The organism is Acinetobacter towneri, assembly GCF_001758345.1.
Lineage (GTDB): Bacteria > Pseudomonadota > Gammaproteobacteria > Pseudomonadales > Moraxellaceae > Acinetobacter > Acinetobacter towneri_A.
The window spans coordinates 1-57088 of the sequence record NZ_MKQS01000007.1; the positions used below are offsets into that span (position 1 = coordinate 1).

The 57088-nt window shown below is 43.2% G+C and carries 56 protein-coding genes, 1 tRNA gene and 11 pseudogenes; 24 read left to right on the top strand and 44 right to left on the bottom strand.

What is annotated here, in order from left to right:
* Positions 1-234, bottom strand: a pseudogene (locus BJN41_RS05020) (IS6 family transposase); the annotation flags it as partial.
* A gap of 96 nt (positions 235-330) precedes the next feature.
* On the opposite strand from BJN41_RS05020, the pseudogene BJN41_RS14655 reads away from it, so the two are divergent.
* A pseudogene (locus BJN41_RS14655) lies at positions 331-624 on the top strand (IS5/IS1182 family transposase); the annotation flags it as partial.
* A gap of 131 nt (positions 625-755) precedes the next feature.
* Here BJN41_RS14655 and BJN41_RS05025 read toward each other — a convergent pair.
* From BJN41_RS05025 to cadR (BJN41_RS05055), 7 genes are all read right to left on the bottom strand, one after another.
* Positions 756-956 carry a hypothetical protein gene (locus BJN41_RS05025; protein WP_004665980.1) on the bottom strand — a complete coding sequence of 67 codons (201 nt, stop codon included), beginning with the start codon at positions 954-956 and terminating at the stop codon, positions 756-758.
* 203 nt (positions 957-1159) lie between these two features.
* A complete protein-coding gene (locus tag BJN41_RS05030; protein ID WP_004733183.1) occupies positions 1160-2059 on the bottom strand; it encodes a cation diffusion facilitator family transporter in 900 nt (299 codons plus the stop codon).
* Positions 2060-2145: 86 nt separating this feature from the next.
* Positions 2146-5304 (bottom strand): efflux RND transporter permease subunit, encoded by a 3159-nt coding sequence (locus BJN41_RS05035; RefSeq protein WP_005180693.1) that lies wholly within the window; start codon positions 5302-5304, stop codon positions 2146-2148.
* Positions 5294-6529 (bottom strand): efflux RND transporter periplasmic adaptor subunit, encoded by a 1236-nt coding sequence (locus BJN41_RS05040; RefSeq protein ID WP_005180694.1) that lies wholly within the window; start codon positions 6527-6529, stop codon positions 5294-5296. The genes BJN41_RS05035 and BJN41_RS05040 overlap by 11 nt, the downstream gene beginning before the upstream one ends.
* A gap of 1 nt (position 6530) precedes the next feature.
* Entirely contained in the window at positions 6531-7898 is a 1368-nt protein-coding gene (locus tag BJN41_RS05045) for a TolC family protein (RefSeq protein WP_070153873.1), read from the bottom strand.
* A 49-nt stretch (positions 7899-7947) separates the two neighbouring features.
* Positions 7948-8358 carry a hypothetical protein gene (locus tag BJN41_RS05050; protein ID WP_004733191.1) on the bottom strand — a complete coding sequence of 137 codons (411 nt, stop codon included), beginning with the start codon at positions 8356-8358 and terminating at the stop codon, positions 7948-7950.
* Between the two features lie 142 nt (positions 8359-8500).
* Positions 8501-8893 carry a Cd(II)/Pb(II)-responsive transcriptional regulator gene (gene cadR / locus BJN41_RS05055; RefSeq protein WP_005180702.1) on the bottom strand — a complete coding sequence of 131 codons (393 nt, stop codon included), beginning with the start codon at positions 8891-8893 and terminating at the stop codon, positions 8501-8503.
* A 90-nt stretch (positions 8894-8983) separates the two neighbouring features.
* Between cadR (BJN41_RS05055) and BJN41_RS05060 the strand changes: the two genes are divergently transcribed.
* The 6 genes and pseudogenes from BJN41_RS05060 to BJN41_RS05080 form a co-directional block, all read left to right on the top strand.
* On the top strand, positions 8984-10264 hold the full coding sequence (locus BJN41_RS05060; RefSeq protein WP_070153973.1) for a cation transporter: 1281 nt from the start codon (positions 8984-8986) through the stop codon (positions 10262-10264).
* Positions 10265-10275: 11 nt separating this feature from the next.
* Complete coding sequence (locus BJN41_RS05065; RefSeq protein ID WP_004665962.1) at positions 10276-10536, top strand: FeoA family protein; 261 nt, start codon at positions 10276-10278, stop codon at positions 10534-10536.
* Positions 10526-10663 (top strand): annotated as a pseudogene (locus BJN41_RS14660) (FeoB small GTPase domain-containing protein); the annotation flags it as partial. The gene BJN41_RS05065 and the pseudogene BJN41_RS14660, both read left to right, overlap by 11 nt.
* A 63-nt stretch (positions 10664-10726) precedes the next feature.
* Positions 10727-10969, top strand: a pseudogene (locus BJN41_RS15115) (IS6 family transposase); the annotation flags it as partial.
* 57 nt (positions 10970-11026) lie between these two features.
* A complete protein-coding gene (locus BJN41_RS05075; RefSeq protein WP_001067784.1) occupies positions 11027-11731 on the top strand; it encodes an IS6-like element IS1006 family transposase in 705 nt (234 codons plus the stop codon).
* Positions 11732-11785: 54 nt separating this feature from the next.
* A pseudogene (locus BJN41_RS05080) lies at positions 11786-12031 on the top strand (DDE-type integrase/transposase/recombinase); the annotation flags it as partial.
* A gap of 189 nt (positions 12032-12220) precedes the next feature.
* Here BJN41_RS05080 and BJN41_RS05085 read toward each other — a convergent pair.
* Together BJN41_RS05085 and BJN41_RS05090 are read right to left on the bottom strand one after the other, a co-directional pair.
* Positions 12221-13102 carry a copper resistance D family protein gene (locus BJN41_RS05085; RefSeq protein WP_070153875.1) on the bottom strand — a complete coding sequence of 294 codons (882 nt, stop codon included), beginning with the start codon at positions 13100-13102 and terminating at the stop codon, positions 12221-12223.
* Positions 13103-13166: 64 nt separating this feature from the next.
* Entirely contained in the window at positions 13167-13547 is a 381-nt protein-coding gene (locus BJN41_RS05090) for a copper resistance protein CopC (protein ID WP_070153877.1), read from the bottom strand.
* An 831-nt stretch (positions 13548-14378) separates the two neighbouring features.
* On the opposite strand from BJN41_RS05090, the gene BJN41_RS05095 reads away from it, so the two are divergent.
* From BJN41_RS05095 to BJN41_RS05115, 5 genes are read left to right on the top strand one after another with little or no spacing between them, the layout of a single operon-like run.
* Positions 14379-14810, top strand: coding sequence for a hypothetical protein (locus tag BJN41_RS05095; protein ID WP_070153879.1), 432 nt, complete (start codon positions 14379-14381; stop codon positions 14808-14810).
* Positions 14811-14838: 28 nt separating this feature from the next.
* A complete protein-coding gene (locus BJN41_RS05100) occupies positions 14839-15111 on the top strand; it encodes a DUF2933 domain-containing protein (protein ID WP_004755892.1) in 273 nt (90 codons plus the stop codon).
* A complete protein-coding gene (locus BJN41_RS05105) occupies positions 15108-15758 on the top strand; it encodes a methyltransferase family protein (RefSeq protein ID WP_004663997.1) in 651 nt (216 codons plus the stop codon). Before BJN41_RS05100 ends, BJN41_RS05105 begins: the two co-directional genes overlap by 4 nt.
* A gap of 11 nt (positions 15759-15769) precedes the next feature.
* A complete protein-coding gene (locus BJN41_RS05110; RefSeq protein ID WP_070153880.1) occupies positions 15770-18145 on the top strand; it encodes a heavy metal translocating P-type ATPase in 2376 nt (791 codons plus the stop codon).
* Entirely contained in the window at positions 18142-19425 is a 1284-nt protein-coding gene (locus tag BJN41_RS05115; RefSeq protein WP_005105856.1) for an MgtC/SapB family protein, read from the top strand. The genes BJN41_RS05110 and BJN41_RS05115 overlap by 4 nt, the downstream gene beginning before the upstream one ends.
* Positions 19426-19463: 38 nt before the next feature.
* Here the strand turns inward: BJN41_RS05115 and BJN41_RS05120 are convergent, their stop codons facing one another.
* On the bottom strand, positions 19464-20864 hold the full coding sequence (locus BJN41_RS05120; protein WP_034171651.1) for a heavy metal sensor histidine kinase: 1401 nt from the start codon (positions 20862-20864) through the stop codon (positions 19464-19466).
* Positions 20857-21537 (bottom strand): heavy metal response regulator transcription factor, encoded by a 681-nt coding sequence (locus tag BJN41_RS05125; RefSeq protein ID WP_004679347.1) that lies wholly within the window; start codon positions 21535-21537, stop codon positions 20857-20859. Before BJN41_RS05125 ends, BJN41_RS05120 begins: the two co-directional genes overlap by 8 nt.
* A 148-nt stretch (positions 21538-21685) precedes the next feature.
* Between BJN41_RS05125 and BJN41_RS05130 the strand changes: the two genes are divergently transcribed.
* The 5 genes from BJN41_RS05130 to BJN41_RS05150 all read left to right on the top strand — a co-directional run bounded on the left by BJN41_RS05130 (position 21686) and on the right by BJN41_RS05150 (position 25729).
* On the top strand, positions 21686-21982 hold the full coding sequence (locus tag BJN41_RS05130; RefSeq protein ID WP_019837824.1) for a hypothetical protein: 297 nt from the start codon (positions 21686-21688) through the stop codon (positions 21980-21982).
* A gap of 89 nt (positions 21983-22071) precedes the next feature.
* Positions 22072-23991, top strand: coding sequence for a copper resistance system multicopper oxidase (locus tag BJN41_RS05135; RefSeq protein WP_070153882.1), 1920 nt, complete (start codon positions 22072-22074; stop codon positions 23989-23991).
* The gene (locus tag BJN41_RS05140; protein WP_004668310.1) at positions 23978-24316 is read left to right on the top strand and encodes a hypothetical protein; all 339 of its coding nucleotides are present in this window, start codon (positions 23978-23980) and stop codon (positions 24314-24316) included. Before BJN41_RS05135 ends, BJN41_RS05140 begins: the two co-directional genes overlap by 14 nt.
* Complete coding sequence (locus BJN41_RS05145) at positions 24303-25247, top strand: copper resistance protein B (RefSeq protein ID WP_019837822.1); 945 nt, start codon at positions 24303-24305, stop codon at positions 25245-25247. The genes BJN41_RS05140 and BJN41_RS05145 overlap by 14 nt, the downstream gene beginning before the upstream one ends.
* 98 nt (positions 25248-25345) lie before the next feature.
* The gene (locus BJN41_RS05150; protein WP_019837821.1) at positions 25346-25729 is read left to right on the top strand and encodes a transposase; all 384 of its coding nucleotides are present in this window, start codon (positions 25346-25348) and stop codon (positions 25727-25729) included.
* 308 nt (positions 25730-26037) lie between these two features.
* Here the strand turns inward: BJN41_RS05150 and BJN41_RS05160 are convergent.
* From BJN41_RS05160 to BJN41_RS05195, 9 genes and pseudogenes are all read right to left on the bottom strand, one after another.
* Positions 26038-26226: pseudogene (locus BJN41_RS05160) on the bottom strand (NADPH-dependent FMN reductase); the annotation flags it as partial.
* A gap of 5 nt (positions 26227-26231) precedes the next feature.
* On the bottom strand, positions 26232-27275 hold the full coding sequence (gene arsB / locus BJN41_RS05165) for an ACR3 family arsenite efflux transporter (RefSeq protein ID WP_019837818.1): 1044 nt from the start codon (positions 27273-27275) through the stop codon (positions 26232-26234).
* Between the two features lie 7 nt (positions 27276-27282).
* On the bottom strand, positions 27283-27756 hold the full coding sequence (locus BJN41_RS05170; protein ID WP_026438201.1) for an arsenate reductase ArsC: 474 nt from the start codon (positions 27754-27756) through the stop codon (positions 27283-27285).
* Positions 27757-27762: 6 nt separating this feature from the next.
* Complete coding sequence (locus tag BJN41_RS05175; protein ID WP_004644580.1) at positions 27763-28083, bottom strand: metalloregulator ArsR/SmtB family transcription factor; 321 nt, start codon at positions 28081-28083, stop codon at positions 27763-27765.
* 57 nt (positions 28084-28140) lie between these two features.
* Positions 28141-28575, bottom strand: coding sequence for an arsenate reductase (glutaredoxin) (gene arsC / locus BJN41_RS05180; protein WP_070153885.1), 435 nt, complete (start codon positions 28573-28575; stop codon positions 28141-28143).
* Between the two features lie 90 nt (positions 28576-28665).
* Positions 28666-28875: a DUF2513 domain-containing protein gene (locus BJN41_RS14670; protein ID WP_081406283.1), complete on the bottom strand. Its 210-nt coding sequence runs from the start codon at positions 28873-28875 to the stop codon at positions 28666-28668.
* A gap of 7 nt (positions 28876-28882) precedes the next feature.
* Positions 28883-32134, bottom strand: coding sequence for a type I restriction endonuclease subunit R (locus BJN41_RS05185; RefSeq protein ID WP_070153887.1), 3252 nt, complete (start codon positions 32132-32134; stop codon positions 28883-28885).
* Entirely contained in the window at positions 32131-33486 is a 1356-nt protein-coding gene (locus BJN41_RS05190; RefSeq protein ID WP_070153888.1) for a restriction endonuclease subunit S, read from the bottom strand. Before BJN41_RS05190 ends, BJN41_RS05185 begins: the two co-directional genes overlap by 4 nt.
* Complete coding sequence (locus BJN41_RS05195) at positions 33486-35771, bottom strand: type I restriction-modification system subunit M (protein WP_070153890.1); 2286 nt, start codon at positions 35769-35771, stop codon at positions 33486-33488. The genes BJN41_RS05190 and BJN41_RS05195 overlap by 1 nt, the downstream gene beginning before the upstream one ends.
* Before the next feature lie 300 nt (positions 35772-36071).
* Between BJN41_RS05195 and BJN41_RS05200 the strand changes: the two genes are divergently transcribed.
* Positions 36072-36242 carry a YhfG family protein gene (locus tag BJN41_RS05200; protein WP_000935322.1) on the top strand — a complete coding sequence of 57 codons (171 nt, stop codon included), beginning with the start codon at positions 36072-36074 and terminating at the stop codon, positions 36240-36242.
* Between the two features lie 12 nt (positions 36243-36254).
* Positions 36255-36851, top strand: a complete 597-nt coding sequence (locus BJN41_RS05205; RefSeq protein WP_042893590.1) for a putative adenosine monophosphate-protein transferase Fic — start codon at positions 36255-36257, stop codon at positions 36849-36851.
* Between the two features lie 67 nt (positions 36852-36918).
* Here BJN41_RS05205 and BJN41_RS05210 read toward each other — a convergent pair.
* From BJN41_RS05210 to merT, 7 genes and pseudogenes are all read right to left on the bottom strand, one after another.
* Positions 36919-37494, bottom strand: a pseudogene (locus BJN41_RS05210) (ISL3-like element ISPpu12 family transposase); the annotation flags it as partial.
* Positions 37494-37574, bottom strand: a pseudogene (locus BJN41_RS14680) (mercury resistance protein); the annotation flags it as partial. The pseudogenes BJN41_RS05210 and BJN41_RS14680, both read right to left, overlap by 1 nt.
* A gap of 47 nt (positions 37575-37621) precedes the next feature.
* Positions 37622-37816, bottom strand: a pseudogene (gene merD, locus BJN41_RS05215) (mercuric resistance transcriptional repressor MerD); the annotation flags it as partial.
* Between the two features lie 16 nt (positions 37817-37832).
* A complete protein-coding gene (gene merA / locus BJN41_RS05220; RefSeq protein ID WP_070153892.1) occupies positions 37833-39518 on the bottom strand; it encodes a mercury(II) reductase in 1686 nt (561 codons plus the stop codon).
* A gap of 38 nt (positions 39519-39556) precedes the next feature.
* A complete protein-coding gene (merC, locus tag BJN41_RS15330) occupies positions 39557-39982 on the bottom strand; it encodes an organomercurial transporter MerC (protein WP_000522996.1) in 426 nt (141 codons plus the stop codon).
* A gap of 27 nt (positions 39983-40009) precedes the next feature.
* Positions 40010-40285: a mercury resistance system periplasmic binding protein MerP gene (merP, locus tag BJN41_RS15335; RefSeq protein ID WP_004178136.1), complete on the bottom strand. Its 276-nt coding sequence runs from the start codon at positions 40283-40285 to the stop codon at positions 40010-40012.
* Positions 40286-40298: 13 nt separating this feature from the next.
* Positions 40299-40649, bottom strand: a complete 351-nt coding sequence (gene merT, locus BJN41_RS05235) for a mercuric ion transporter MerT (protein ID WP_001294659.1) — start codon at positions 40647-40649, stop codon at positions 40299-40301.
* Between the two features lie 71 nt (positions 40650-40720).
* On the opposite strand from merT, the gene merR reads away from it, so the two are divergent.
* A complete protein-coding gene (gene merR / locus BJN41_RS05240) occupies positions 40721-41155 on the top strand; it encodes an Hg(II)-responsive transcriptional regulator (RefSeq protein ID WP_025467725.1) in 435 nt (144 codons plus the stop codon).
* A 32-nt stretch (positions 41156-41187) separates the two neighbouring features.
* Here the strand turns inward: merR and BJN41_RS15715 are convergent.
* The 3 genes and pseudogenes from BJN41_RS15715 to BJN41_RS05255 form a co-directional block, all read right to left on the bottom strand.
* Positions 41188-41397, bottom strand: a pseudogene (locus BJN41_RS15715) (transposase family protein); the annotation flags it as partial.
* Between the two features lie 21 nt (positions 41398-41418).
* Positions 41419-41931, bottom strand: a complete 513-nt coding sequence (gene lspA / locus BJN41_RS05250) for a signal peptidase II (RefSeq protein WP_070153897.1) — start codon at positions 41929-41931, stop codon at positions 41419-41421.
* A 3-nt stretch (positions 41932-41934) separates the two neighbouring features.
* Positions 41935-42831: a cation transporter gene (locus BJN41_RS05255; protein ID WP_004964805.1), complete on the bottom strand. Its 897-nt coding sequence runs from the start codon at positions 42829-42831 to the stop codon at positions 41935-41937.
* A 95-nt stretch (positions 42832-42926) separates the two neighbouring features.
* Here BJN41_RS05255 and cadR (BJN41_RS05260) point away from each other — a divergent pair, with 95 nt between their 5' ends.
* Positions 42927-43334, top strand: coding sequence for a Cd(II)/Pb(II)-responsive transcriptional regulator (cadR, locus tag BJN41_RS05260; protein WP_001219642.1), 408 nt, complete (start codon positions 42927-42929; stop codon positions 43332-43334).
* Between the two features lie 292 nt (positions 43335-43626).
* Here cadR (BJN41_RS05260) and BJN41_RS05265 read toward each other — a convergent pair.
* The 9 genes and pseudogenes from BJN41_RS05265 to greB form a co-directional block, all read right to left on the bottom strand.
* A pseudogene (locus tag BJN41_RS05265) lies at positions 43627-44420 on the bottom strand (hydrolase or metal-binding protein); the annotation flags it as partial.
* A gap of 138 nt (positions 44421-44558) precedes the next feature.
* Positions 44559-45650: a YqaJ viral recombinase family protein gene (locus BJN41_RS05270; protein WP_070153899.1), complete on the bottom strand. Its 1092-nt coding sequence runs from the start codon at positions 45648-45650 to the stop codon at positions 44559-44561.
* 148 nt (positions 45651-45798) lie between these two features.
* Positions 45799-46836: a DUF932 domain-containing protein gene (locus tag BJN41_RS05275; protein ID WP_070153901.1), complete on the bottom strand. Its 1038-nt coding sequence runs from the start codon at positions 46834-46836 to the stop codon at positions 45799-45801.
* A gap of 57 nt (positions 46837-46893) precedes the next feature.
* Entirely contained in the window at positions 46894-47193 is a 300-nt protein-coding gene (locus tag BJN41_RS05280) for a hypothetical protein (protein WP_019836736.1), read from the bottom strand.
* Positions 47194-47332: 139 nt separating this feature from the next.
* Positions 47333-47713: a hypothetical protein gene (locus BJN41_RS05285; RefSeq protein WP_019836737.1), complete on the bottom strand. Its 381-nt coding sequence runs from the start codon at positions 47711-47713 to the stop codon at positions 47333-47335.
* 11 nt (positions 47714-47724) lie between these two features.
* Complete coding sequence (locus tag BJN41_RS05290) at positions 47725-48303, bottom strand: hypothetical protein (protein ID WP_070153903.1); 579 nt, start codon at positions 48301-48303, stop codon at positions 47725-47727.
* Between the two features lie 18 nt (positions 48304-48321).
* Entirely contained in the window at positions 48322-48582 is a 261-nt protein-coding gene (locus BJN41_RS05295; protein WP_049591060.1) for a hypothetical protein, read from the bottom strand.
* Positions 48583-49391: 809 nt separating this feature from the next.
* Positions 49392-49481, bottom strand: a tRNA-Ser gene (locus BJN41_RS05300).
* A gap of 86 nt (positions 49482-49567) precedes the next feature.
* Positions 49568-50065, bottom strand: a complete 498-nt coding sequence (greB, locus tag BJN41_RS05305; protein ID WP_019836739.1) for a transcription elongation factor GreB — start codon at positions 50063-50065, stop codon at positions 49568-49570.
* A gap of 363 nt (positions 50066-50428) precedes the next feature.
* On the opposite strand from greB, the gene BJN41_RS05310 reads away from it, so the two are divergent.
* A complete protein-coding gene (locus BJN41_RS05310) occupies positions 50429-51544 on the top strand; it encodes a transglycosylase SLT domain-containing protein (protein WP_026438056.1) in 1116 nt (371 codons plus the stop codon).
* Between the two features lie 166 nt (positions 51545-51710).
* Here the strand turns inward: BJN41_RS05310 and BJN41_RS05315 are convergent, their stop codons facing one another.
* A complete protein-coding gene (locus BJN41_RS05315) occupies positions 51711-52094 on the bottom strand; it encodes an SCP2 sterol-binding domain-containing protein (RefSeq protein ID WP_019836741.1) in 384 nt (127 codons plus the stop codon).
* 246 nt (positions 52095-52340) lie between these two features.
* Positions 52341-53261 (bottom strand): tRNA 2-thiocytidine(32) synthetase TtcA, encoded by a 921-nt coding sequence (gene ttcA / locus BJN41_RS05320; RefSeq protein WP_026438057.1) that lies wholly within the window; start codon positions 53259-53261, stop codon positions 52341-52343.
* 535 nt (positions 53262-53796) lie between these two features.
* Between ttcA and BJN41_RS05325 the strand changes: the two genes are divergently transcribed.
* Together BJN41_RS05325 and htpX are read left to right on the top strand one after the other, a co-directional pair.
* The gene (locus BJN41_RS05325; RefSeq protein WP_070153904.1) at positions 53797-54684 is read left to right on the top strand and encodes a lytic transglycosylase domain-containing protein; all 888 of its coding nucleotides are present in this window, start codon (positions 53797-53799) and stop codon (positions 54682-54684) included.
* Between the two features lie 189 nt (positions 54685-54873).
* On the top strand, positions 54874-55779 hold the full coding sequence (gene htpX / locus BJN41_RS05330) for a protease HtpX (RefSeq protein WP_070153906.1): 906 nt from the start codon (positions 54874-54876) through the stop codon (positions 55777-55779).
* 61 nt (positions 55780-55840) lie between these two features.
* Here the strand turns inward: htpX and BJN41_RS05335 are convergent, their stop codons facing one another.
* Together BJN41_RS05335 and BJN41_RS05340 are read right to left on the bottom strand one after the other, a co-directional pair.
* Entirely contained in the window at positions 55841-56383 is a 543-nt protein-coding gene (locus tag BJN41_RS05335) for a hypothetical protein (protein WP_141730371.1), read from the bottom strand.
* Positions 56384-56462: 79 nt separating this feature from the next.
* Entirely contained in the window at positions 56463-57056 is a 594-nt protein-coding gene (locus tag BJN41_RS05340; RefSeq protein WP_070153909.1) for a DUF4112 domain-containing protein, read from the bottom strand.
* Positions 57057-57088: the final 32 nt, after the last annotated feature.

The following is a 57088-nucleotide window of genomic DNA, read 5'->3' on the forward strand; positions in this document are numbered from 1 at the left end:
ATCAATATGCCACGAGCTCAGATCTGTAGGATTACGCCAATACCAGCGTAAACGTTTTTCTATTTCAGGAGCATAACGTTGAACCCAACGGTAAATAGTCGTGTGATCAACATTCACACCCCGTTCGGCCAGCATTTCCTGCAGTTCACGATAGCTAATGCCATATTTACAATACCAGCGCACAGCCCAAAGAATGATTTCGCCCTGAAAATGCCGACCATGGAAAGGATTCATATGCTGCACCTTTAGCTAAAACAGTCTTCAGCTTACCATTCGTGGTTATTTGCAACAGTGCCCTTCAGCTTACCATTCGTGGTTATTTGCAACAGTGCCGTAATTCCACCCAGGAAGAATGCCAAGCCCTGGAAAGATTCTAAAATCAGTTCAATAGAACGAAATGAGTTACTTCAAACGGTTAAGCATTTAGGCAGAACCCTATGGAAAAAATGGTCGGGCTATCACCGTCGCAGTTTGGTGGAAACCAAGATGCATTGCATCAAATTATTAGGAGATAAGCTGACGGCAAGACATTTTCAAAGTCAGGTCAATGAAGTTCATGCGCGTGTGGCAGTTCTGAATAGATTTACGGAATTAGGTAGACCTCACACCCAAGTTGTCACTTAAATTTGAATGGATTGGGGAAAACTCAGCTTTTGAATGTTTATGCAACAAAGCCGGTTTTAGTTATAAACTTATTCATTCAGGAATTATATTGCTGAATGAATAAGTCTAATTGATTTATTTATGCAACCCAACTATTCATTTGATTCATTTGATTCATTTGATTCATTTGATTCATTATTTTTAACTTGTTTTTGTTTAGAATTTTCAACTTTAGAAGCTTTTAAATTCTTTTCAAGAAATAACAAGCCGCCATCTGCATAACTAAAACTTGCGATACTAAAGAATGCACTAATTAACAGTAATTTAGTACAAAATTTATTTTTGAATAGCATGTTTATTTACTCTCATTTAATACTTGTTAGATATTCTAACTTTAAAGAATTAACACCCAGAGGACTCATAAATTACATTCTTGTAATTTTAAAATGTCTCAGGATGGTGTTTAAAGTGCGTGTGATAAATAGAAGTGTAATACAGGAAAATGGTAAGGTTTATCAGCCTAGTCATCTGTCCATTATGTAGAAAGAGCAGCACTTTAATGTTTATGCTGTTCCAATGTATTACATTCCTTACTTTCTATTTGTAACGTAATTTCAGTAATATTATGATTATGTTTTAGAACTTCTAAGGCCTTTTGATAGAGTTGATCTGTATTGCTATTCGGAGCAACCAAATGAGCAGTTAAATGAATATTTTTTGAGGATATAGCCCAGACTTTCAACTGATGAATCCCTTCAACGCCCTCTAGCTTCAATAAATCATTTCTTAACGACTCAATATCAATCTCATCAGGAACTCCTTCAAGCAGAATATTAATACTTTGTTTTAATAAAATCCAAGTTCGAGGTAAGACCCAGAAGCCAATTAACACAGCGATTACGGTATCAACCCACATCCACTGGGTAAAATAAATAACTATTCCTCCGATAATCACGCCTATCGATCCTAGAGCATCACTAAGAACTTCTAAATATGCACCTTTTATATTTAGACTTCCTTCAGCACTAGCAGAAAGGATTTTCATTGAAATCAAATTTACGACCAAACCAATGACCGCGACAATCATCATTTCAACACTTTGAATTTCAGCAGGGTTCGTAAAACGTTGATAAGCTTCATATACAATATATATTGCTACCACAAAAAGCATCACCGCATTAAACAGAGCCGCTAAAATTTCAAATCGCTGATAGCCAAAAGTTCTTTTATCATCTGCGGCTTTTTTACCAATTTTGATAGCGGCAAGAGCAATAGCTAAAGCGGCTACATCAGTAAACATATGAGCTGCATCAGATAACAAAGCCAAACTTTGGGTAATAAAAGCAGCGACAACTTCTACTATTAAAAAAGTAGTCGTTAAACCTAAGGCAACCATTAACTTCTTACTATTTTCTTCAGTAACAACCGCATGGCTATGATCATGATGTTCTGACATAAAATATTTTCCTTATTCTATTTATGATGAGCAGAGATATTGGATAACAGCCAATATCTCTGCTGTAAATCGACTAATCTATTGGATTAAGAAACTTTCTTTTCATTCATCCAGCGGTACAGTACGGGCAATAAAACCAATGTAAGCAGGGTAGAGGAGATAATTCCTCCAATAACCACTGTTGCTAAAGGTCTCTGTACTTCTGCCCCAGTTCCGGTTGCCAAAGCCATCGGGACAAACCCAAGGGACGCCACACAAGCGGTCATCAGCACAGGTCTAAGACGCAAAATTGCACCCTGCCACGTTGCATAATAAAGGTCATATTGTTGTCGCAACTCTTTGATAAAGGTGAGCATGACTAAGCCATTCAGTACAGCCACCCCCGATAGTGCAATGAAGCCAACCCCTGCTGACATGGATAATGGAATGTCACGCAACCACAACGCGATTAAGCCTCCACATAAGGCAAACGGTACACCACTAAAGACCAGTAAGCTTTCTTTGATATTATGGAATACAGCCATCAATAAAATAAAGATCGTCAACAATGCGAGCGGAACCACCAATTGCATACGCGCTTTTGCAGACATCAGATTTTGAAATTGACCGCCATAATCTATCCAATAACCGCTTGGTAATTCCTGTTTGGATAACGTGCTCTGAAGCTCTGTTACGAATGAGCCTAAATCACGTCCTTCTACATTTGCAGTAATAACCACTCGACGTTTACCATTTTCACGGCTGACCTGATTAATACCCAGGATATTTTCAACGCGTGCCACATCTTGCAGTTGGACTAAACCACCATTCGGCAATTGAATAGGAAGTACCGCTAACTGTTCAGGACTACGCTGGGATTCATCTAGACGGATGACAAAATCAAAACGCTTGTCTCCCTGTAAAATTGTTCCAACATTCTGGCCACCGACACTTGTAGCTACCAGATCCTGAATTGCTCTTACCGACAAGCCATATTGTGCAGCTCTGGACTTATCCACCTCTACATTCAACAAGGGTAAGCCACTGGTCTGTTCTACATTAACGGCTGTCGCGCCTGAAATTGAGTTAATTTTTTGAGAAATTTTATTCGCTTCGCGATTTAGAATCTCCATGTCATCACCAAATAATTTGACACCCACATCACTTCGCACCCCTGAAATTAACTCGTTAAAGCGCAGTTCAATGGGTTGCGAGAACTCACTGTTATTTCCCGGCAATGTCGCTAAGAAAGTAATCATTCTTTGGCGAAGCTCATCAATCGTTTGTTTTGGATCAGGCCATTCATCATGAGGTTTTAACAGTACCACGCCATCTGAAATGTTGGGTGGCATAACATCTGTGGCCACTTCTGCTGTACCGGTACGGGCAAAGATCGCTTTAATTTCAGGAAATTCTTTCAACAGTAACTTTTCAGTATTTTCCTGCATTCTCAGTGACTGTTCTAACCCTGTACTTGGGGAACGCATTTGCTGAACAGCAAAATCACCTTCACCCAGTTGAGGTGCAAACTCGCTACCTGTTTGAGTGGCTAGCACGCCCGTAAGCACTAAAATACAGGCAGCCACAATAGTCACAAATAAACGAAGCTCATAGGCTTTATCTAAAAGCAGTTCATATTTGGTTTTAAGCCAATGCATCCAGCGACTTTCGGTTTCCTTGACTTCTCCAGTGACAAATAGGGCAACTGCGGCTGGCACAAAAGTGACAGATAAAATCATGGCCCCAATTAAAGCCAGTACAACAGTCATTGCCATAGGATGGAAAAGTTTGGCTTCTACACCCGTCAGGGTAAAGATAGGTAGATAAACCACCAAAATAATTAACTGTCCAAAAATCAGAGGACGACGCGCCTGTTTTGCAGCCAAGAAGACTTCTTTAAATCTTTCAGAACGGCTAAGTAAACCACCTTTCAGCTTCTGAGCTTCTGCTAGCCGACGGATACAGTTTTCTACAATAACCACTGCACCATCAATAATAATACCGAAGTCCAGTGCCCCTAAACTCATCAGATTTGCACTAATCTTCTGCTCTGCCATTCCCGTCAAGGTAAACAGCATTGACAGTGGAATAACGCAAGCCGTGATCAGCGCAGCACGGAAATTACCTAGAAAGAGAAATAAAATAACAATGACGAGGATTGCACCCTCAATCAAATTTTTCTGAACGGTTTTGATCGCCCGATCAACCAAATGCGTACGGTCATACACAGTCTCAATCACCACACCTTTAGGTAGCGATTGCTGGATCGATTGCACCTTTTCATCAATGGCTTGAGCAACGGTACGGCTATTTTCTCCCATCATCATCATGGCAATACCCAATACAGTTTCTTCACCATTATAGGTTGCAGCCCCTGTTCTTAAGTCATGACCAATTGAGACATTGGCGACATCTGCCACCCGAATCGGATAGCCGTTTTTATTGGCAATACTGATGTTCTGGATATCTTCAATCGTGTTTAAAGTGCCGGGAACACGAACCGTTAGCTGTTGTCCATTTTTCTCAATATAGCCAGCACCACGGTTTTCATTATTCTCTGTTAAGGCAGTTTGTAAATCAGACAAAGGAATTTGCAATTGTTGCAATCGGTTCAGATCAGGGGCAACCACATAGGTTTTATTAAAGCCACCGATACTGTTGATCTCAGCAACGCCTTTTACGCGCTGTAATTGCGGTCTTACAATCCAATCCTGAATTTCACGTAAATCCATCGCCGAATAAGGGGTTCCATCCGGCTTTTTAGCATTTGGTTCGGCTTTAATCACCCATTGATAGATTTCACCTAAACCTGTCGAAATAGGTGACATGTTAGGTTGCACATCTTCAGGCATTTCTCCCATTGCTTCTTGCAAGCGCTGGTTGATAAGCTGTCTGGCCCAGTAAATATCCGTGCCATCTTCAAAAATGATGGTCACTTGCGATAAGCCGTAGCGTGAAATAGAACGGGTTTGTTCCATTTTCGGCATGCCTGACATGGCATTCTCGATTGGATATGTAATCCGCTGTTCCATTTCTAAAGCCGTAAAACCATTGGCTGAAGTGTTAATCTGCACCTGAGTATTGGTAATATCTGGTACAGCATCAATCGGTAACTTTTGATAACTATAAATACCAATAGCAATCCAGGCTGCAATAAACAGCATAATCCAAATGGCGTTATGGATAGAAAACTGGATCAGCCGATCAAACAGCCCTTCAGGTTTTACCGATTCGTGGTCTGGAATGTGAGGGCTTTTAGTGCTCATGTGAAGCCTCTCCTTTTTCCATCTCAGATTTCAGTAAGAAACTGCCTTGAGCTGCATATTTTTGTCCCTGATTAAGCCCATTTACCACTTCAATCCACTGGCTATCCCCAGACGATTGCCCTAATTTCACCGGTTGCGGACTGAATTCAACTTTCTGTCCATGCTGAATGGCGACAAAAACCACATCTTTTCCATCGACATTCTGAACTGCGGACTTAAGTACCCGTAATGCGGTACTTTCACTGCGTTGTTGCAACTGTACGTTTACCATCAAGTTTGGACGTAATTCGGTTGCATTCGATTCAACTTTTGCTCGCACCTGAAGACGGCCTGTTTGAATATCCGCTTCAGTATTTAAAGTCTGAATAACAGCCTGATAGACCTTTTCCGTTTGCAAGGATTTAAATTCGATCTTTTGATTCGGGGCTAAGCCCATAATTTCAGAATTTGGAACAATAAACTCAAGCCAGAGTTGATCTAACCGGTCTATCGTAAAGAGTTGATCGGCTAACTGAACATTTTCCCCGAGAACCAAATCCTTTTTACTGATCACGCCAGAAATGGGAGCTTTCAAAATATAGCGTCCGTTACTGGCATTCACTGCACCAAATGCACTTAAACGTGATTGGGCCGCTTGAACCTGAATTTGTGCCCGTTTATAGCTGTTATAAGCACGTTGATAGTCCTGTTTTGCTGAAATGCCCTGTGACCAAAGCTGACGCTCACGATCATAGTCTTGTTTCGCCAGTTCAAGGTTGGTTTGTTCAATTTTAAGATTGGCCTGCTGATCAACTAGATCAGGAACAAGCAACGCAGCCAAAGGCTGTCCTTTCTGAACTTTTTGACCGAGTTCTACATAGACATTTTCTACATGACCACTAAAACTCGGTGAGACGTGCGCTTGCTGGTCAGTATTCACATTCAGTTTGGCAGGATAAGAACTTAATTTAACCACCGGGCCTTGATCGACCGCTGATAATTGTATGCCCTGTTCCACCAGTTGCTTGGCAGTCAGGCTCACACCTTCTGCATGCTCTTCGGTTTCACCACCATGTTCTTCTCCCCCTTCTTCCTCGGCATGTTCATCTGATGTTTCAGATTTATTCTTACCCGTTAAGATCAAGAAAATACTGAGGAGTACGGTAGCGCCGATGACCAAACTAATCAGTAGGGGTTGAGAGATTTTTCCGCTCTGTTTTTTTAAGCTGTTTTTAAGATCGAACATGTTAATTTCCCCCACCAATGACAGGCATGGCCTGTATGTCTTGCCATAAATTTTGATTGATTTGTGCAATAGCATCTTTCGACATGACTTCACTTGGGCTAATGCCTAAGCTTAAACTTTCTGCTTCGATGGCCTTTTGCCAGCCCTCCCGTAACAACTGGACTTTACGTAGACGGATGTCTTGTAATTGAAGCGTGGCTTGCTGAACATCGGTTAAAGCAAACTTTCCTGCCAGAAAACCTTGTAAAGTTTTACTTTGAACTTGAGTCGCCAAAGGAATTTGAGTCTCGTCAACGACTTTGAATTGAAGCTCTAAACCCTGCAACTCGGTTAAGATCGTGCCTATTTGCAGCGCATTTTGCTTTAGATAAAAGTCTTTCTGACGCTCTAATAAGTTCATTTTTTCTTGCGCGATTTTTATGCCATTTTGCTGACGATCGAAAATATTGAGCGGTACACTGACTCCAACCACCAGTTGATTTTGTGTTGAGTTATCCAAGGATTGGGTGCGGTTAACGCCCAGGTTTAAAGTAGGATTAGGACGTGACTTTGCTTTCAGCTGATCAACCGTTGCTTGAGACTCTAACACCTGTAAAATCCGATATTTCTCAATGTAGTTATCCGCTAAATATTCTTGAACCTGCCCATGAGTCGATTTTGGCCAAAGCTTTTGCGAAGAGAGGTTTACCTTCAATGACTTATCAGAGGTTCCCCATAAATTTGATAATTGTTGGGTTGCCACTTGTACCTGTAAGTCGGCCTGTCTAAAAAGACGGATATTTTCAGCATGACTTAAACGTGCGCGATTCACATCTACTTGCGCGATACTGCCTGCATTAAAGCGCTTTTCGATTGCTTGAAGGTTTTCTTCGCTCACCCGAAGTTGTTCATTGACAATGTTTTTTTCAAGTTCGGCAATGGCCAGTTGCGACCATACATATTTCACTGCAAGCTCAATTTGTGCTTGATAAATCTTCTGTTTCAGCGCTGTTTTATCTATTGAGAGACTGGCTAATTTTTGGTTTGCTCTTCGCTCACCAAAAATATCCAAGGGTTGTGATATGCCAATGGTAAGCTCTTTTTCATTATTTGAACCAAATCCCGTTTGTTCAACTGACAGTTCAGGATTTTTAAACAGCTTACTTTGCTGAAGATTCGTGGCATTAATGCTGTTTTGCGTTTCCCAGAAATTTTGGGACGCTTGATATTGGTTAACCTGCTCAATAGCTTGCTGCAGCGTTAAATCTTGAGTACTGGCGACTACGGAAGTACTGAAGCTGATCATTGCAGATAGCAAGATACCGCTACCTAAGGCTGACCAGGATAAATTCAGGATGGAGGTATCCTGATGTAATTTGTTTTTTGACATGAAAATGCCCCACGCATAATGAAATTAGGAGTGGTGGGCTTTTATAAGACTACCCCACCAATAGTAGGGGCAAATCGGGAGGCGGGGTTAATTGATCCAGATAAGGGGGTTTATAAAAAGTTATTCCCAAATAAGTTGGGGTAATGCCGGTCTCAAAATTAGCTTTAAGCTTCAGATCATCGGGTGGGTCAATCTGAATCACGATTGTATTTGAGAAATGACTGCACTTTTCGTTAAAACAAACCTTCTGACAATAGTCATAGATTTCTTTATAGTTTTCTAGGGAATAAAGTGCTTGACGAGGACTATCACTCTTTTCGTCTAAATCGATTGGATTAGAGAGTATTGAATTGGGTATGTTTGGCATTTCATGCAGACAAGCAGCCTCTGCCACACTCCAAATATTCTGGAATGTGAATAAGAGTACCAATATCTGGATTAGAAATGTTTTTCTCTTCATACACAAATCTGTATTTAAAACACCAATCGGAAGCTGTCCAGATCTATCAAATATCTGATCACAGAATTTGAGTAACCTTAAACTTTTTGCAGCCTTAAGTAAAGATATACAGAATTTTTGAAAAAAGCATAGGTCTAGATAATCAAGCTAGATTTTTTAGAACTCCACATTGGTCAATTGTACATAAACCATCACAAGTATCTCTTAAATCAGATAATTGTTCAATAAGCTTTTGTTGCTTGATTATATTTTCTCTGATAGCACTGACATGTAAGTCAATTAATTCATTCACATCTGAACAATTTTTCTTGGGATTATCTTTATAGGTGAGTAATTGACGAATTTCATTCAAACTCATATTTAAAGTTCGGCAATTCAAAATAAACTTAATTCGCTCAACATAGCCTATATCGTAAAGGCGGTAATTTCCTTCCGTTCTTTCGGGTTCCGGAATTAAACCTTCCTTTTCATAAAACCTAATTGTTAATACTGAACATGAGGTTTTTTTAGAGAGTTCACCAATTTTTAAATGCATTGAGTTGGTATTTCCAAAAAATCTTGACTCTATAGTAACTATAGGGATTCTAATATTCAAAGTTTATAAATTTTTTTAATGGGTATAATTATGAGTGGTTGTGGATGTAGTAAAGAAACACCATGCGAAGATAAGAAATCTCAACAAGAAAATCATCCATCAATTGCAGAAGCAAGCAATTCAAAGAATTGTGATAATACGCCTAGCTGTTGTGGTGAAGAGGAAGAAGAAAAATCTTCATCTCCTTGCTGTAACACTTCAAACAGTTGTGAAGATACCGCTCAATCCTGTTGTGGTTCTGATCCCAAAGAAAATTTAAGCACTGAAAACGTTTTAAAAGATTCGCACTACATGAGTGAATACTTAGTTCCCAAAATGGATTGTTCTGCGGAAGAACAGATGGTTCGTATGGCGCTATCTTCAATTGATGGTGTTCAAAAACTCATCTTTGATTTACCTAACCGGTCTTTAAAGGTTCTACATAATCAAAAAGATGAAAATATAACTACCAAACTTGAAGCTTTGGGTTTTGGTGCAAAGCTTGTGAAGACTGAAACTTATATAAGCAATCAACAGGCTAAGCAAACAAGTACCTATACCATTCCTAAAATGGATTGCTCTGCTGAAGAGCAAATGGTCCGTATGGCTCTTGCAGATATTGAAGCAGTTAAAGGTCTTACTTTTGATCTTCCCAATCGAAAACTGAAAGTCTTCCATAATGAAGGGATTCAGCAAATTACGGCTAAACTCGAAGGACTGGGTTTTGGGGCGAAACTTGATGAAACACAGCTTTCTACAGGCGATATACCTAATGAACCTGATCCTGTGAGACAAGCTAAAGTACTTAAACTGTTATTAGGTATTAATGCTCTACTTTTCTTTATAGAATTCATCAGCGGTATTATTGCTGCGTCTACAGGATTGATTGCTGATTCTCTAGATATGTTTGCCGATGCAGCCGTTTATGGTATTGCGCTATATGCCGTCGGAAAAGCTGCGAAATATCAAATAAAAGCAGCCCATTTCGCAGGTTGGATTCAGTTATTACTTGCTGTTATCGTGATTGTTGATGTCATTAGACGATTCATGTTTGGAAGCGAGCCAGAATCAACGCTCATGATTGTTATTGGCCTGCTCGCACTTATAGCTAACGTGACATGCTTATATCTTATTTCTGGTCATCGAGAAGATGGCGCACATATGAAAGCCAGTTGGATTTTCTCGGCGAATGACGTTGTCGTAAATATGGGCGTTATATTTGCCGGTGTACTCGTGGCGTGGACGGGATCAGCTTACCCAGACTTAATCATTGGCATCCTGGTTTCTTTATTCGTGCTTAATGGTGCTCGAAAGATTTTGGCTTTGAAGTAAGAGTATCGAAAATGAATCTATTTCAAGTTAAACAAAATCAGATCGTCAAAATTAGAGATCTCAAAAAAGGTAATCAATACAGTCATACCACTGATCCCGTATTGGAACGGCTCCAACTATTAGGTTTTAGAGAGGGTGAAACTCTACAAGTACTCGCTAAAGGTGTTTTTGGCGGAGATCCTGTTTTAGTTCAAATTGAAACTTCAAGATTCGCATTAAGAAAGAATGAAGCTGAAAGAATTTTTGTAGAGTTAGTATCCAATGAAGATTAAGAACATTGCATTAGTCGGTAATCCAAATTGTGGAAAAACCTCTTTATTTAATACGCTTACTGGTACGCGACAAAAAGTTGCCAACTATGCTGGAGTTACCGTAGAAAGAAAAGAAGGTTCTTTTAAATGGCACTGTTGCAAATAACCACGAATGGTAAGCTGAAGACTGTTTTAGCTAAAGGTGCAGCATATGAATCCTTTCCATGGTCGGCATTTTCAGGGCGAAATCATTCTTTGGGCTGTGCGCTGGTATTGTAAATATGGCATTAGCTATCGTGAACTGCAGGAAATGCTGGCCGAACGGGGTGTGAATGTTGATCACACGACTATTTACCGTTGGGTTCAACGTTATGCTCCTGAAATAGAAAAACGTTTACGCTGGTATTGGCGTAATCCTACAGATCTGAGCTCGTGGCATATTGATGAANGGCACTGTTGCAAATAACCACGAATGGTAAGCTGAAGACTGTTTTAGCTAAAGGTGCAGCATATGAATCCTTTCCATGGTCGGCATTTTCAGGGCGAAATCATTCTTTGGGCTGTGCGCTGGTATTGTAAATATGGCATTAGCTATCGTGAACTGCAGGAAATGCTGGCCGAACGGGGTGTGAATGTTGATCACACGACTATTTACCGTTGGGTTCAACGTTATGCTCCTGAAATAGAAAAACGTTTACGCTGGTATTGGCGTAATCCTACAGATCTGAGCTCGTGGCATATTGATGAAACCTATGTAAAAGTGAATGGACGATGGTCTTATCTGTATCGTGCAGTCGATCAACGTGGCGATACCATTGATTTTTATCTTTCWTCTAGACGTAATACCAAATCAGCATATTGTTTTCTTGGAAAAATTTTAAATAATGTGAAGAAGTGGCAAATTCCACAAGTGATCAACACGGATAAAGCACCCACATATGGACGTGCTTTATCACGGTTAAAACGGGAAGGTAAATGTCCACCAGACCTTGAGCACAGGCAGATTAAGTATAAAAATAACGTGATTGAATGTGATCATGGCAAGCTAAAGCGGATCATCAGGGCCACATTAGGATTCAAATCTATGAAGACGGCTTATGCCACAATTAAAGGTATTGAAGTCATGCGTGCACTACGTAAAGGACAAGCATCGTCATTTTATTATGGTCAGCCTCAGGGTGAAGTGTGTCTAATCAACAGGGTTTTCGGTCTCTAAGTACTTTTTAAAGGGAACATCATCGACTCAAATCTCTATTTGCAACAGTGCCANGGTAAATGTCCACCAGACCTTGAGCACAGGCAGATTAAGTATAAAAATAACGTGATTGAATGTGATCATGGCAAGCTAAAGCGGATCATCAGGGCCACATTAGGATTCAAATCTATGAAGACGGCTTATGCCACAATTAAAGGTATTGAAGTCATGCGTGCACTACGTAAAGGACAAGCATCGTCATTTTATTATGGTCAGCCTCAGGGTGAAGTGTGTCTAATCAACAGGGTTTTCGGTCTCTAAGTACTTTTTAAAGGGAACATCATCGACTCAAATCTCTATTTGCAACAGTGCCATGTATAATGCCTCATGATGCGAGTTTACTGTTCTGATTGTCGTAAGCTGGCAGTCCAGTAGAAACTTTATTGCTCAGCTACAAAAGATAAATGCAGTAATGTAAAATTTCCTCAATTCCCTTATTTTGAAATTCTCTTATTCAATACCCACGACAGTGGTTATATAGCCTGTTGTTAATAGAATTGATAGACCTAATAACATCTCAAATAAAATGGCATGACTAAGGTGTTTAGCGAATTTAGGATGTTGAAGACGCGGGGTGAAATACCATTTGTTGAAGGCAGCTAAAAGTAGAATACTTATAACAAAAAACAATTTAACCATGAAACCATAGCCATATGCAGTATTGATTAAGGTATTAAAATCTTTAATTAAAAGAAGAGCTACACTAGCGCCACAGGCGATTAATATCCCAACAATGAAAGCAGCAATACGTCCAAATACATGCATGCGATCTTTTAAAGGTAAACCACTTATTTCCCGGCTGGTTTTCCATAACGGATATAAAGACCCCATCCATAACGACATAACTAGAATATGGATTGATAATAAAATTTGAGCAAGTAAGGTTAAATTAGCGACATGTCCGAGCTGGGAAAAACTAAAAATAATCGGGAGAAGTAAAACACAAAATATTGAACTTTCAATTATAGAAAACTGACCTTTGTTCCTGTTAACTTTAACCACCATGAGAAGAAGTAAAAGAGAAAAACTAATAGAACGAAGAACGTATATATACCCCGTCGGAGTATTAACCAATATATTAATATACGTGGGTTCCACCATCCCTGTAATACCAGTATTGGCAAAACTACCAATCAGAATAAAAAATCCCAAGGTACTGGAAATTAGGCCTAATCCAGCGCCAATTGTAATATATTTAAGAATCGATTCTTTTAGTTCAAGATATTGTCTAAGTAAAAAATAGCAAAAGGCTCCACCAACGACAAAAGCTAAACTTAAATATAAAATAACCTTAGTTAACCAAGTGGCCCACATCCAATATTCAGAAATCATTATTTTTGTCCATTCTAGAACAACATGCCAGCACCTCACTGACATGTTGAAAGGTAATCAATTCTTATTTAGTCGATTTGATAGTGAAACTATATTCACCATTCATGTTGTGGCCATCTTTCCCCATTGTTGTCCAGACAACGGTATATTTACCTTTTTTCAGTTTCGGAAGATCGACATTAAAGGATTTCTTTAAGTCATGAGTAACTTTATATTTTAAAGGAACATCTCTTCGCTGAGCATCCAGTAACTTAATATTCATCAACATAACCTCTGCACCAAAGTTAAGGGTCAAGTTCTTTGGTTGACTAAGGATAGATGCATTTTCCGCAGGAATCGCACTCACTAAACTCACATGAGCGAACGTAGTTGTAGTAGCCACAATCATCGTTGCAGCTACTACAACATTACGTAGAGCAGTCATTTTATTTTGAAATAATTTCATTTACGTTTCCTCTTGATTCGTTAGTTCATTAGAGATGACTTTATAAAATCTATATTTAATGAGACCACATCATCTCCTCTTATATTTCAATTATTAGTGAGAGACAGAAACAGAGCGATGACTTCAAAATTACATTTTTGTCATTTTTAAAATTTAAAATCTTTAACTATTAAAATAATCTTATTGAAAAATAATGATCATTTAACAAACAAATTATGTAGGTGGTTGATTTATGAAATGTAGTAATCATTTTATCTAAGAAAATAGTAGCTATTGGCTTTGTTGCATAAATATGTAAGCATCTGATTTAAATAAATTTAATTTTGGATCAAAAAATAATCAAAACTTCTAAAATCATATAGTTATGAAATCTTTGTGCAACAAAGCCCCTTCTATCTAATAAATATACCAATAAGCTTAATAATTAAATTATCCACCCTTTTTTCTATAAAAAACTATTTTGATCAACTGTATTTTTTCTTTAAAGGAATAACAGTGTAAATTACATTAAGAATGTGTCTCTAACTAGCCTTGGAGTCATCTAATCATTTCATTTTTATTTTTTTAAGCACATAAAATCATAACAACTTTAATAGTTTTAAAAGATTAATATTAAATAAAATTTTTGTCATCTCAGCATAGACTATATATTTCGAGAAGATCTCAAAATTACATTTTTGTCATTTTTAAAAATAATTAATTAATAGTGCTAAAATTTTTAAGAGAGACAGAGAATAACCAAAAATTTCATCAGTTTAGTAGTCAAATTCCTAGACTCTGTTCAGTACTAAAACATAGCTTTTACTTCCAAATTATTTAAAGGAAAAAATTATGATGAAATTCAAAAACATTTTTTTGGGCTTATGTATCGCAGCCGCGTCATTGAATACATTTGCACAGCAATCCGATGAACACAAAGATCACCACCCTGAAAAAACAGCACCATCTGCAGTAACAATTAAGCAAACAGTTACCAGCACCACTGCTACAGATAAAATGGCTGCAATGGATCAACACATGAAGGCGATGCAAGCCATGCATGAGAAGATGATGGCTGCAAAAACCCCACAAGAACGTCAAAAACTTATGGCTGAGCACATGAAACTCATGCAAGGAGGTATGAGCATGATGAAACAGATGAGCGGCCAAAGCATGAATGCAAATATGGCTGACCGTCAGCAAATGATGGAAAAACGTATGGACATGATGCAATCCATGATGCAGATGATGATGGACTGTATGCCTCCCTCCACAACTAAATAATTACCCATGAATTAGAGAGGGAAGCACCATGAACCATCAACCTCAAGAACATAATTCAGTACCTAACTTTTGGTCTACACGTTATGCCATCGGCCTATTCGTGATTGGTGGTGTGGCAGCCTATTTTCTCTTAACCGAGCATTTGGCCCATGTCGTTGGTGTTTTACCCTTTTTACTCCTTTTAGCATGCCCACTCATGCATATTTTTATGCATGGTGGTCATGGACATCACCATCATCAACAGAAAAATCCAGACACATCAGATAATAAAAAATCACGCGAACCAGGAGACCCCTCATGAATCATGCGGAATCGGCTTATGGTTTATGGACGCTGGTTATCATTAACTCAGCAGTTTTTATCATGTTCGCTTTCAGTTTTTTTAGACCTTCCACTGCGCGCGATTGGCGTACATTTGGGGCCTTTTCGGCTTTTATCATTGCTCTATTTGTCGAAATGTATGGTTTTCCTTTAACCATTTACCTGTTATCTGGTTGGCTTCAAACTCGCTTCCCTCAACTTGACTTACTTTCTCATAATGCAGGTCACTTGTGGTCAACGCTATTAGGTGAAAAAGGTGATCCACATTTTGGCATTTTGCATATCGCCAGTTACGTTTTCTTGGGCTATGGATTTTACCTGTTATCAACGTCATGGCACGTGCTGTACAACGCGCAACGTCAGCATTCTTTAGCGATCACAGGCCCTTATGCACGTATACGTCACCCACAATACGTGGCTTTTGTGATGATCTTGCTGGGTTTTTTATTGCAATGGCCAACTTTACTGACACTGATTATGTTTCCAATCCTACTCTTAATGTACAGCCGCTTGGCAATTAAGGAAGAGGCTGAAATGAGTAAACAATTTGGCGCTGTCTATGACAGCTATGCTCAACAGACTCCGAGATTTATTCCAAAATTCGGCCATAAAACCACTTTTCCATAAGAGAATTATTTATGTCAGATCAAAAAAATCATAACCAGGACCATATGGCACAGGCTACAACAGACGTACTGAAAGACCCAGTCTGTGGTATGACCGTCACTGAAGAATCGAAATACCATGAGGAATTTAAGGGGAAAACTTACTTTTTTTGCAGTGATAAATGTCAATCAAAGTTTCATAGCAGCCCGGTGCAATATATCGCTAAACCCGCAACGACGACTGCCGATGCACATACACAGCATCATCAGACTGTTCAACACGTTAATGCGGCAAGCACAACAGGTACGACCATCTATACATGCCYAATGCATCCAGAAATCAGGCAAGATCATCCTGGAAACTGTCCTAAATGCGGAATGACACTGGAGCCACTCATTCCTGAATTAGAGGAAGATGAGAATCCGGAGTTACGTGATTTCCGCCGACGCTTCTGGTGGACACTGCCATTGACCATCATCGTGACTTTTTTGGCGATGTTTGGTCATCAAATGAACCTGTTCAATATGGCTGTTCAGAGCTGGATTGAACTGGTGTTGTCACTCCCAATTGTACTTTGGGCAGGTTGGCCATTTTTTTCCCGGGGTTGGCAATCGGTTGTGAATCGCAGCCCGAACATGTGGACGCTGATTGGTTTGGGCACTGGAGCTGCATTTATTTATAGTGTGGTCGCAACCATTGCACCGCAAATCTTCCCAGACTCATTTATTTCCATGGGTCGTGTCGCTGTTTACTTTGAAGCTTCAGCGGTCATCATTTCATTGACCCTACTGGGACAAATATTGGAGTTAAAAGCACGTTCGCAAACTTCTGCTGCAATTAAGTCACTCCTTGGGCTCGCTCCTAAAACAGCTCGCCGAATCCTGCCTGATGGAACTGAAGAAGATGTTCCTCTAACGCATGTCCATGTAGGGGATTTACTCAGAATTCGCCCAGGTGAAAAAGTGCCTGTGGATGGTGTAATCACTGAAGGAAGTAGTTCAGTGGATGAATCGATGCTGACAGGTGAACCTTTACCTATCACTAAACGTATCGGCGATAAAGTCATTGGAGCTACCCTGAATACCAATGGTTCATTGATCATGCGTTCAGAGAAAATTGGTTCAAGTACCATGTTATCCCAGATCGTACAGATGGTGGCGCAAGCTCAACGATCGAGAGCACCAATGCAACGTATGGCTGATCAGGTAGCAGGTTGGTTCGTCATGGCTGTAGTGACCATTGCCTTGCTTACCTTCTTTGGATGGGGACTATTCGGCCCAGAAGAATCAAGCTGGGTTTATGCATTAATCAATGCTGTGGCAGTACTCATTATTGCCTGTCCTTGTGCACTAGGCTTGGCAACTCCAATGTCTATCATGGTTGCGACGGGTCAAGGTGCTACTCATGGTGTGCTGTTCCGTGATGCAGCAGCCATTGAGAATCTACGCAAGATTGACACACTAATCATCGATAAAACAGGTACGTTAACTGAAGGACGCCCTGTATTCGATCGTGTAGTTGCCGCATCAGATTTTGACGAATCTGAAGTATTACGTTTAGCCGCCAGTCTTGATCAAGGCAGTGAACACCCGCTAGCCGAAGCGATTGTAAACGCAGCACACGAACGTGGCCTGTCTCTTGAAACACCAGATAATTTTGAATCGGGCTCAGGGATTGGTGTTCGAGGTCAAGTGGGCGATCGTCAGTTAGCTTTGGGCAACACAGCACTGATGGAGCAATTGGGTATCTCGGTACAATCTCTGATTCCGCAAGCCGAAGAGCTGCGTTCGGAAGGTGCAAGTGTGATGCATCTAGCCATCAATGGTGAATTGGCCGGTCTGCTTGCAGTATCCGATCCCATCAAAAAAAATACCCCAGAAGCACTTGCCACCCTGAAGGAAGCGGGTCTACGTATCGTGATGGCAACAGGAGATGGTCTCACCACTGCCCGTTCAGTCGCAGCACGTCTAGGCATTGATGAGGTACATGGCGAAGTCAAACCCGCAGATAAACTAGAACTGGTCAGCAAATTGCAGAAGGAAGGTCGCATCGTGGCTATGGCTGGTGATGGCATCAATGATGCACCAGCCTTGGCTAAAGCTGATGTCGGTATCGCTATGGGAACCGGAACTGATGTTGCAATGAATAGTGCCCAAGTTACGCTGGTCAAGGGAGATTTACGAGGGATTGCTGTTGCCCGTTCACTTTCGGAAGCTACTGTCGGCAACATGAAACAGAACCTCATGTTTGCTTTCCTTTACAATGCTTTGGGTATCCCTATCGCGGCTGGCGTACTATATCCATTTACCGGTTGGTTGTTGTCACCGATGATTGCCGCCTTGGCTATGAGTTTGAGTTCAGCTTCAGTCATCACCAATGCCCTTCGCCTGCGAAATAAAAAGTTATGATAGAGAGTTCCTTTCTTCCACCAGATGTATCAGGGCTGGTTGCAGCACTCGCCATCGGCCTGCTCATTGGTTTAGAACGAGGATGGCAGGATCGAGAACTGCCAGAAGGCAGCCGAGTAGCAGGTCTACGTACCTTCACATTGACAGGATTGCTCGGAGGAGTGCTCGGTCATTTACAACCAAACTTCGGAGCTTGGCCGCTAGTTGCGGCCGTATTAGGGCTTTCCTTATTACTAACAGTGTCCTATGCTCGTACCGCAAAAATTTCCGGTAATTTAAGTGCTACCACAATTATTGCGATGCTGTTGACATTAGTTTTAGGTGCATATGCATCCCATGGCAATGTTACTTTAGCATTAACCGCGGCTGTAATCGTCGCTGTATTTTTGGATCTCAAGCCAACCTTACACGGTTGGCTACGCTTGATAGAGCATCGTGAATTAACCGCATCCCTGCAGTTGCTGGTACTTTCTGTCGTTATATTACCCTACTTACCCAATACGGGTCTGGGACCTTTTGCTGCATTAAATCCTTACCAGTTATGGTGGGCAGTGATCCTGATTGCCGGACTCTCTCTGGCAGGTCATTTTGCCATGCGGCTTACCGGTTCAGAAAGAGGCATATTCTGGACAGGTCTATTGGGTGGTTTGGCATCGTCTACAGCTGCAACTGTCGCACTGGCACGCTATACACGCCAGCACCCCGTCATGGTCAGTGCTGCTATTTCTGGAACATTGGCTGCCTGTGGCATCATGTTTTTTCGTATGGTTGTGCTGATAGGCGTCATTGAGCCAGCATTGCTAAGCACTTTTGGTGGTGCAATGATGATTGCGGGAATCCTTCTGCTGGGTATGGCATTGTGGAGACAACGCCAAATTACCAGCGCTGAAAACAACGATCGAACAATAGAAGCAATGGCTCCTTTTGATCTTGGGACAGCATTCAGCTTCGCTGCTTTCCTGGCTGTCATGGCAGTCTTGGTCCCGGCAGCAAAACAATGGTTGGGCACCAGCGGCATCTTCGTATTATCGACTATTTCTGGGCTAGCAGACGTAGATGCTATTTTAGTCTCACTTGCCCGCCTGCATAGTACTGAAGGCTTAACAACAAATGTGGCTGCTGTCGCGCTAGGGCTAGCCACACTGAGCAACATGTTAAGCAAAGCGACAATTGCATGGATGACAGGGGGGGCACAGTTTGGCCGAGCTATCATATTTGGCTACACAATTGCCATGATAGGTGCTGGCGTAGCTCTGGCTCTCAGTTTGAGCTTTATGTAAGGTCAACTCGGGTAAATGGAAGATGTTCAAAAAATGAGTTAAAATGATTCCCCTTGCATGGATTCACTTTGAAAAACAATGGTAAAAATGATTCGACCATTGAGGGATTCAGCCTGGATGGTCGCCCCAAGCATATCAAGAATAGATTTTGTTATCGCGAGCCCTAAGCCGGTTCCTTCTTCTGTTCTTTGTCTAGATGCATCTGTTCGATAAAATCGATCAAATAACCTGGATAGTTGTTCAGGAGAGATTTCAGGGCCTTCATTTTCAATTGAAAATATTGTGTTATCTAAATTCTGTTGAAGTTTTATGCGTATTGTAGAATTCTTATTTCCATATTTAACTGCATTAGATAATAGATTGCTGAGTGCTCGACGTAACATAGCAGGATCACCTTTGACATTTCCAGATCCTGTTTGTTGAAGCGTCATATTTTTTTCGGCAGCTAGCGCATCATAGAAATCAAATAAGGCTGTAACTTCTTTAACCAGGTCAATATTCTGTAAGTTCTGTAATTTTAGGCCATGTTCTGCTTTTGCCAAGAAAAGCATATTGGATACCATTCGAGCCAAACGTTCTAATTCTTCTAAATTAGAAAATAGTATTTCTTGATAAGTACCAATATCTCGGTTACGGGCAAGACATACTTGAGTTTGAGTCATTAAGTTATTAATCGGTGTTCTAATTTCATGCGCTAAATCAGATGAAAAATCGGAAAGCCTTTCTAAAGCTGATTCTAGTCTGTCGAGCATATCATTGAAGGCAATTGCTAATGATTTTAGTTCTGTTGGTGTGTGCTCAACTTCTAAACGTTCTGAAAGATGTTGGGCAGAAATGCCTTCTGCGACCTTAGCCATTTTTTGCACGGGTCTTAAACCTCTCCAGGTTGCAAACCAGCCTAAAAACATTAAACAAATCGTACCGGCTAAACCAATGTAAAAAAGTTGACGCTTAAAATCATTTAAAAAATGTAGATGTTCAGATGTATCGATCCCCACAATAATGCGTACAGATTGTATCTCAGTATTTTTGTTTATATCCGTGTTGTAGATCATGCCACGATAAGTCTTATCCTGAATTTTCCATTTAATCCATGAATTATTTGCTGACTTGGTTAAGTGTTGAGTATTAATTGTTGAAGGTGCTGAACTAAATAAAACTTTACCTGTCGGTCGTTCTATTTGAACCATAAGATCATGGTGTCCAACTAAAGCGTCTCTCAAATAAAGATTAAGTTCTGGAGAGTTTTTAGGATTCTGTTGGATAAGATTCTGAATCAGCTGGATTTTACCTTCTAATTGGGTACGGTCTTGAGTCTCAAAATGATGCATTACTAATTTATTTATGAACAAACCCATAATAATTAGAATGAAAATAGTAGATAATGAGAAAATGATACCGATCCGGAAACTGATCGCTCTGAATAAATTATTATTCATCTTCTACCTCTAATACATACCCCATTCCTCTAATATTTTGAATTAACTTAGGGGTAAAATTACTATCTACTTTATTTCTTAATCGTTTAATAGCGACTTCAACTACATTTGTATCACTATCAAAGTTCATATCCCAAATTTGAGATGCAATAAGTGCTCTTGGTAGAATTTCACCTCTTCTACGCATAAAAAGCTCCATAAGAGCAAATTCTTTAGCCGTTAAATCAATGCGTTGACCTGCTCGTGTTACCCGACGTTTTCTCAAATCAAGTTCTAAATCAGCAATCTTAATAATATTATTATCTTCTCTTTGTTGCCCTCGTCTAAGGAGCGTTTTTATTCGAGCTAGAAGCTCTGCAAAAGCAAAAGGCTTAACTAAATAATCATCAGCGCCTAGCTCTAATCCTTTTACTCGATCTTCGATTTGATCTCGGGCGGTAAGAAAAAGAATGGGCATTGTTTTACCGCTGCTACGAATATCATTGATAATATTCCAACCATTTAGTCCAGGTAACATCACGTCTAAAATAATTAAGTCATACTCTTCAGAAAGAGCTTGATGTTTACCCGTTAACCCATCTGTAACCCAGTCCGTAATATAGCCAGCTTCGGATAAACCTTGCTTGAGATAATCACCAGTTTTTTGTTCATCTTCAACTAATAGTATTCTCATTTCCGAATCCTAAGTCATTCATTAAAACTATAATAACGTTATAAAACATCTGATCGAGATAGATTACAAAAATGTCATTTTCAAGTCACTTAGATGTTCAGTGCTTCACTTTATTGTAGTAACAAGAAATTAACTTTTAGAGAAACTTATGAAAACTGTAGTGCGTCGTAGTCTAACAATTTTAATGTGTGCTGGAACTTTAATTGCTGGTATCCAATCTTGGGCAAAAGATGTATCAACCTCAAGTGCCACTAAAACGGTAAAAGCACAGGAACCTTGTACAAAACCTTGTAAAATGGAAAAAGATGACAAGACTCAGCAAGATCATAGTCAACATCAGTCTCCTAACTCATCTGACATGTCAAAAATGGATCATTCTATGATGAATATGGACCATTCTAAAATGGATCATTCAAAGATGAATATGCCTAGTAGCAATAAATAATTTTATAAATAGCGAGAAAGAAGTATTAAAGTTTATACTAAATATTTGCTTTATTACTTCAATCTTGACCTTTCTAAAGGTGAGATAGAATGTCAAAAAAGTTAAGTCATATACTCTTAATTGGAGTTGGTTTATTTTCATCAACTTGGGTAATGGCGGCAGTTAAAGAATATGATTTAACAATCGCTGAACAAACTGTAAATATCACAGGAAAACCAGTTGAGAGAATTACCGTAAATGGTCAATTTCCTGCGCCTTTGCTTGAGTTTGAAGAGGGTGATGAAGCCATCATTCGCGTGAAAAATAATTTAAAAAACCAAGATTCTTCTATTCATTGGCACGGACTGTTGTTGCCGGGCATTATGGATGGTGTACCGGGATTTAATGGTTTTAACGGTATTAAGCCTCAAAGCGAGTATGTTTATAAATTCAAGATTCGCCAAAGCGGGACTTATTGGTATCACGCTCATTCTAAAGGACAGGAACAGGACGGCTTATATGGTTCTTTTGTGATTTATCCAAAAGGTAAAACACCATTGGCAGCACATGAAAAAGCTGAACGTGACTATGTGGTGATGTTGTCAGATTTTCATGAAAAAACCAGTGATCAAATTCAGAAAGATCTTAAAATTTCAGCTGAATATTATCAAGATCAGCGTGAAACCTTGGGTGATGTTTGGAAGCAGGTTAAACGTGATGGCATAAAAGCGACATGGTCTGACCGCAAAATGTGGAATCAGATGCGTATGCTAAAAACCGACATGTCGGATGTTACAGGTTATACCTTCCTCATTAATGGCAAAACACCTGAACAAAATTGGACAGGAATGTTTAAACCGAATGAAAAAATTCGCCTACGTTTTGTGAATGCATCTGCGATGTCTTTCTACGATGTCCGTATTCCTAACTTGAAAATGACTGTGGTCAGTGCTGATGGTCAGCCTGTAAAACCTGTTGCTGTGGATGAGTTTCGTATTGGCACAGCTGAAACTTATGATGTGATTGTGGAGCCCAAAGGCGGACATTATCAAATTGAAGCTGAGTCAATTGACCGTGCAGGCTATGCGATTGGTACACTGCACAATGAATTAAATCCTATGACACATGGCATTCATATGCCTGCACCACGTCCACGCTCACTTTTGACCATGGAAGATATGGGACATGGTGGCGGTGATCATGCAGGAATGGATCATTCGAAAATGAACCACGGCAATATGCAAGGCATGGATCACTCGAAAATGGATCATTCAAAAATGAACCATGGCGATATGCAAGGCATGGATCACTCGAAAATGGATCATTCAAAAATGAACCATGGCGATATGCAAGGCATGGATCACTCGAAAATGGATCATTCAAAAATGAACCATGGCGATATGCAAGGCATGGATCACTCGAAAATGGATCATTCACAGCATGGCACAGCAAAACCACAAGAAAATGATCAAGTGGTTTATGGTTGGGCAAATGCATCTACACCTGCGGGCAATAAAGCCTTGCAATATAGTGATTTAAAATCTTTAGAACCGCAAAAAGATACTCGTGAAGCTAGCAGTGAATTAGTAGTGCGTTTGGGCGGTACTATGGAGCGTTATATTTGGACGATTAACGGTAAAAAATTCAGCGATGCTGAGCCATTAAAAGTGAAGTATGGCGAGCGTATCCGTATCAAATTTATTAATGACAGTATGATGGCGCACCCCATGCATTTACATGGCATGTTTATGCAGTTGGAGAATGGTCAAGAGTCGGTAGATATGCCGAATAAACACACATTGATTGTACCACCGGGTAAAACAGTGACTGCTTTATTAACTGCGGATGAGTTGGGCGAATGGGCAATCCATTGTCATTTGTTGTATCACATGAGTGCAGGAATGATGAACAAGTTGATCGTGGCAAATGTTAGCGATGAACAAGTGTCTACAACGCCAATTCAAGGTACAAATTCGACTCAAACTCAACAAGTAACTGAGCAAAAAGGAGCTGAACATGCACATCACTAATTTTGTATTGAAAGCGATTTTTTCTGTTGCGGTATTGAGTTTAACGACCTTAAGTGTGGCGCACGAAGGGCATCATTCAACTGCTCAGACTGATGGAAAAAATGTACCATCAATGAATCATCAAGCGATGTCTGAGATGGATCATTCACAGCATTCTCCACAAGAGCATGCACAACACATGCAGATGATGGGGAAAATGAATCATGCTGCACATTCAGCACCGATGAACCATCAACATGCAGGTCATCAGCCAATGCATCACAAATCAACAGAGAAACAGCAAGATCAAAAAGTACAGAAAGGAGATCAACATGCGCACCATTAATCTTTTTTCTAAAACTGTTTTAGCAAGCTCTTTGTTGATGGTCAGTGCAGTGAGTTTGGCACATAATGGTGAAGATCATAGTGCGCCTGAAAAAATGACAGTTGCTACATCTTCTAGTCAAAATCAGCCGATGCAAATGGATCGCTCTCAAATGAACTATAGCCAAATGAATCAGGCACAACATCAGGCAACATCTACGGTTAATCATTTACATCATGTACCAGATGCGAATGCTCAGCAGAGTTCGCATTATGATCATCGCTCAGAACACGGTGCGCAAATTTATGCGATTACGACAGTGGATAATAAGTGGCTTGTCAATGAAGATGGCACAGGTGATTTAAAGTCAGAGTTTGAAACCCGTATTGGCACAGATGAAAATAAGGTTTTTATTAAAATTCATGCCGATAAAGAAGAATCGCATGATGCACATTATGATGCCAAACTTTTATATAGCCGTATGATTTCAGACTTTTGGGATGCACAGATTGGTACACGTTATCGTAGTGAAAAAGTTGAACTCAATGATCATCGCAAAGACACCGAAGAAAATGTTGATGCGGTGATTGGCTTACATGGTATGGCGCCATATTTCTTTGAAACTGATGCTTATCTCTATGCGGGAGAAGACAATTATGCGGGCTTTAGCCTAGAAACGGAACGTGATTTTCTGATTACGCAAAAGTTGATTATTCAACCTTATTTAGAGTTGGATGCTATCTTTAGTGATGACTCTAAATATGCGAAAAAAACTGGTTTAAGCAGTGCAACCGCAGGGTTTGAAACTCGCTATGAAATCAGTAAAAAGATCATGCCGTATATCGACATTGCCTATGAGTATTCAAAAGGTAATGATGAAACGTCGTGGCAAATAGAATCAAACTCTGAGAAAGGTTGGTTATATGGAGCTGGTGTTAGATTTAGATTTTAATTAATTTAATGAGTAAGCATCCGGCTAACACAGCCTTACCAAGCGATCCTATAAGCCTTAATTTAGTTCCCACCTAAAAACAAGTGGGAACTTAATCCATGAACATGGATATATATTCAGCAACACCTCCTGTTGCTAAAAAACGCAGAACATACAGCAAAGAATTCAAACTCAGTATTGTCAATGCCTGCAAAAATCCTAATACGTCGATCGCTTCGGTCGCACTGCAACATAGTATTAATGCCAACCTTGTCAGTCGTTGGATCAGGATTTTCAGCCATCATGAGGGTGCCGTGCAGGATCCTACTCATGTGAATCCAGCATTTATTGCTTTGCCTTACACTGCTGCAATCAGCCAACCTATTGATGAGAGGATCACGTTGTGTATCACCGTGCCTCATACGAATAATGATATTCAGCTAAAATGGCAGACATCAGAAATACCTGTCTTGGCAGAATTACTCAAGGCACTGGCAACATGATCCGCATTGATGAAATCTGGTTGTCTACTCAGCCCATGGACATGCGTGCAGGTATGGATACGACCATGGCTCAGGTGGTGAGAGCCTTTGGTTTATGGTATAGAATCCAATTTTTACGATACAAATCAGAACTACATTGGGATGCGACTTACCACTTTAAAATACAGTTTGATTGGTCCTGAATATTGGGTTCGGTTCAAGTACACCAACACAACGTTTAAAGTCGAAAAAAGTTCATATTAATCAATTATTTTATGATTAATAACATTCGTGTAACCCTGAAATTTCGGCTTTCAGGGTTTTAAGTTAATTTTTACTTCAGCGCCAAACTGCTCCAAAATACGTCCTGCTTCCATCACCGCCAATCGGCTGTATGAGCGCTCACGGTTTGAACCATACAGCAGCAAAATACGCGGTGGATGATCCAGCTCTTTAGCTTGTACTTTTTCTAAAGTCGGTTGATCGAGAAGATTCATATCTACATTTGGGAGAGTCATAGAAATTACACCTCTGCTTTAAAAAACTTTTTTCTGAGCCACAAAGACACACTGACTAAAGCAATCAACACTGGTACTTCAACCAGTGGACCAATTACAGTAGTAAACGCCACAGGTGAAGCTAAACCAAAAGTTGCAATCGCTACAGCCAACGCCAATTCAAAGTTATTCCCCGCAGCAGTAAAGGAAATTGCTGTAGTTTTAGGGTAATCATTGCCCATCCATTTGCTCATAAAAAAGCTGATGAAGAACATCACAATAAAGTAAATGGTCAATGGAATGGCAATACGTAAAACATCCAGTGGTAAACTCACCACATCATTTCCTTTGAGGCTAAACATCGCCACAATCGTGAACAACAAAGCAAGCAAACTCAGTGGGCTAATTTTTGGTAAGAAGACATTTTGATACCAATCCAAACTTTTCGCTCGAACCAGAATAAATCGTGTCATAAAGCCAAGGAAGAACGGAATCCCTAAATACACGAATACCGCATGAGTAATCGTCCAGAAATCCACATTGATCACTTGCCCTGCAACACCAAAATAAGGTGGTAAGAAGGTCAAGAACAACCAAGCATAGGTACTGAAAAATAAAATTTGGAAGATACTGTTAAAAGCCACCAATGCAGCAACATATTGGTTATCCCCACAGGCCAAACCGTTCCACACCAAGACCATCGCAATACAACGAGCCAGTCCTATCAGGATTAAGCCTGTCATATACTCTGGATAGCTATGTAGAAAAACAATGGCTAAGGCAAACATCAATACTGGTGCTATCACCCAGTTCTGTACTAAGGACAAAGTTAAGGTTTTTTTGTCTTTAAACACTTGTGGTAGCGCTGCATAATCCACTTTAGCTAATGGCGGATACATCATCAAAATCAAACCTATCGCAATAGGAATATTGACTGAATCCACACTCATTTTATCCAAAGCGACAGAGGCTTGCGGAAAAAACACGCCTATCGCAATCCCTAAAGCCATGGCAATAAAAATCCATAGCGTGAGGTTACGATCTAAAAAGGATAATCTTTGTTGAGCCATAATTTTCTCATTCAATATCTGAGATGTGATTGATTGCAGCAATCAATTCAGGACGAGACATATGTGCTGTATCCAATGCAAATAAAGCATCTAAACGACGATTGATATGGTCTACAGTCACTTGGAATGCCTGTAATTTTTCTTCTTTAGGTAAGTCTAAGTGTGATGGATCAGCCAAACCCCAATGTGCCTTGATCGCTCCGCCTAAATAAAGCGGACACGCTTCTTGTGCTGCTGAATCACAAACCGTAATCACCACATCAGGTTGGTATTGTTCACAATCATCAATGGTTTTACTCCACAAACCATCTGTTGACAGACCTAGATTTTCCAAGGTTTCAATCGTCAGTGGGTGTACCTGTCCCGATGGTTTACTGCCCGCACTATAAGCTTTCCAACCCTCTGGGGCACGACTATTAAAAAGCACTTCGGACAAAATGCTACGGCAACTATTTCCAGTACACAAAAAAAGGAATTTCATATTGTTCTACTCGCAATAACTATTGATTTGTTGAAATGATGGAGCAACTTTTGGCTGTAAATCAGCATTTTTAAGGGTGTTAAGTATGTCTAGGCACCAAATGGGTAAATTAGGATTGAGACTGTAATAGACCCATTGCCCTTGACGTCGATCTTGTAAGAGACCCGAAGAACGCAGTAAGGCTAAATGCCGTGAAATCTTAGGTTGGCTCAACTGTAATTTTTCAGTCAAATCACAGACACACTGTTCATTATTCCCAAGAACCAACATGACAATGTTGAATCGAGTTTCATCAGCCAAACATTTAAAGAAATTGATTTGATCCATATTTTTACCCACTCAAACATATGGATATATCAATATTCACATATATCCATGAAATTTTTATTTCAATCGCTGCCCATTTGCATCAATCACTTGTTCACCATCCTCTTTAGTGAAAGCACCTTTTTGTGAGAGGGGCAGAATTTCTAAAACCAGCTCTGACGGACGACTTAAACGAGTTCCTAATTCAGTTACCACGAATGGACGGTTAATCAAAATTGGATACTGAAGCATAAAATCTAAAAGCTGTTCATCCGTCCAATCATCACGTTCTAGTTCTAGCTCAGAATACGGCACAACATTTTTACGAATTGCCTCTCGCACGGTTAAACCCGCATTTACGATCATTTGAATCAGTTCATTTTTCGATGGTGGTGTAACTAGATACTCAATCACTTCAGGTTCAATGTTGGCATTACGAATTAAGGCCAATGTGTTGCGTGATGTTCCACATTCAGGGTTGTGATAAATCTTCACTTTTGGAATCGCAGTCATTTACTCAAACTCAATTGAATCTTTACATATATTTATATACGAATAGACATATATATGCAATTCCAAATATACTGCTCTTCTGAAAATGCTTTAAGTTAATAAACTAGTCAAAGCTAAACCAAGCATGACCTTAATAGATTCAAAAGTTATATCTACGCCTTTTTCTTTAGAAATCTCTTTAATATGATTCCAAACATTCTGATCTCTAAGCGTATCTAATAATTCATGCCCATCCCAAGTGTTATCGGCATTGTAAAAATGCCCCCTAACGGCATTTAAAAACTGACCCCCTTGGTTAATATAGCGGTCATTTTGGACTGCTCAACATATCAAAGATCACCCGTGCAAAGATGCTGGCCTTCGCCGGATCAGACAGCAACTGCATCATCTGTTCCTGATGTGCAGCACTACTGCCAAAAAYGGCATCATCCATCGCTTTCGGGAAATCACCCAGCATGKCTTGTTCACGAGTATTGTTGGCGATCTGCTTCATGACAATTTCATTCTCAGCCAGTTTGTCACGTACCGTATAGGCATAGTTCAGCATGTCTTTATCGGTTAGGTTATCAGTGATAAAGACATCATTCAGACGCTCAATGATCTGTGACAGGAATTCTTCTTTCTTATCACGTGGCTTGGCTGCACCGAGGTCATTGCCCGGTTCCAGCTTAAAATCTTCGGCATCTTCTTTCAGCTTGATGTCCTGCTGACGGATCTTAGACAAGCGGTAATGGCTCATGCTGACATTACTTAAGTCCACCTCATCGTCTTTCGTTGCGGTTTCACGCAGCAATGGACGCAGGTTACGCGCATACAGACTGAGCTTCTCCAGTTCTTTGTCATCGTAGTCCACGATCTGTGACATAAACTCGTAAAAACGGGTAAAGCTGCCCAAGTCTTTTTTAAAGATTTCCAGTTTGTCTTTTTCAAGCTTGGCCTCTTTAAAGGCATTGTCGGCATTGGCAATCAGCACCGCATCATTGGTGTTCTTGCAGCGTTCCAGCATATCTCGGGTGGTGTTATAGGCTTCGATGGCCTGACTATAACGTTTCTGCCAGCGTTCAACCGCGGGTTTGCAGATATTACTAATCGCAGCATTGGATTTGTTCTTGGTAAAGAAGGCTTCTACAAACTGCTCGACTTCCGTCCACAAGAAAATTTTGCTGGCTTTCAGCTTTTCAAACAAGTCAAAGATCTGATCCGGATTCGATACATCAGCCAGTTCTGCAGTTTGGTAATACGGTTGGAATGCAGCCAGAATATCTTCAGGCGCATTAAAGAAGTCCAACACAAACGTGCCCGACTCTGCCTTACCTGGGTAGGTTCGATTTAGACGTGACAAGGTTTGTACGCACTCCACACCACCCAGCTTTTTGTCTACGTACATGGCACACAGTTTCGGTTGGTCAAAGCCAGTCTGGAACTTGTTGGCCACCAGCATCACCTGATAGTCATCACTGTCAAAGGCCTTGCGCATTTCCCGACCTTTCAGTCCCGGGTTCATGTTGCGTTCATTAAAGGTCTGCCCGACTAAACCACTACTGTCGGTATCCTTGTCATTAAACTCAACCTCACCCGAGAAAGCGACCATAGCCTGAATAGACTTATAGCCCTGATCCGTCACGTATTTGTCAAAGGCCAGCTTGTAACGCACAGCTTCCTTCCGTGAACTGGTCACGACCATGGCTTTAGCCTGCCCGCCCAATAAGCCCATCACGTTGTTTTTGAAATGCTCGACAATGACTTTCACTTTCTGAGAAATGTTGTGGTCATGCAGGCGCACCCACTGATTCAGTCTGATCTTAGCTTTTTTGGCATCGACCTGTTTGTCGGCTTGTTCAATTTTTTGTTTGAGCTTATACACCACTTTATAGTTGGTGTAGTTTTTCAGCACATCCAGAATAAAGCCTTCTTCAATGGCTTGGCGCATGGAGTAGACATGGAAGGCTTCCGGCTTGTTTTGCTTGGATGGCGGTAGCTCAGGATTGGGTACACGGCCAAACAGTTGCAGGGTTTTGTCTTTCGGTGTCGCGGTAAAGGCATAGTAGCTGAGGTTATTACTGCCCTTACGTGCAGCCACCACCGCATCCAGAATATCTTCCGAGGACAATTCTGCATCCTCATCACGCTCTTCCAGCATCAACACTTCTTTCAGTTGTCGTGCTGTCGAGCCGCTTTGTGAAGAATGCGCTTCATCGGCAATCACCGCATAGCGTCGCTGTTTCAGGTTGGTACTGTTTTCAATCGCACGCAGCACAAAGGGGAAAGTCTGGATGGTCACAATGATAATCGGCTGTGAGGTTTCCAGTGCTTTGGCCAGTTTTTCCGATTTGGAGCCATCGCCTTCTTTATTGTTGATGCGTCCGACCACGCCATCGGCATGTTCAAACTGGTAGATGGTGTCCTGTAACTGGGCATCCAGAATGGTACGATCCGTGACCACAATCACCGAGTCAAACAGCTTGTGATTGTGCTGATCATACAAGGTCGACAATTGATGCGCTGTCCAAGCAATTGAGTTGGACTTACCTGAACCTGCACTGTGCTGAATCAGATATTTCTGTCCAGTGCCCTCCTCTAAGGCGGCATTGATCAGTTTAGTGACCACATTCCACTGGTGGTAACGTGGGAAGATAAGCAGTTCTTTTTTGTACTTGCGTCCTTCCCAGTCTTCTTTTTCTTCAATTTGCAGATGGACAAAACGTCCAATGATATTCAGCAAATTGTCCGGTGTGAGGACTTCATTCCACAGGTAGGCGGTGGCGTACTGATTCTGGTCTTCTGGCACATCATTGCCTGCGCCACCGTCATGCGTGCCTTTATTGAATGGCAGGAAAAAAGTATCTTCTCCAGCCAGCTGGGTCGCCATATAGACTTCGTATTGACTCACGGCAAAGTGTACCAATGCGCCACGCTTAAACATCAGCAAGGGTTCAGGCTTGTTGGTTTCTGGATCTTTCGGCAAGCGGGTGCGTTTGTACTGCAACATGGCATTTTGCACCGCCTGTTTAAACTCGGACTTGAGTTCGAGAGTAGCAACAGGAAAGCCGTTAATAAACAATACCAAGTCAATACGCCATTTCTTGGCCTGTTTGCCCATGTCCTGTAACTCAGCAGCCGTAGCATACGGGCTATAGACCAACTCTGGCACAATGCGGCAGATGTTCTTTTTGTAATTGGCTAAGGTATCGGGATTTAGTGCATGTTCAGGTTTAAACTGACACAGGAAAAAACGGGCACTGCGGGTTTTCACTCCGTGACGCAGCACACCTAAAGTGCCATAGCTACGTGACTGTTCATCAGTGGCATTGATGTCGGCCTTCTTCAACTGGGCAACCACGGCTTCTAGAAAATGCCGCTCGGTATCCTGCGGAAAGATGCGCTGAAACTTTTGCCAGTCCTGGCTTTGCGTCTGCTGTACAAAGTCCAAAACGTCCCGCTCATACAAGGTGGTTTCACGGTTGTAGCCTTGTGGCGTACCGAGTTGCCAACCCTGTGCCAGCATTTGGGAAATAATGTCGTTCTGGAAAATGCTTTCACGGGTGGCGTCTAGACTCATGTGCTGAACTCCGTGTCTGCTTCAGCAAGCGTTGGGGGTTGCCAGTGACGAACGTCAATCTTTCCAGTCACTGCGGCTGAGATGAGAGCGGTTCGGCGTTCTTTTAATAATTCAATTTGCTCACAAGCTCTACCAATTAAATGACTAAATTTTATTTTTTGTTCAGCTATGAATACATAAATAGCTTCTTGCTCATTTGTGTCTGGTGCCACTGCTACAATTTCATTTAATATTGCAATATTGATAACTCCCATCGTTCCCCCTCTAGAGAGTTGCTCAAATTGCTTAAATACAGCTTCACTCTTAAGAAATTCTCGATAAAAATATGAATTATGATCTTTAGAAAGAGTAGCTTTTATTAGGCGAGGGTTAATTATGCCTTTTTCCCCATTTGAAGGAAAAACGGCTATTTTACCGAATGTACCCACACAACTTATTAGAATATCTCCTGGATCAACCGCATATCTAGCTAACTCTTTATAGTTTTTTTCAGAAATATAATAATCGCCTATTTCAAAATTATTTGGAATTACTTGCTCTTGACCATAAACTTTAAAACCTTGATTAACATACATATCTTTAGTAATACTAGAACCAAATGGTCCAGCAATAATACTGTCACACAAGAATTTAAAACGAGTTACTTTCCAATGCTCCGGCACTTCCCCTAACCATTCCACACCCGAATCTTTCATCGGGACATTCGGATCAAGCCCTTTGGTCACAGCATGGCTAATTACCGCTTGGCGCTTTTCTTTCAGCAGTTCGATCAGTTGTTGTTGTTTTTCAATCAGATGATCGATTTTGGCAGTTTCGTGGTCGAGGAAGTTGGCGATCTTTTCCGCTTCAATATAAGGTATCTTGACTAATAAAGCATTTCTTATCAGTTCTTGATTAAGAATATTTGCACCATAAATATTGGTTGAAGCATTCTCGATAACAAATTTAGGCAAAGCATAATACAAATAAGACAAAGGCAGTTTTGCTGAATGTAGAAATGATGCGATTGCTTCATTGGTATACATATCACAACCAGCAAATGAAACAGTTCCAACAGATAACTTAAAGCTATACATCAGAGAGCCTTTAGGGGTGATATCCATAGATGCTTCTAAAGCGGCTTTATCAGATATCTGCTTAACCGTATTGTTAATTACCTTACCTTTTAAATCTGAAATATTAACCCAAAGATTATCTCCAATAAAATTGGAATCATTTTTAGTCGGCGGAGTCCATCCCACTTGAAATGGAGCTAAGTATTTAACTTTACTGACAATCCAATGTTCAGGAATCTCACCTAAAAAACCAACCCCTGAATCCTTATACTCTGCATAGGCCTGATACTTCGCCATTATGAATGCACCTCTTGTAGCAGCTGCATAATCTCGGCACTCACCGCATCCAAATCCGCATCAATCTCAGCTAAATCACGCGGTGGCTGGTACACGTAGAAATGACGGTTAAACGGAATTTCATAACCGACAATGCCAATCTCACCATCTTTCTCATCGCGCTTGTCAGCATTAATCCAGGCATCGGCCACGTGTGGCTGTACTTCACGTTTAAAATACTCTTCGATCAGCTCAGTCGTACTGACCTTTGGATTCAGCGCAATGTTCTCCGCATCACGCAAATCCCCATCCTGTACAAACTCCACCACTTTACCTTGGTAGCTGAACTGGCCATACAGTGGGTTTTCTGCCTGTTTCACGACCTTGTTAATCACTGGTTCCGCTTCCGGATTTTTCCAGGTAATGGCATCTAACAGTTGTTTCTTCTCTTTGGCATCCAGCTTCATGTCGGTCTGCTTGAGGGCTTTTTTCAACACTTCATCAAACTGGTTAAAGTCATCAAACTGCTCAGTACCAATCACCTCTTGTAACGCCTCGGCTTTTTCCATCAGGGCTTTCTGGAATAGCCAGATTTTGCTATCCAATACCTCTTTAATGTCTTTTTCTTTTAGCTCAGGGAACTCGGCTTTAATCAGGGCACGCACCTCAAGCGCCACGTCCTGCAACTGACCATAAGTTTCAGCTGTCCATTCTTTACCAAATGCTGTGCCTAATTGCGCATCGATACTTTGCATCACGGCATTAAACGGTTTCGGCGCAAAACGTAATGCAGCAATCGCGCTATCCGTGATCTGTGCCGATAAACGTAATGGACGTTCAATGGTCACGCGACGGTAGCCAAATTCATGGCTGTCAAAAATCTTGCTGGCGAATGGTTTTTGCTGTTCGGTTTCGCCATCCTGCGCCAAGGTGTCTACCGCCACAAAGTCACCGTAATTTTGGGTAATGGTGGCAATTTCAGTTTCAGTGAGATAGTTACGTTTTGAACCCAGCGACTTACGCATTTTGGTACTAAGGTTTGAGGCATTGATCAGCTGTACCTTGCCTTTACGTTCAGCGGCTTTTTTATTGCTGAGTACCCAGATATAGGTGGCAATCCCGGTGTTGTAGAACATATCGTTCGGTAAGGCAATAATGGCTTCCAGCAAGTCGGCCTCTAAAATATAGCGACGGATCTCGCTTTCGCCACTGCCAGCACTACCAGTAAATAAAGGTGAACCATTTAGGATAATCCCGATGCGGCTACCACTCTCGGTACTGCTGGCATCACGCATCTTGCTGATTAGGTGCATCAGGAATAATAGTGAACCATCAGACACGCGTGGCAAGCCTGCACCGAAACGGCCATCAAAGCCTTTTTGTTCATGCTCGTCCTTGATGTCCTGTTCGATTTTTTTCCAGTCCACTCCAAAAGGTGGGTTAGACAGCATGTAGTCAAACTGATCCACAGCAAGCTGGTCATTCGACAGCGTGTTGCCGAGTTTAATCCGGCTCACGTCTTGGCCTTTGATCAGCATGTCGGCTTTACAGATGGCATAGGATTCCGGATTGAGTTCCTGACCAAACGCACGCATCACCGCATTCGGGTTCAGCTCATGCAGATATTCCATGCCTGAAGACAGGAAGCCACCCGTCCCAGCTGTCGGGTCGTAAATGGTACGGATAATGCCGTCTTTAGTCAGGACGTCATCATCTTCCATAAACACCAGTGCCGTGGTCAAACGTACGATGTCACGCGGGGTAAAGTGTTCCCCAGCCGTTTCATTAGAACCTTCGGCAAAACGACGGATCAGTTCTTCAAACACCAAGCCCATGTCATGGTTGGATACGTTCTTTGGACTCAGATCCGTGGTAGCAAACTTTTGCACGACTTTATACAAAAGGTTGGCATCATCGAGTAAGCCTGCAAATTCGATGAAGTTAAAGTATTCAAAAATCTCACGGGCATCTTTAGAGAAACTTTGCACATAGGTGCTTAAGTTGGCCTTGATATCACTCTGCCCCATTTTGCTGAGATCCATTGGGGAGGTGTTAAAGAAGGCTAGACCGTTGGTGGCACGCAGCAATAACTTTTCTTGAGCTTCTTCTGGCAGATTCAGCTTGGAGACTTTTTCATGTTCTGCCAGTACCGCAGCCTTGCTTTGTTCCAGTACACATTCCAGACGACGCAACAAGGTAAATGGCAGAATGATGCGGCCATATTGTGATTGTTTGAAGTCACCACGCAGCAGGTCGGCAACCGACCAGATGAAAGAAGCGATTTGTGAAAAGTTATTGTTGGTCATAGTGGTGAATCAATTCCTGAATTCTTATCTGTGATCAGTATCTGGCGACACTTCGGTTGCTAGAGATAATACTGATAATTTTTTAACTGTTGGATAATATTATATTATTTAAAAGCAGATTGTTGATTATTCATTTATTGCATGACAGTTAAGCGACAAATTTTGTCGTCTGGTTTCAGATTTTTCTCATAGAAGGTTCATCCACCATAACGTTACAACCCTGCTTTTGAAAGCCGTGCCTATTTATAAGCCCATCTGCTAAACTAGGCTTGCATTACCTTTGTTCAAGGAAATTCCAGAATGCTAAACACTCTCGAACAGAAAAAAAAATATATCCAAGCTACGCGCTTGCAGAATTATCAAGCCAGTTTAAAGCTGGAAGGCATTAACCCGTCCTCAACCGCACCGGCATTAAGTAAAGCTCAGATTCTACAGAAATATAAGAAATTCTCACAGACCTCGGAATCGTGATCAGGCTTCCTTATGGATAAATATGGTGAAATGGGTGACAGCATTTACTGTTACCCCGACTCGGACGTCCTCAAAAACAAACTGAACATTCAGGATGCTAAAATTCTGCAACAAGCAGAACTGGAGTTGACTGAGTATGCCAGCACACGAATTGAGTATGCGGAGCCACCTTACGATCTCAAATACCTGCAATCCATTCACTTTCAGCTCTTTTCAGACCTGTATGCCTGGGCAGGTGAACTAAGACAAGTGGATATTGCCAAAGGCGATACCCGCTTTTGTACCTTCCCGCGTATTGAAATTGAAGCCAATAAGCTCTTCAAGCAACTTGAGCAGCAGCACTATTTTCAAGGTTTAGCCAAACCAGTACTTATCCAAAAAATCGCTGATTTTTATTGTGAAGTCAACGTGATTCACCCATTTCGTGAAGGCAATGGACGCACCCAGCGTATCTTCTTTGAACACCTACTTGCTCACTGCGGCTATGGGGTACAGTGGAGTAAAATTAACAATAAGGAAGTCTGGATTCAGGCCAATATTGATGGATTCAACTGCCGGCTAGATGGACTGATCGCTATTTTTGAAGCCTGCATTATCACTCCTGAATAACAAAAAAATGGGTATACGGATTTAATGGTTGATGGGGCACCTTCACCCCATCAATCTGATACCACCCTCAGATGGTTGATAGATCGACTCCGTAGTTGAGTTCCTCTGCGAAGTCCGGCAGTCCGTAACCGATGGTTTTCTTGTAGAAAGGAGAGACCTTCGCAGTCGGTGCCTTCTTCTTGTGCTTCGTGGTGTAGAGCATTCGTGCCCGCATCACCTCGAAGGAGTAACCGCGCCCTTCACGGTTCTTGTCCTTGGCCAGTCGGTTGATGGACTCCGTGTAAGCGTTGGTGACGGGCATGTCCGTCTCGAAGTAGGTCATGGTCTCTTCGCGCCAGTTTCCCACTGCCCTGACCAGATCGCTCCAGACTTCCTTTTGGCCCTTCGGGATGGTGGCTATCCACTCGTCCAGGGCGGCTTCTGCCTGGAGCCGTGTGGTGGCGTCCCAGATGCCGTAGAAGCGCTCCTTGTGCTCGTAGGCGGCCAGCAGTTGCGGGAACGCGCCTGTCCAGGTCTCCATGATGAGGCGCTCCCGGTCTGAGACTTCGTGAGCGCGTTTCAGCAGGATTTTCCGGTCTCCCTTGAGAGTCCGGCTCTGGGACGGTTTCAGCTCCTTTCTGAGGCCCTTGCGCACTCTCTCTAGGTCAACACGGCCAGCGCACCCCACAGGTAGCCGGAAACGGGTTGGCGCGTCTCGGGCGGCAGTTTGTCAGGGGCGTTCACGGCAATGCCTCCTCGTGCGCCCGCTCGGCTGGCATGGAGGCCAGTTGCGCGTCCAGGCCGATGCCCGCCTCGAAGGCCGCCCGCACGAAGCACAGCCGTTGCAAGGCGGCATCATCGAACAGGCCATAGCCGCCCGGGGTGCACGCCACCGGACGCAGCAATCCGCGCAGCAGGTAGTCGCGCACGATATGCACGCTCACCCCGGCATCAAGGGCCAGCCGGGACACGGTGTAGGCGCTCATTGAAAACCTCCTTTTTTTATCCAGCGCAGCAGGAAAGCTGCTTCACGTCCTTGTTGAAGGTCTGCGCCGCAAGCTTCAACCCCTCGACCATTGTCAGGTAGGGGAACAACTGGTCAGCCAGTTCCTGCACCGTCATGCGGTTGCGGATGGCGAGCACCGCCGTCTGGATCAGTTCGCCCGCTTCCGGGGCCACCGCCTGCACGCCGATGAGCCGTCCGCTACCTTCCTCGATGACCAGCTTGATGAAGCCGCGTGTGTCGAAGTTGGCAAGCGCTCGCGGAACGTTGTCGAGTGTCAGCGTGCGACTGTCGGTCTCGATGCCATCGTGGTGCGCTTCCGCCTCGCTGTAGCCCACGATGGCAACTTGCGGGTCGGTGAACACCACTGCCGGCATCGCGGTCAGATTGAGGGCTGCGTCGCCGCCGGTCATGTTGATCGCGGCACGGGTGCCGGCGGCCGCTGCCACGTAGACGAACTGCGGCTGGTCGGTGCAGTCGCCGGCCGCGTAGATGTTCGGGTTGCTCGTGCGCATGCCTTGGTCGATAACGATGGCCCCTTGCGCATTGACAGTGACCCCCGCCGCGTCCAGCGCGAGGCTGCGCGTATTCGGTGCCCGACCGGTGGCAACCAGCAACTTGTCAGCGCGCAATTCACCGTGTCCGGTGGTCAGCACGAATTCGCCGTTCACATGGGCGACCTGGCTGGCTTGCGTGTGCTCCAGCACCTCGATGCCCTCGGCACGGAAAGCGGCTGTCACCGCCTCGCCGATGGCCGGGTCTTCACGGAAGAACAAGGTATTGCGCGCCAGGACCGTGACCTTGCTGCCCAGCCGGGCAAAGGCTTGCGCCAGCTCCAGCGCCACCACCGACGAGCCGATTACGGCAAGGCGTTCGGGAATGGTGTCGCTCGCCAGGGCCTCGGTGGAAGTCCAGTAGGGTGACTCTTTCAAGCCCGGAATCGGCGGGACCGCCGGGCTGGCACCCGTGGCGACCAGGCAGCGGTCGAACATCACGACGCGCTCGCCACCCTCGTTCAAACGGACGGTAAGGCTCTGGTCGTCCTTGAAGCGCGCCTCACCGTGCACAACGGTGATGGCCGGATTACCGCCCAGGATGCCTTCGTACTTGGCGTGCCGCAGTTCGTCGACGCGGGCCTGCTGCTGGGCCAGCAGCTTACTGCGGTCAATCGTAGGCACAGTTGCCGCAATACCGCCATCGAACGGGCTTTCCCGGCGCAGATGGGCGATGTGGGCGGCGCGGATCATGAACTTGGACGGCACACAGCCGACATTGACGCAGGTGCCGCCGATGGTGCCGCGCTCGATCAGCGTGACCTGCGCGCCTTGCTCGACGGCCTTCAGTGCTGCCGCCATTGCCGCGCCACCGCTACCAATGACGACGACCTGCAACGGGCGTTCGTTGCCACTGGGCTTATCAGCGGCCCCTATCCAGCCGCGCATCTTGTCGAGCAGGCCGGCGCGGTTGTCCGTCGGTGGCGCATCGGCAAGCGTTGCCTCGTAGCCCAGTCCGGCCACGGCGGTAGTCAGCGCATCCGATGACGTGCCCGCCTCAATGGCGAGTTGCGCTGTGCCCTTCGGATAGGACACCAGCGCCGATTGCACGCCGGGCACTTTCTCCAAGGCTTCCTTGACGTGAGCCGCGCACGAGTCGCAGGTCATCCCGGTGATTTTCAGGGTGGTCATGTATTTTTCCTTTTCTGTGGTGGCTACGGCTGTTGCCGTCAGCCACGTTGTTCTGGCAATTCACAGCTGTCCGGCCCGCAGCGGCGATGTGCTGGCGAGATGAAATCCCAGACCGACACCCCAACCATCAAGGCCAGGCCGACATAGAGCAGTCCACCGCTCTGCCAGCCGTAAGCCCGCATTAAAAACACCGCTGCCAGCACCAAGATCGGGCCTATCGTGCCGAGCGCCGTGCGTCGCCACTGTCGATGATTGAGCCAAGCGATAGCATTGGCGAGTAACGCGATGCCGGCGAACATCGGCAGCAGGATGCCAATGAATAGCCCCTCGTACTGGCTCAAGAAGCCCAGTCCGATGGCCGCGCCAAAGCTGGCGATGGCAGGAAAACAGGCGGCGCAGCCCATCGCGGAAACGACGCTGCCGAGCGCGCCGGTTTTGCCAGCGATGCGCGTGATGAGTCCCATGTGTCGCTCCCGAGTTCGGTTAACGGATCAGCGTTTGAGGCTGGACGGATAGCCCGCGTCCTCGGTCGCCTTGGTCAACTTCTGGACGTTGGTCTTGGCATCGTCGAAGGTGACGACGGCCTGGCGCTTGTCGAAACTTACGTCGGTCTTGCTCACGCCCTCAACCTTGGAAAGCGCGTGCTTGACAGTGATCGGGCAAGAGGCGCAGGTCATGCCAGGCACGGACAGCGTTACGGTCTGAGTGGCGGCGAACACGGGGGCAACGAAAGCGGCGAGWGCGAGGGAGGCAAACAGCTTTTTCATGATGAACTCCTGATTAGTAGAAAAATGGCATGACGTAGGGAAAACCAAGCGCGACCAAGACCAACACGGCGACGAACCAGAAAATGAGCTTGTAGGTGGTGCGCACTTGCGGAATCGCGCACACCTCGCCCGGCTTGCAGGCTGCGGTCGGTCGGACGATGCGCCGCCAGGCAAAGAACAGTGCAACCAGCGCCGCGCCGATGAAGATCGGCCGATACGGCTCCAATACCGTCAGGTTGCCGATCCATGCCCCGCTGAACCCCAAGGCGATCAAAACCAGCGGCCCCAGGCAGCAGGCCGACGCAAGAATGGCGGCCAGCCCACCGGCGAAGAGCGCGCCGCGCCCGTTTTGTGGTTCAGACATACGCTTGTCCTTTCAAATTTGGTTTGGATAGCTTAAGCTTACTTCCGTAGTTATGTACGGAGTCAAGCGATATGCAAATTAATTTTGAGAATCTGACCATTGGCGTTTTTGCCAAGGCGGCCGGGGTCAATGTGGAGACCATCCGGTTCTACCAGCGCAAGGGCCTGCTGCCGGAGCCAGACAAGCCCTATGGCAGCATTCGCCGCTATGGCGAGGCGGATGTAACACGAGTGCGGTTCGTGAAATCGGCCCAGCGGCTGGGCTTTAGCCTGGACGAAATCGCCGAGCTACTGCGGCTGGAGGATGGCACCCATTGCGAGGAAGCCAGCGGCCTGGCCGAGCACAAGCTCAAGGATGTGCGCGAGAAGATGGCCGACTTGGCACGCATGGAGGCCGTGCTGTCTGAACTGATGTGCGCCTGCCATGCGCGGAAAGGGAACGTTTCCTGCCCGCTGATTGCGTCACTACAGGGCGAAGCAGGCCTGGCAAGGTCAGCTATGCCTTAGCGTGCTTTATTTTCCGATTTCTGAGGTGCCCCCCAGAGAGTGACCCGCTTGCCGTGGATGGGCAGATCACGATAGGGAACGTCACGCTTGCCGAACCGTACGAACTCACCCTGCACGCCGCATTCCTCGCAGGCGATGGGATCGGGCACGTCCACCTCGAAGTGCATTTCGTCGTCGGTTGATTTGCAGCCCAGTACTTGGTATTGCGGCAGGTCAAGGATGTTGTCGGGAAGTTCGGTCATGGTGTTGTATAGGCGTAGGTGTCAGTCAGATCCATCCGACTCGGCATTGGTTTTTGCTTTTTTACCCAACAAGCTGCTGGAAACTAAAAGTAAGGCACCGAGGACAATTGCAATATCAGCCAGGTTGAAGGCCGGCCAATGCCAGTCTCGCCAATAGAAATCAAAGGAATCCACAACATAGCCGCGAAAGACCCGGTCAATCAGGTTGCCCATGGCGCCACCGAGGATAAGACTGTAAGCGATGGCTTCTCCTTTATGACGATTTTCAAGGATCAGCTTGATCAGAAAAATCGAGACCACTACCGCGATTCCGATAAAAAAGTAGCGCTGCCAGCCTCCACCATTCGCAAAAAGACTGAATGCGGCACCGGTATTCCATACGTGTACCCAGTTAAAGAATGAGGTCACTGAAATAGACTCGCCATATGCCATTGATTGTTGCACCAGCCATTTTACGGCCTGATCAGACGCTGCCAGCAGGCCCGATATGGACAATAGGGCATACGGCGAGAGCTTTTTGCCAATAATGAGCATTATTTAACCCTTCAACGCCAAAATGCGTCTAGCACCGTTAAGTACAATTACCCCCACGATGGTGCCGATAATCAGATCCGGATAATTGGACCCGGTCCACGCGACCAGAGCGCCGGCGGTGATGACCCCCAGGTTGATCACCACGTCGTTGGCCGAGAATATCCAGCTTGCCTTCATGTGCGCTCCGCCCTCCCGATGTTTGGATATGAGCAGCAGACAACTGGTATTGGCAATCAATGCGACGAAGGCGATCGCCATCATCATCAGCGATTCAGGCTCACTACCGAAAACAAAGCGTCGCACCACCTCGACGAGTACGCCGATAGCCAAAATCAGTTGCAGTACCCCTGCCAGATGCGCGGCACGTACCTGCATTTTCGCACTGCGCCCTACGGCATAGAGAGCCAGACCATAGACGGCTGCATCGGCAAACATATCCAGGGAATCAGCGATCAGGCCGGTAGACTGGGCGATCAGGCCAGCAGTCATTTCCACCACGAACATGATCGCATTGATACCGAGCAACACGCGCAGAGTGCCTGACTCCTGCGTAGCAGAGACTGCCGAGCTCTCAGCGGCCTTGATCGTCTCTGGGTCGGCAATGACGGTTTCCTGAAGCGAGGCGCCTAGCCCCAAGGTCGCCAGTTTCGCGGTAATGGGCTCAGCCTCGCCGTCATGCACGACCTTCAACCGGCGGTTCGACAAGTCGAAGGACAGTGCCCGAATCCCCTCAACGCCGTTCAGGGCCAGGCGAATCATGCGCTCTTCTGATGGACAGTCCATCTTCGGCACGGCATAAACACTGACCCATCTCCCTGGCGCCTCGGAGGAGGCCTGCATATCGATATCCGCCGCAGGCCTTGCATGGTCGCCACAGGGGCCTCCGCAGTTTTTACTCATGATATGACTCCACTTGAATGTGATCGGGTTTTCATTTAAAACTATATAGTAGCTATAATGTCAATAGCGTAGAGAATCCGTTGCGGAGGAACCCGATGCGTATTGGTCAGTTGGCACAGTCAGTAGGGGTAGATACACAGACGATCCGCTTCTACGAACGGCAGGGCTTGTTGCCGCCGCCTGGTCGGCAGGAGAACGGTTACCGTGTCTATACCGAGAAACACGTTGAGCGGCTGGCCTTTATTCGTCGCTGCCGCATCCTGGATCTGTCACTGGCAGAAATTCACGAACTAAAGCGCTATCAGGACGACCCTCATCAGTCCTGTACCGCTGTCAATGCCTTACTCGATGATCACATCTCTCATGTGCGCTCGCAGATAACCGCTCTACAGGCGCTTGAGAAACAACTCGTTTCACTAAGAGCGCGTTGCAACGATGACCGGGAAGTTAAGGCGTGTGGGGTTCTTGCTGGAATTAGCGAGGGAAGCATGCATCAGCAGTAGGTTGGAGTGCCAACCAGATAATCCGATGAGATGCCGGTTTGCCTCACTCTCATGCAAAGGTAAGATCAACCATTTAATCCGCTTACCCAAAAAAATTAAGGGAGCCAAAGCTCCCTTCAATTAGTGACTAGCCAACTTGTTCAGAATCCATTAATTGACTTACCAAACTGACTAGATAATTCAACTGTGCTCAATTCACAGCTCTAACACTCTGCTGCAACCCCTGCTGAATCTCCTGCACATAGCTCAATTGCGCTGAATGCTCTGTATCTACAGCACTGTCACTGTGTGGATAAAACTCCTCCAGCAATTCCATCCCCTCCTCTGCATGCACCTCAAACTTGGCATTGGCAAAACCCTGCCGTGCAATCTGATCTAATGCCGCCTGATCAAACCCCGCCTGCTTCCCCTGTTGGTCAATCTCCTTAGCCGTCTGAATTGCTGTTTGCAAATCCACACCTTCCCGTAACGTTAAATCCACGTAATACACAGGCTGACGATAGCTTTAGGTGGTACTTTTTCCACGTAACGTGAGCTGCAATGGTAAACACGACAACAAACCACCTGATGCTGCATGGTAGTAATTCAAACGTGCTGCCAAAGTGCGAATGCTGTTAAAGCCTGTGGTTCTGAAAATAAAAGTCCCAAACTCATCTGCTTCACCTAAATTGACATGCAGACGTCCATAAGGCTTGCAATGCCCGCCTTGTCCAAGTGGGCATAAGTCGGGTGATGGACAAGGATGTTGCTCTACACCTTGTGATGTCATGCGTTGGCAGGTCTGACCATTCCCCACACAAATCGGGCGACCTGTCTGTCGGTCAAATAAACTATATTCAGCTCGAAGATTGAGTTCAGGATCATTGAAGATCATACGCACAGGAATGCTACGCAGTTTTTGATTCGGTGCTTGACTACGCAATTGCTCATCCAAGGGGTGTTTAATCCAACCGTCCTTACCCTGTATTTGATGGTAATGGTGAACTGATCGTCTTTCTCTGGCAGACGCTTGCCATTCTTTTCTATTACACGGCCAATACTGATCCGTCCCAAGATGGGTGGTGTGATTGCTAAACCTTTAATCATGTTGAAATTCCTCTGTCGTTGAGATGTTTAGATGTGTTGCACTGTTTGCTTAAAATAAAATTGGAATAAAAAATCCCATGCAGGGCTGCACGGGATTTCAGGTTTCTTCTTGCTGAGTGATTAACTCTAAGTTTTGAGCTAATCGTGATAAATGTTGAAACGACGACTGCCTGCTTTCTGCAGTGGGTACTGTTGGATGAGTTCAGGTTGGTGCTGAAGTAAGGACTTGATGTCTAGGCTGATACTGTCCTTGCTCTTTTTCCAAGTCACCGAGCCTTGCTGAAATACGGCACGTTCATGTTCCTGCATCAGTGCCTGAACACGGTGTTTAAGTAGGTCAAATTGGCTTTGGTGCTGTTCAATCTGCTGTTTCTCCTGTATCAGCTGATCAAACAGTTCATTGGCAAGTTCCACCTCCGTTAGATCAACACAGCTCAGTGGGGTATGTTCAGGATAGAGCTGTTGTAAAGCTTTGGCTGCCGATTCACTGGCATCCACTGCTAGTGGAACATCATTTTCTACACATTCCCAAAACAGCCGTTCTGCCTGAATGATCTGTTCAATCAGAGCTTCATTACGACTGACTTTGTAGATTTTGGTTTCCTGCCCACACAGCAACACACAAATATGTGCCGCTTGCTTGCCTGTCACCGCCAGTTGATGTTGTACTTGACACAGTACATACAGAGGTACGCCTTCCTTCCACAGTTTGGCACCATATTCCCCTGCAGTTTTGCATTCCAGTATTTGTACTTCTTCATTGCCCACCACGGCATAATCCAAGTTTGCCAACATAAAGGCTTTGTCAGGATCAGGATGCTGCAGTACAGCATTGACCCGACGGACTTTATTGTTGGTGTGCATGCTGTAGTATTCTGCGACCAAGGGTTCCAACTGTTTGCCCCAATATAAAGGTGCATGTCCTGAGCTTTCATCTTCAATGTTTTGCTGTACCCGTCCTGTTTTAATCATCCACAGTTCCAGCATCGACATATAGGGATTCAAGCCACAGGCAGCTGCGGCATCACTGCTGCCGATCCCCTGTTTACGCACTTCCAGCCATGCCTGATAGTCCAGTTGTTTAGTATTGATCAGACGTTTGGCATTTAAGCTGCGTTTTGAAGGGCTTGGTGGTGGATGTAGCTGTCCTGAATCAGCGACAGCTGTTGGGTTGGTTGTGGTTAAAGTGCTCTGATGCATTGTAGGTTTTGTAGTTATGCTTTGATTCATGTGCTGTTCCTCATCTGAATACGTTCTAAAAAAACGGCATAAAAAAAGCCACATCCGAAGATGTGGCAAAGAGGGATCGTTAATGAGGAGGACACTTGATCGTACGGATCATATGCCCTGATGGTAAAGTCTCAAAATTAAATTCAGCTTAAACGGCTAAGTGTAAAGCTTGCTCCAATCCACGTTGTTTCAATGCTGCACCTGCACCAAACCAAGCAGAGTCAAGGCGGTGATCGGTACTCATCGCACGACGTTCATGATCCACAAATTCGGTGATTGCACAAAGCAGTCCATAAGCGGTATCTTTGGCTGAAGATAGGTCTGCTCCACGTCCCTGCCCATTAAACATATTCATGACTTTGGTCATGGCACGTCCATTCGGTTCAGTTTTATTCGGCTGTGGATTGGCTTGGGATGCAACATTACGGTAGTACTGAATGATGTTATCCTCCTGTTCCATCGCACTTAGGCTATTGTTGTTAAATACCGCATCAAAATAAGCCGCTGCTTCTTTCTGGGTGACTTTACGTTGGGTAAGTTGTTTCATTTCATACATATGGTCGTACCATGTTTTCACTGAAATACCAAGTTGATCTTTGACTTTGTCGGCATCAAACTTAGTACTGTGCGGTACTTTGACCACGCCTGCATTGGAACTCTGTCCACGCAAGGCAATGGCTAAAGTGTTGTTACACACCACACGGATATTGGTGAATTGTGCGGTGGTGGCTAAGGTGCCATCACATGCGGTTGCCAGCAGAATATAGCCATTGCTGACATCTCCACCTTTCAATTCTGCGGTTTGGCCTGTACGTGCCAAGGCCCAGAATTTTTTCCCACCCTTTAAGACACCTGCGGTTTCCAGTTCAAAGCCTGATTGCTCTGTCAGGTCTCGGTAGAATTCCAGAATCTCTATTGGTTGGACTTCTTGATAACGCTGACTCACCACCGATAAAGGTGCATGGGTATCTGAACGGTACAGTACCCGTTGTTCTTCATACGGCATGATGATGCTTTGTCCACGTGAGTTTTGAGCCATGTAGCTGACATTGGATGATTCAATGCGCCAGTCCATACCTGCTTGCTTGGCCCAGACTTCAATCGGTTGGTTTGGGCTGAGTTGATTGCCTAGACCATGCCATGGGGTTTGACCGACATACGCCATTTGTTCAATTTGATGTGCCATTTTGATTATTCCTCAAATAAAAGTGAAAGATGTAACCGTGTAAAGTCAGAGATGCGATTACGGCACCCATGCAAACGCTTGTTGGCAATCCAGACAGAGATACTGCTCGGCATTGCTGTAGTACTTTTCAAAGGCATACTGACTCACCACCACCAGTACGCCACCCACCACCACCCCAACAGCTGCACCGAAGAGTGGTGAAAAGCCTGACTTGCGAGCGACCTGCATCCCCAACATCGCCATCTGTGTTGGTGAGATACAACGTTGTAGTTGCTCAAAATAATTGGCATGCGTATTGCCTGAATCGGTTTGTCTGACCTGGGTAGACTGACAGTAGGGACATCGAATAAAAGACATGGGTATTCCTTGCGAAATGAATTCAGTGCAAAGCGCTGAATGAAGGGCATAAAAAAACCGTGCCCATTGAGGACACGGTTTGATTTGGTGTTTCATCTAAATTTAAATGCTGTGTTTTAACATTTAGAATGCAAGACGGTTATTGAAAGCTATAGCTTGCAGTGCCTTTATCTGTTTCGACATCAACCTGCACCACATTACTGTAGCTACAGTCTGTTAATTTCAGTCTTAAACGTTGCCCCATCTTAAAGTGCTGCGGATATTCCAATGATCGACGATAGCCTTCATAACGACATTGTCCATGATTGACAGAAACATGGCTGACATCGATAGGCTCTGCAATATTGGAACGGATGGTCAATACCGTAGCGGATTGATTTTGGGCATACCAATTACTGGTATCAATTACATCGAGTTCGACCGTAAACGTGTTTGGATCAAGACCTGCATTACAGCCACTCAGCATGATGCCTGTCGTTGTAGTCACTACGAGGAGTAAGGGTTTTAAAAGTTGCTTCATCAAATTCATCCTTAGCAGTAGTTATAGCTCACGCCATAATCGCCTGTATTTAAATCAATGCTGGCCAAATGGATTTCACAGTCTGTGCCGTTATCAAATTTATAAACGTAGTAGCGATTACCCGCTTGCTCCGATTCCAGTGCGCCATGTTCTTGCAAGCTAAAGTCTTGCACTGATTTGCCTGTATCTTTTGCGGCTTTGGCAAAGATATAGCGTTGATACTTGTCTATATTGTCCTGCTCAAATTCAGGCAGTTCATCATAAGGCAGCATCGACAGTAAGGTATCCACCGCCTTAAGGTTTTGATCAAACTCAAAACTCAGCAGCTCAGGCTCATGATCTGATGGACTCAGACTTTTGCTTCCCGTGGTCAATTCTTTGACATCAATCCCATCCACTTCCGCTGCGGGAATCTCGGTTGATGCGGCAGAAGTGGCGGATTCTAAAGGCTGTTCAGAGCTGGTCTCAGAAGTGTTGGCTGGAACCGTTTTTTCAGTTGGGTGTTTAGGGCTAAAGAAGTAGAAGCCTGCGATGCTGATCAAGGTCAGGGCTAAGATTGCCGCCAAGCCCAATATGGTTTTTTGGGTCATTTGAATGTTCCCCCTCATTTAGTTGGGCACAGTGACTTGACCATTCTGCGCATTAAAGTGAACAAAACGTGGACAACCACCTTGAAAGTTCACCGTGAAATTACGCCAACCACGGTTGCCAGGATTGGTTTTATAAAGACATTGATAAACCCCACCGCCTGTATGACGTGCTTGAACAAGGTAGGATTCACTGGCTTGTGCAAACCAGCCTGCCTGCGCCAATGATGCGCTTGCAAGTAGTGATGAAATCAGAGTCGTTTTTAGGAAGGTTTTAAACATCATCATTTTCTCTTTTTTATAGGCATCACTGGTCTTGGTCTTAATCAGACACAGTGTTCCCCATGTCATAAATGTTGGAATGAATATCTATGTTTTTTTGAAGTGTTATAGACGATAAAGCACAAAAATCTACGCCCCTCAAAACAGCATGAGAGATTCATCTTCATATCGGTAATATGTACTTAAAAAAGTTTTATTCTTAGAAAGTGATCGACACAGCAATGCATGAAATACAGAGCATCAGGTCACATTACCCTTGTGGTGTAGATTGGGCACACACATAAAAAAAGAGAAATATAAAAGACAGTATTGATGTAAGCGCATGGCGTACTCCTTTGTTTTAAAAGAATCCTGCCAAATCACTGTCAATTGATGGTGGCAGAACGAAAGAGGGTTGACAGACTGGTAACAAAGAAACCAGCACGCGCAAGCGCGTCCCCCCTCCGCCCTACCGCAAAGAAGGGGGACGAACGGGTCCACAACATGCAAAATCAGATTTCACATATTGTCTTTGTTAATGGGTCTGTCAAAACCCGCTGACGATGTAGGTCAGCAGACTAAGGATAATCTGCACGCTGTAGAGCGTCAAGCAAGCTAAATAGATGGGGAGTGAAAATATTTATAATTAAAAAATGTTTGAATAAGAATTTAGTTAGATTTAAATACAGCTTATTAAACTATATTCCTTAATCTTCCAAATACCACCAAAAGAAATCAATCCAATCCAAAATTTGATGAGGGGTAGGTTGAGGGGTAAAAACACAGACAAAAAATAAGCCCTTGCAAATACAAGGGCTTATCTTAAAATTTGGCGGAAGCGGTGAGATTCGAACTCACGGAGGACTCACACCCTCGTCGGTTTTCAAGACCGGTGCATTAAACCGCTCTGCCACGCTTCCAATGGCGGCTATCATATAAAGAAAAATTCAGCTTGGCAAATAGTTTCTAAAAATTATTATCCAAATGTTCAAAATAAAATCAAAAATCAGTCATTTTCTGCAATTTCAGGCTTTTCATAGCGTATCGAATTAATAAACCAGCTCTTTTTACCCAGCGGTGTCTGCACTTCCACCTCATCATCCACCTGTTTAGACAACAAAGCCCGAGCCATAGGTGAATCAATCGAAATATGTTGTGGATGATGATCATAAATTTCATCCACGCCCACAATTCTCAAGGTCTTTTGCTCGCCTTGTTCATTTTCAATTTCGACCCATGCGCCAAAATATACTTTGCCCTCTTGTTCAGGTGCAAAATCAACAATGCGCAATTCTTCCAAACGCTTGCCCAAATAACGCACCCGACGGTCAATTTTACGCAAAAGCTGTTTATTATATTGGTAATCGGCATTTTCTGAACGATCGCCTAGGCTTGCCGCCCAGTTTACTTTTTTGGTGATTTCAGGGCGTTCTTCGTGCCACAAATGCTTTAACTCAGCCACGAGTTTATCGTGTCCAGAACGTGTAATTAAGTTAGATTTCATGGTGTTTTTGCAGCCATTTTTTTACATTTGGTTAACATAAATCGTATATTTTATTGCATTTTTATACACAATAAAAATTTATAAAATTTATTCCCCAATGAAATTAATATCTTATGTTGTATTTTTAAAAAAATTTATGTACAAAATTTGACATCCAAAATTTTCATCTTTATTATTCGCACATCTTTTATTTTTGATCACTTTTTAACCCGTGTAGAAATTTTACACACTTTCCCTTTAATCCCAAGTCATTTTGAATGACGTCATGACTGCCCAACCCTTATTGAATTTATCAAACTTGAAAAAGTTCAAGGCATGTTGCCTTTGCTTTTTAGGGCATAAATTACTTGTAGCGGAGCCAACATGCACAGTAGTTCAACGTCTGGGTCTAGGCTTAGCCTTCACTCATTTTTTAATCACCTCCCATTCAAAGTCCTCGCTTTCAGTACTGCTCTTCTCCCATTTCACAGTATTAACGCAGGCAAAGCCGTTCATCAATTTGACAGCGTCGTCAATCAGAATAAATTGACCGTTGTGTCTGTGGAAAATCCAACCACAGTGTTTAAAGATGGACAACATTTACATGGCTTTGGTTATGACCTTGTGCGTAACTATGCCGAAAGCATGAATGTAAAACTCGAATTTAAAACGGTAAGCGACAATGCGACCGCTTTAAAATGGGTGTCTTCTGGTAAAGCTAATTTTGCCATGACCACCTCGAGTATCCAAAGCATTGAAAAGCAGCAACTCACGGCATTTTCTGCCAGTTGCGGCGATTTAAATACTTTAAAGCGCAATGGTTTAAATACTGAGCTGAACTGGGTGTTTAAACACGCAGATGATCCACTGAGTCAAACCGCAAGCAACTTTGTGTGTCGTGGCAAGCAAAATGGCGCCATTAGCCAATTGGCTTCATTTTATAATCGTAATGTGGTCAAACAAGAATCGTGGGATATCATCCAGCGTGATTTGCGTAATCGCTTACCTTTATATAAAGCCAACTTTAAAAAGACGGCCACGCAGTATGATTTAGATTGGCATCTTTTGGCGGCAATTGGTTATCAGGAATCTTACCTTAAGCCAAACTCAGTTTCGCCAACAGGTGTGCGCGGTATTATGATGCTGACCAATAACACAGCCAAAGCAATGGGTGTTAGCAACCGTACCGACCCTGCTCAAAGTATTCAGGGTGGTGCCAAGTATTATGACCAAATGCTCAGCCGTTATGAACATATTCCGTTTCCTGATCGTAACTGGTATGCCCTTGTCGCTTATAACATGGGTCCTGGTGCAGTCAGTCAAATTCAGAAGCGTATTCGCTCACAAGGCAAAAACCCGAACAATTGGGTGAACCTGTATGCGTATTTAGACATTAACAAAGCCAGCAATGGTCGTTATCGTCAAGCAGTGCAATACGTGACTCGTATTCGCGCTTACCTTGAGCATATTAAGACCACACCGCAGTTGGTGAATATCTAAAACTTGCCTAGCGTAATTGAATTGCAGTGTTTATCAGCTGCAATTCAAACACGAATAATGCGCTGTTAAAGCTGCAGCGCATAAAAAAGCCTAGTTGATACTTTCAGCTAGGCTTTTTTAATGCTGTAGTGGCAATAAATACCCACTACAGCAGAAATGACTTTAATTAAGCAGATTGCTCAAGAATCTTCTTAAACAAATCTTTTTGTTCTTGGCTTGGTTTTGCAGTTTGCAATGCCATTAATTGTGACATATCACCCTGTACTTTGATTTTACCTGTCATGAAAGCCTGCATTGCAGCAGCCATATCAAATTCTAAGAATACTTTGCGTAAGGTTTCCGCATCCATATTTAAAGTTGTTTTTGCGTTGTCCGCCAAACCTTTTTGGATTTTACCGCCCTCTAAAGACAACTCTGTGTTGCCTGCAGCATCAGTCACCACTAAGTTAATTGCCAGATTTGCAAGTGCTGGAGGTAGGTTTAAATCACCAGCTTGAGCCGTTAAATTTTCTACAGTTGCAAACCAATCATCAGTTAAAAAAGCAGGCATGATTTTTCCTCAATATATTTGTGCATGTGTGTTGTCTATCCAGACACCATCATTATTAAGCTTTTTGCTTGCTGATTGTTATAGCATGAACCTTTCGCGAAAGGCTAAGAAATTTTGTACGGGACGTTCAGTTTTTGTATTTTTAGCCGATATAACGACTTTCTCAAATAAATCAAATTCATAAAAAACACCAAGCGCTTGCTTGGTGTTGATTACATTTTAAAGAGATTGACAGGCTGTTTTCGCTTAGTCTGCAGCGTAGCCTAAATTGACCATATTAATGCGTTTGTTCTGCTCTGCTGCGTTTTGTTCGGCCTGATTGGCAAAATCAAATACGCGCTGGCTGTCTAACGCTTCAAAGTCAAATAACTCACGGTCTGCCAACTGCGATGGCGATACATTCTGTATTGCACCAAAAATACTATGTAAACGCTTAGGATGTGCTTTATCCCACTCACGTAGCATGTCGTTAATAATCGCACGCTGTAAGTTTTCCTGTGAACCACACAAATTACACGGAATAATTGGGAATTTACGCATTTCTGCATATTTAATGATGTCTTTTTCTTCCACATAAGCCAATGGACGAATCAGCATATTTTTCTTGTCTGATGACAGCAACTTCGGTGGCATAGCTTTCAAGCTACCGCCATGGAACAAGTTTAAGAAAAAAGTCGCCAAAATATCATCACGGTGATGCCCAAGCGCCACTTTGGTTGCCCCAATTTCCTGCGCAAAGCCATACAAAGAACCACGACGCAAACGCGAACACACTGCACAGTAAGTTTTACCTTCAGGCGTTAAACGCTTGGTGATGCTATAGGTATCTTTTTCTAAAATGTAATAAGGGATGTTATTTTCTTCTAAATAACGCGGCAATACATCTTCAGGGAAGCCCGGTTGTTTTTGATCTAAGTTCACAGCCACCACATCAAAATTGATGGGTGCGATGCGCTTGAACTGCAACATAATGTCCAACAAGGTATAACTGTCTTTACCACCAGAAATACACACCATGACTTTATCGCCATCTTCAATCATGTTGAAGTCACGAATCGCATGCCCGACTTGGCGACGCAGCTTTTTCAACAAACGATAATACGCAGAGCTAGTTGGAAGTTCTGGTTTGAAATTAAAGCCTTGATCGGACTCAACTGGTGAGAACATAGACGCGATTAACCCATGAAAAAAATTACCGCGCAATTTTAGCCGATTCAGACCCATCCCGCATCAAAAGAATGTAATTTCATCGCAATCTTCCTTTTGGTCGAAAAACTTAATTTCTGACTGCGCGTTTCATTTTTGTCTGAGCAGATCTTTTTATAGCAAGTTTGAACCCGCAAGTTCACTTTTTCACCAAGATGTTTATCTTTTGGACTTTTCCACAGTTTTCCACAAAAGTTGTGGATAACTTTGTGGATTTAAAACAACTTGACAACCCCTCTTCTCGATATTCTAAGGCTTCTCTTTAAGTTGGTTGTTTTTTGATCAATTTTATTTTTATTTAAAATCATGCATTTAATCATGTCAAGCTGAACCAATTAAAAAAAAATAAATATTTTTTTTTGATTACTCTGTCAGCAATTGAGCTTGATTTTTTTCAACACTACTGTAAATGAATTTGTACAAAGCCTTTTCATCTGTGAGATTTTTGTTAAACTCCTTATAACTGTTTAGGGACAGCTTTTAGTGTATTCACAGCATGAACAATAAAATTAATGCCTTTTTACTGTATATTTTGGGGACTGCCAGCATCATGCCTTTGGCAACCACTACGCACGCAGGTCAAATTTATATGTATAAAGACAGCAATGGGAGTACCTTGCTGACCAACCGTAAAAGTGCAGATCGTTCACTGACTAAAGTAAAAGTCACCTATTATCCAGACAGTAATATTCACAGTTATCGCAACTGGGGCAATTCCGAAGCATCAGTATTGCCAAGTTATAGCCGCAATAAAAATGCCTTTGACCACATTATTCAGCAAGCAGCACAGCAACACGGTGTTTCAGAAGGTCTAATCAAAGCCGTGATGCATACTGAATCAGGTTTTAATGTCAACGCCCGCTCGCCAGTTGGTGCGCAAGGTTTAATGCAGCTCATGCCTGCGACAGCACGGCGTTTTAATGTCAGCAATGCTTATGACCCGCAAGAAAACATTATGGCAGGGGCAAAATATTTAGCTTGGTTACTCAAACGCTTTAACGGCAACACCTCTTTAGCTTTGGCGGGTTATAATGCAGGTGAAGGTAATGTTGATAAATATGGCGATGTTCCACCTTTCAGAGAAACTCGAGATTATGTAAAAAGAGTGACCAGTCGTTATCAAAATCTTTATGCCAGCGGCATTGGTGCAAGTGCTAACAACAATGCGATCACGGCAAATAACAATAGCAATACTCAGAGTCAAAATACCCAAGTGATTGCGCAGTCAGACAATTACACTGCCAGTAATCATCAAGTCGCAGCAAACAAACGCCCACCACGTCAAATTATTATGGCTGCCGATGGTCGCTTTACCGATGCACCTGCAGGTTCATACGCGACAGGGAATGCCACAGCTTCGGCACGTATTTTTATTTCAGAATAAAAGCTAAAGCGCTTCATTTGAGCTTGCGGCAACGCAAGCCTTTTTGAAATGCCAATTGCAGTATCAGCGCAAAATATTTTTAGTACAGTTTTATTATTTTTTCTTGAATTTTTAATACATACACCGCATATTTACGGCATGGTTTATTAATAAATCAGATTACATTTTTAATATAAGAGGATTTACTCAATGATGCGGATTGGTTTGTTCTTGCTAACCAACCTCGCGGTACTGGTGGTAGCTGGCATAATTTTGTCACTCTTCGGTGTCGGTAGTTACCATGGCGCGGGTGGCTTAAACCTAGGCAACCTGTTGGTCATCTGTTTTGTCTTTGGTATGGTTGGCTCTTTAATTTCTCTATTCATGTCTAAATGGATGGCGAAAAAAACAACTGGGACTGAATTAATTGACCCGAATGCCCCTCGTAACCAAGCTGAAGCGTGGTTATTAAATGAAGTTGCACAATTGTCGCAACGTGCTGGTATCAAAATGCCAGAAGTGGGTATTTTCCCTTCTTACCAATCGAATGCTTTTGCAACAGGTTGGAATAAAAACGATGCTTTAGTGGCTGTATCTACAGGGCTGCTTGAGCGTATGAACAAAGATGAATTACGTGCAGTTTTGGCACACGAAATTGGTCACGTTGCCAATGGCGACATGGTCACCTTGGCACTGATTCAAGGTGTGGTCAACGCATTCGTCATGTTCTTTGCCCGTGTTGCAGGTGACTTCATTGACCGTAACGTATTTGGTCGTGAAGATGGCGAAGCACCAGGCTTGGCTTATTTTGCAATTACCATTGTACTGGATATCGTTTTTGGTATTTTGGCCTCTGCGATTGTAATGTGGTTCTCGCGTCAACGTGAATACCGTGCCGATGAAGCAGGTGCACGTTTAGCAGGTAAACAAGCAATGATCTCTGCTTTACTTCGTTTACAAGCAGAATCAGAAATGCCAGATCAAATGCCAAAAGAAATGAAAGCATTTGCAATTGCGGAAGGTAAGGAACAAGGCTTTAGCTTAGCGGCTTTATTCCAAACTCACCCAACCATTGAACAACGTGTTGCCGCTTTACAGCAATTAAATGTTCAATAATCAGTATCAGATAAATGATAAAGCCTCCAAATGGAGGCTTTGTTTTAGAAATTGATTAACTTTATTTTTGATTCTTCCAAATTTCTCGAATCCCATTAGTATTATCAATATAGGTATGCTTACATATTAGTTCTAAATCTCGATAGATTGCATAAGCTTTGGTTATTTCAACCAAACTCGCATCATTTTCAAACTCATTATATTGGGTGTATTTATTACGCTTTGAAGAATTTCCAGAAAACTCTTTATTACATTCAATTGTATAGTGAGTAAATTCAACTTTACCTTTTTTAATGATTGATCGAGCTAAATGAATATCTTTCAGATACTTTGTCATATACATCACACCAACTTCACCCACAGGCGTACTGGTATCTATACTATAAGCCCCGATCATTTCATTATTTTTTCGAACTACACGATATTTATCATCAATATTCCAATCATTATCATGATAGTTATAGCCTTTACCCTTAATATATTCTATATGTTTCAAAGAAATAATTTTTTCATTATTACCAATAATACTATTTCCTGTATTTGATTGTGCGTAAGCAAAATGTGCCATACCAAAAACCAAAACCATTAAAATCGCTTTTTTCACATTACACCCCCACAAAAAATAAATCAAGCCAATAAAAATTAATATGATATATAACACAATATTACTTTAAATCAAATATTTAATTCATTTTAAACGACTGATAAAACTGCCACAGATAACTCAAACCAGCCCAAACTGCAACAGCCAATAAAATTAGTACGGCAATACCCAATAAATCTGGGATACGTAACCAAATCCAACTTACGATCGGATTACGCCAAAATGCTGACTGCTGCTGTTTACGTTCCAATCGCTCATGTAAAAAAGGATGTACCACATGATGCTCACTGTGAATCTGATATTCTTCACGGATATGCGTATGCACTACATCTAAAGCTTTACGGCTTGGACGAATAAATACATCAAATACTGTGCCGACAATTGGCACAAAACCAACTACTGCATCCATCACAGCAAGTTTAATCACGGGAGTGAGTTTGGTTTGTGGTACACCAATTTGTTTGGCTTTATAAATCGCATAACAGGTCAGTGCAAAACCTGCGACATCCCCCGCGACAGGTACAGTGCCTAATGCGGCATCTGCTCCCACGCCCTGCTTGGTAAATGGAATACGCACCACAGAATCCATCATATTGGCAAACTTGGCTAAATCGCGCTCTAAGCGAATCACCTCTTGCTGGCTAAGTTTTTTTGAAGATGCAGGTTCTGGCATAGAAAACGTATCGTTGGGTAAATGCAATCTAC

Bases quoted from the DNA above. Each gene is read 5' to 3' on its own strand.
- BJN41_RS05025 (WP_004665980.1), bottom strand. From the start codon at position 956: ATGCTATTCAAAAATAAATTTTGTACTAAATTACTGTTAATTAGTGCA.
- BJN41_RS05030 (WP_004733183.1), bottom strand. From the start codon at position 2,059: ATGTCAGAACATCATGATCATAGCCATGCGGTTGTTACTGAAGAAAAT.
- BJN41_RS05035 (WP_005180693.1), bottom strand. From the start codon at position 5,304: ATGAGCACTAAAAGCCCTCACATTCCAGACCACGAATCGGTAAAACCT.
- BJN41_RS05040 (WP_005180694.1), bottom strand. From the start codon at position 6,529: ATGTTCGATCTTAAAAACAGCTTAAAAAAACAGAGCGGAAAAATCTCT.
- BJN41_RS05045 (WP_070153873.1), bottom strand. From the start codon at position 7,898: ATGTCAAAAAACAAATTACATCAGGATACCTCCATCCTGAATTTATCC.
- BJN41_RS05050 (WP_004733191.1), bottom strand. From the start codon at position 8,358: ATGAAGAGAAAAACATTTCTAATCCAGATATTGGTACTCTTATTCACA.
- cadR (WP_005180702.1), bottom strand. From the start codon at position 8,893: ATGCATTTAAAAATTGGTGAACTCTCTAAAAAAACCTCATGTTCAGTA.
- BJN41_RS05060 (WP_070153973.1), top strand. From the start codon at position 8,984: ATGAGTGGTTGTGGATGTAGTAAAGAAACACCATGCGAAGATAAGAAA.
- BJN41_RS05065 (WP_004665962.1), top strand. From the start codon at position 10,276: ATGAATCTATTTCAAGTTAAACAAAATCAGATCGTCAAAATTAGAGAT.
- BJN41_RS05085 (WP_070153875.1), bottom strand. From the start codon at position 13,102: ATGATTTCTGAATATTGGATGTGGGCCACTTGGTTAACTAAGGTTATT.
- BJN41_RS05090 (WP_070153877.1), bottom strand. From the start codon at position 13,547: ATGAAATTATTTCAAAATAAAATGACTGCTCTACGTAATGTTGTAGTA.
- BJN41_RS05095 (WP_070153879.1), top strand. From the start codon at position 14,379: ATGATGAAATTCAAAAACATTTTTTTGGGCTTATGTATCGCAGCCGCG.
- BJN41_RS05100 (WP_004755892.1), top strand. From the start codon at position 14,839: ATGAACCATCAACCTCAAGAACATAATTCAGTACCTAACTTTTGGTCT.
- BJN41_RS05105 (WP_004663997.1), top strand. From the start codon at position 15,108: ATGAATCATGCGGAATCGGCTTATGGTTTATGGACGCTGGTTATCATT.
- BJN41_RS05115 (WP_005105856.1), top strand. From the start codon at position 18,142: ATGATAGAGAGTTCCTTTCTTCCACCAGATGTATCAGGGCTGGTTGCA.
- BJN41_RS05120 (WP_034171651.1), bottom strand. From the start codon at position 20,864: ATGAATAATAATTTATTCAGAGCGATCAGTTTCCGGATCGGTATCATT.
- BJN41_RS05125 (WP_004679347.1), bottom strand. From the start codon at position 21,537: ATGAGAATACTATTAGTTGAAGATGAACAAAAAACTGGTGATTATCTC.
- BJN41_RS05130 (WP_019837824.1), top strand. From the start codon at position 21,686: ATGAAAACTGTAGTGCGTCGTAGTCTAACAATTTTAATGTGTGCTGGA.
- BJN41_RS05135 (WP_070153882.1), top strand. From the start codon at position 22,072: ATGTCAAAAAAGTTAAGTCATATACTCTTAATTGGAGTTGGTTTATTT.
- BJN41_RS05140 (WP_004668310.1), top strand. From the start codon at position 23,978: ATGCACATCACTAATTTTGTATTGAAAGCGATTTTTTCTGTTGCGGTA.
- BJN41_RS05145 (WP_019837822.1), top strand. From the start codon at position 24,303: ATGCGCACCATTAATCTTTTTTCTAAAACTGTTTTAGCAAGCTCTTTG.
- BJN41_RS05150 (WP_019837821.1), top strand. From the start codon at position 25,346: ATGAACATGGATATATATTCAGCAACACCTCCTGTTGCTAAAAAACGC.
- arsB (WP_019837818.1), bottom strand. From the start codon at position 27,275: ATGGCTCAACAAAGATTATCCTTTTTAGATCGTAACCTCACGCTATGG.
- BJN41_RS05170 (WP_026438201.1), bottom strand. From the start codon at position 27,756: ATGAAATTCCTTTTTTTGTGTACTGGAAATAGTTGCCGTAGCATTTTG.
- BJN41_RS05175 (WP_004644580.1), bottom strand. From the start codon at position 28,083: ATGGATCAAATCAATTTCTTTAAATGTTTGGCTGATGAAACTCGATTC.
- arsC (WP_070153885.1), bottom strand. From the start codon at position 28,575: ATGACTGCGATTCCAAAAGTGAAGATTTATCACAACCCTGAATGTGGA.
- BJN41_RS05190 (WP_070153888.1), bottom strand. From the start codon at position 33,486: ATGGCGAAGTATCAGGCCTATGCAGAGTATAAGGATTCAGGGGTTGGT.
- BJN41_RS05195 (WP_070153890.1), bottom strand. From the start codon at position 35,771: ATGACCAACAATAACTTTTCACAAATCGCTTCTTTCATCTGGTCGGTT.
- BJN41_RS05200 (WP_000935322.1), top strand. From the start codon at position 36,072: ATGCTAAACACTCTCGAACAGAAAAAAAAATATATCCAAGCTACGCGC.
- BJN41_RS05205 (WP_042893590.1), top strand. From the start codon at position 36,255: ATGGATAAATATGGTGAAATGGGTGACAGCATTTACTGTTACCCCGAC.
- merA (WP_070153892.1), bottom strand. From the start codon at position 39,518: ATGACCACCCTGAAAATCACCGGGATGACCTGCGACTCGTGCGCGGCT.
- merC (WP_000522996.1), bottom strand. From the start codon at position 39,982: ATGGGACTCATCACGCGCATCGCTGGCAAAACCGGCGCGCTCGGCAGC.
- merT (WP_001294659.1), bottom strand. From the start codon at position 40,649: ATGTCTGAACCACAAAACGGGCGCGGCGCGCTCTTCGCCGGTGGGCTG.
- merR (WP_025467725.1), top strand. From the start codon at position 40,721: ATGCAAATTAATTTTGAGAATCTGACCATTGGCGTTTTTGCCAAGGCG.
- lspA (WP_070153897.1), bottom strand. From the start codon at position 41,931: ATGCTCATTATTGGCAAAAAGCTCTCGCCGTATGCCCTATTGTCCATA.
- BJN41_RS05255 (WP_004964805.1), bottom strand. From the start codon at position 42,831: ATGAGTAAAAACTGCGGAGGCCCCTGTGGCGACCATGCAAGGCCTGCG.
- cadR (WP_001219642.1), top strand. From the start codon at position 42,927: ATGCGTATTGGTCAGTTGGCACAGTCAGTAGGGGTAGATACACAGACG.
- BJN41_RS05270 (WP_070153899.1), bottom strand. From the start codon at position 45,650: ATGAATCAAAGCATAACTACAAAACCTACAATGCATCAGAGCACTTTA.
- BJN41_RS05275 (WP_070153901.1), bottom strand. From the start codon at position 46,836: ATGGCACATCAAATTGAACAAATGGCGTATGTCGGTCAAACCCCATGG.
- BJN41_RS05280 (WP_019836736.1), bottom strand. From the start codon at position 47,193: ATGTCTTTTATTCGATGTCCCTACTGTCAGTCTACCCAGGTCAGACAA.
- BJN41_RS05285 (WP_019836737.1), bottom strand. From the start codon at position 47,713: ATGAAGCAACTTTTAAAACCCTTACTCCTCGTAGTGACTACAACGACA.
- BJN41_RS05290 (WP_070153903.1), bottom strand. From the start codon at position 48,303: ATGACCCAAAAAACCATATTGGGCTTGGCGGCAATCTTAGCCCTGACC.
- BJN41_RS05295 (WP_049591060.1), bottom strand. From the start codon at position 48,582: ATGTTTAAAACCTTCCTAAAAACGACTCTGATTTCATCACTACTTGCA.
- greB (WP_019836739.1), bottom strand. From the start codon at position 50,065: ATGAAATCTAACTTAATTACACGTTCTGGACACGATAAACTCGTGGCT.
- BJN41_RS05310 (WP_026438056.1), top strand. From the start codon at position 50,429: ATGCACAGTAGTTCAACGTCTGGGTCTAGGCTTAGCCTTCACTCATTT.
- BJN41_RS05315 (WP_019836741.1), bottom strand. From the start codon at position 52,094: ATGCCTGCTTTTTTAACTGATGATTGGTTTGCAACTGTAGAAAATTTA.
- ttcA (WP_026438057.1), bottom strand. From the start codon at position 53,261: ATGTTCTCACCAGTTGAGTCCGATCAAGGCTTTAATTTCAAACCAGAA.
- BJN41_RS05325 (WP_070153904.1), top strand. From the start codon at position 53,797: ATGAACAATAAAATTAATGCCTTTTTACTGTATATTTTGGGGACTGCC.
- htpX (WP_070153906.1), top strand. From the start codon at position 54,874: ATGATGCGGATTGGTTTGTTCTTGCTAACCAACCTCGCGGTACTGGTG.
- BJN41_RS05340 (WP_070153909.1), bottom strand. From the start codon at position 57,056: ATGCCAGAACCTGCATCTTCAAAAAAACTTAGCCAGCAAGAGGTGATT.